The sequence below is a fragment of the Hyphomonas atlantica corrig. genome (genome assembly GCF_000682715.1).
GTDB classification, from domain to species: Bacteria; Pseudomonadota; Alphaproteobacteria; order Caulobacterales; family Hyphomonadaceae; genus Hyphomonas; species Hyphomonas atlantica.
The window spans coordinates 394,336-448,409 of sequence record NZ_AWFH01000001.1 but is presented as its reverse complement, the minus strand read 5'-3'; the positions used below and the strand labels follow the sequence as shown (position 1 = coordinate 448,409).

The window sequence follows — 54,074 nt, the reverse complement described above, 5'->3', positions numbered from 1 at the left end:
GGCTGCGCCATCCTGCTCACGGAACGGCTCCACGCGCTTCACGACGAGGTCGGCCTTCGGCAGGATACCGAAGAATTCCGGCAAATTCTCCTTGATGTTCTCGATGTCGCGGGTCGCGTCGTCGATATAGGCCTGACGCCCCTCATCCGTATTCGGATAGTAGAAGCGCTCATCATCCTTGGAATCGCGCAGCATCGTGAAGAATTCCTGCAACGTGCCTTCGAAACCGACTTCCTGCTTGATGGCTTCCATTTCTTCGTGGATGCGTGCCACTTCCTTGAGGCCGATCTCGTGGATCTCGTCAGCGGTCAGGTTCGTTGTCGTCTGCGTGGCGAGGAGGTGATTGTAATATGCCTTGCCATCCGGTTGCGTGTCCGCACCGACCGGTTTGTCGGAGTCTGGCGAATTCGCCATGTCTTCCTCGGCAAAGGCGATGATCGCTTCATAGGCGGGCAGGAAGTAGTCGACGAGGGCAATGCGGGCTTGTTCCAGCTTGGCGTCCGCCTCTTCCTCGGTCAGGTCACCGGACTCTTTCAGCTTGGCAATTTCAGACTTCACGTCCGCGTATAGGGCGCTGTCTTCGCCCTCTGTAAACGGCGCGCCAGTGATGACTTTCTGCGACTGGTCGATCACGCCTTCATAGGCGAATTTCGGCGCATGCACGCCGCGCGCAGCAGACTCGCGCGCCAGATCAATGGCTTCGTTCATGGCGCGGCCACTTTCGCTGATCCGGGTGATCAGCGCGTCCAGATCTTCCACGGAGTCCACGGAATGGAAATTAATCAGGAAGGTCGGGACAAAGCCCTGCGGTCCGTTCATCTGATCAAAGACATAGCCATTGTAGAGATATGCGTCGCCAGCGACTTCTTGCTCGGTCTGGTACTTCCAGATGTCGTAGGAAATCTTGTCGGCGGGTGAGAGCGCGTCATAGTCGAACTCGCGCTCCATCTCTTCGGTCGCGGCCACGCGCCAGGCGAGCTGCTCCTTGTAGCATTCGATGGTGAAGCAATCGATCTGGTCATTCTTGTCCTTCCGGCCGAGAAATGTCAGGCCAACCGGGCTGAATTGCAGCTCTTCTTCATACTTGGCGTCGAACCAGGCATTCAGGCGTTCCCCGTTCGCGGCCATCTCCTCGGCGGTGATTTCGGGCTTGTCCGGTTCGGCGGCTGGCGTGGTTGGGCCGCACGCGGTCAGCGCGAGGGCAAGGGCAATCGCGGTGGCGGTTTGCTTGATCATGAGGGAACTCCGGAAAATTTTTCTCGAATAACGATAAGACTTGGTATTCCTTTCCGCGGCGCTGTGTCAATTGGCAAGTGCCTTTATGGGCGCTAGGGGAGGGGGATGACTGATCCACGTATTTCTCCTGATGATACTTCCCGCAATGACCAGCGCGTCCTCCGTGTCGGCACGCGGGGATCTCCCCTGGCGCTTGTGCAGGCGCGGCAAGTGGCGGCGGCGCTCGAAATCCATTCCGGCGGCGCTTGGCGTGGAGAGATCGTGACGTTCACGACATCCGGCGACCAATTGACAACCGAGCGGCTGATTGATGCGGGCGGCAAGGGCCTGTTCACCCGCGAACTTGATGCGGCGCTGGATCGTGGCGAGGTCGATGTCACGGTGCATAGCCTGAAAGACGTGCCGTCTGTGTTGCCTGACGGCCAGCGATTTGTGGCGTTTCCGGAACGCGAAGATCCGCGCGAGGGCTTCCTGTCGCCGCATGCGAAATCTCTCGCCGACCTGAAACAGGGTGCGCGGGTCGGGACTGCCTCCCTCCGCCGGGAGGCGCAGACACTTGCCCAGCGCCCCGATGTCGAGATCGTGACCTTCCGGGGGAATGTCGCCACACGCATGCGCAAGCTCGAAGACGGCCTGGCGGACGCGACGTATCTCGCAATGGCGGGCCTGACCCGTCTCGGCATGGCACATCTCGCCAATCCCATTCCGCTTGACGACATGCTACCGGCAGCGGGACAGGGCATCGTCGGTGTCGTGGCACGGGAAGACCTGCCAGAGGATGCGGCGGCGGCCTTTGCAAAGATGAACCACGCGCCGACCGAGGCAGCCGCACATATCGAGCGCGCCTTTCTGGCCGCGCTGGATGGAAGTTGCCGGACCCCTATCGCGGCGCATACGTTTGACGAGGGCGAGACCTGGTTCATGCGGGGTGAAGTTCTGTCGCTGGACGGCAAGCAAACTTGGTCCGCAAGCGGATCATGCGTGAAGAATACGTCGCAGGATGCGCTCGCCGCGCTCGGGGCAGAGCTTGCGGGCAAGATCAAAGATGCGGCAGGGGGAGAGCTCCCGGCCTTTGGTGGCGCATGGTGAAGCCCCCCGTCATCGTGACGCGGGCCGAGCCGGGCGCGTCCGAAACGGTCGCGCGTGTGCGCGAGCAGGGGCTAAGCCCGATCCTGTCCCCCATGCTGACCTTGTGCCCGTTGAATGCGGTGGCGCCAGATCTGGGCGGAATTTACAATCTCGTTTTCACCAGTGCGAATGGTGTCCGCTATTTTGTCGATGCTGTTGGCGGGATCACGGAGCAGGTCGCTGACGTGTCGGCTTGGTGTGTCGGGCCCGCGACCACAGCCGCCGCTGAAGACGCGGGATTCCAGAAGATTATCGCCGGTGATGGCAATGCGGACGATCTGGCCCGCCTGATCCTGTCGTCCGAAGATCAGGGTGATGGCTTCCTGCATGTGGCCAATGATGCCGCTGCCGGGAATTTGGTGGCCACCCTGAAGGCTGCCGGGCGCGACGCGAGATTTTTGCCCTTGTATGAGACAGTGCCCGCACAGGCGTTTTCGGAAGAGGCAAGCGATGCCTTGCGCTCAGGGGAGGAGACGATTGTGCTCATCCACTCCGCGAAAGCGGCGACCGCATTCGTGGATCTTGCCATGGGGCTTGCCTCTGAAACGTGGACAATGATTGCGATTTCGGAGGCCGCAGCAGCTCCGCTGAAACCGCTTGGCGCATCCCGCATTATTGCAGCGGACAGGCCGAATGAAGACGCGCTTGTCGCCGCGCTGTGCGAGGCCAGCAAAGGGCTTTGATCGGCGCCATAGTCTGTGCGAATGTGGCGGAAACTCCCGTCTGAAGGGAAAGCAGGATTCATGACTGAAAACGCCACACCTGACGACGATCCGATTGGCACGAGCGAGCCGATAGATGCGGATTTCGAGCCAGCGCCCGAAGGGGCCGCGAGTGGAAAGCGTGGCTTGTCTGCCGGACCGGGCTGGCTGGGCGCAACCATCCTGTCCCTGTTCGCGGCGGGACTGGGCGGCATACTCGGCATGGCGGGCACACGCTATATCGCGGATACCTCAACCAATCCCGGCATGGTTGAAAGCCGACTCGATGAGATGAAGGCCGGTCAGGAGGAGATTTCCATCAGGCTTGCCCGAACCATTCGGGAGCAGGATGGGCTGGGCACCAATCTGGCGGCGCTCTCATCCGAGGTTAAGGCGCTATCGGATCGCGATCCGGCTTCCGACGGTCAAGTGGACGATCAGGCCTTGCAGGAGCTAGCGCAACGGATCGCGGCGCTGGAATCTGTCGACACTTCGGGCGATGTCAGCCCCGAGGACTTGTCGCGTTCTGTCGCCAGCCTCGAAACCCGCCTGAACCGCATGGCTCAATCGGTGGAACAATTGCAGGAAGCGCCGGACGGCGTTGAGGTCGAGCGGGTTATCGAACTCGAAACACAGCTCGCGGAACTACGTGATGATCTGAATGAGGCGAAACTCTCCAGCCGTCAGGATGCCGAACAATTGGCCGGATTGATTGAAGGCATGCGGCAGGATGAGGCCAAGGCCCGTGGCGCGGCGGAAGCGGCCGTGCAAACGGCAGAGATTGCGCGCGCGGTATCTTCCATAGAGGCCGCCTCGCGCAGGGGTGGCGGCTTTGCGCCCGAATTGCGGACACTGAGGTCGCAGTTTCCGAATGACGCTTCTGTGCGCCAGCTAACACCCATCGCTGATGATGGTGCCCCCACAGTCGCTGAGCTGCAGACCTCTTTTGAGGCAGCGAAAGGCCGCGCGGAGGCGGCTCTGTCTGGCGGAGGAGAGGGGCTGTCCTGGCTCAATCGCGCTTTCGGGGATGCAGTCAGCGTTCGCCGAATTGACGGTGAAGACAGCGATCCGCAAGCGATTCTCGCGCGCGCCGAGGAGACCCTGGCAGCAGGCGAGATCGCTGAGGCACTTGCCCTGGTCGAGCGGCTGGACGGCGCCTCAGCGTCCGAGATGGCTGACTGGACCGAACAGGCAAACCGTCGCATCACTTTGGAAACGGCGCTCGAAAGCTTGCAACAGCGCCTGCTTGAAGGAAACAATAGCGCCCCATGAACCGGATTGTCCTGTTTGTCCTGATCCTGCTGCTGTTTGCAGTCGCTGCGACATTTGCCTGGTGGGCGTTATCTCTGCCGGGGGCTGTCACATTCCCGTATGGCGAACAGGAGATTTCGGTCCAGTCGGGCCTGGCAGCCTTCCTGTTGCTGATATTGGGCGGGGTGATAGCCTTCGTGTGGTGGATCGTCAGCGGCCTGTTCATTCTGCCCGGCAAGATAGGAAAGAACCGCCAGGTGTCGCGCACGCGCAAGGCGAACTCTGCGTTGACGGAAGGCCTGCTCGCCGCCGAGGCAGGCGATGCCAATACAGCTCTGAAGCTTGCCAGAAAGGCGGCCAAGCATGCCGATGATGAGCGGTTGCAATTGCTGCTCGAAGCGCGCGCTGCTGAAGCGAATGATGATTGGGCCGGGGCTGAACGCGCCTGGGGCCAGCTGACGCGCCTTCCGGGCGGGCAACTCGCTGGCCTGCGCGGGTCTGCCACTGCAGCGGCCGAGCGCGGCGATCAGCAAACGGCCGAAGCACGCGCCCGCGAAGCGCTGGGCATCAAGTCCAATGCCGACTGGCCCTTCAATTCGCTGTTTGATCTCCAGGTATCGCGGGGCGAATGGACCAAGGCGCTCGAAACCCTGTCGATTGGCGAGAAGCGCGGCCTGATCAAGGGCGACAGTCTGCGACGTCGCCGCGCCGTGTTGCATACGGCCCGCGCCGTCGGCTTGCCGCTTGGCAGCAAGCTGGAGGCGCAAAAGGAACTTGCCGAAGCGCTGCGCTCGGCGCCAGCCTTTTCGCCGGCAGCCTGGCATGGCGCACGTCAATTGATGACGGATGACAAGGCCAAATCGGCGCAGACCGTGCTGGAAACCGGCTGGAAAGCGCGCCCGCACCCGGCATTGGCGCAATTGTCCCGCCGTCTTGTGCCCCAAGACGCGCCAGAGAATATTGCGGCTCGCCTGAAGGAGCTGATCAATTCCAATCCACAGCATCGCGAAAGCCGGATCCTTGAGGCTGAACTGTCGATGGATGCTGCTGACTGGACCGCTGCCATCAAGGCGCTGGCGCTGCTGGTCGAGGAAAAGCCGACAGCACGTCTCTGCCTGCTCATGGAACGCGCGCTCAAAGGCTATGGCGATACGTCTGAGGCGGATCGTTGGGGCCGGATGGCTGTCTCAGCCTCGCGCGAGCCGGACTGGTCAGACCTCGATCCGAAGGGGATGGCGTTTGACTTTTCCCAGAGAGATTGGAGCCGTCTTGTGTATGCCTTTGGCGATGTCGGGGACCTGGTACATCCGCGCTATGAATCCTTCGGACGAGAACTCGAAGCAGGCCGCGTCGTTGCCCTGCCAGCACCGGGCGAGGAAGACGATGTCGCCACGCCCAAGGCCCCGGATGAGCGACGCATGCCGCCGCTTGACTATGTAACCGACGACGACTGACGCCCGGCGCGCCGGTCAGCAGAGACAGCTACAAAAGCGTCTTGCGAAATCCCGCCCGTCTCGGTATGAGGCGTGGCTCATAAATGGATAAGCCGCTATAGCTCAGCTGGTAGAGCATCGCATTCGTAATGCGGGGGTCAGGTGTTCAAGTCACCTTAGCGGCACCATTTCCTTCCCTGCAATTCGTTCCCTTCACGGCGCCGTCCAGAAATGAGCGTGCCATTCGTAGATCCTGCGCGAAATGTTGGCGTTCGGTCAGGGCGCGGTCCGCGTCAGGCAGGCGGAGGAGATAGGCGGGATGGACCGTCACGAGCAAGGATGCCCCGCCGGGGACTGGCTGAATTTTTCCGCGCACATCTGATATTCTGACCGAGTGACCGAGCACGCCTCGCGCAGCGCTTGCGCCAAGCGCGATGATCAGATCCGGTTGAACCTGCTGGCGTTCCAGGTCGAGCCACCAGCGACACGTATCGATTTCTCCGGCATTTGGCCGCTGGTGCATGCGTCGCTTGCCGCGCGGCGTGAATTTGAAATGCTTGACGGCATTGGTGACATAGGCCGCGCTCCTGTCCAGACCGGCTTCGGCCAGCATCGTGTCGAGCAATTGTCCGGCAGGCCCCATCAAGGGGCGTCCGGCAATGTCTTCCTGATCGCCAGGTTGCTCTCCCACGATCATCAATCGTGCGTCTTCAGGCCCTTCGCCCGACACGCTTTGAGATGCGTCCTTGCAGAGCGGACACCGCTGGCACGCAGAGATTGCCGAGCGGATTCCGGCGAACGTTTCCAGCGTCGGGGCAGGGGCGGCTTGAGCGGCGCGTTGGCGGTCCAGATGTGTGGCCAGCGGATTGGGGGCTAGGAGCGGCTGAGCCTGCATGGAGCGGGCTCGGGTCGGCGCCGTCGCGATCAGTTCGGGGATCAAATCCGCTTCCGGCAAATTCTTCCAGTACTTTCGTGGCATTTCCGATGTCATCGCACTGATCTTCAAGCGCGCCGGATTGAAGATGGAGCGGAAATAGGTGCGCCATTGGTCCTCCACGGCGTCATCTGGCGGAACGTCGGATCGCTGGCCACCCTCGCTGAAGCGTAGTGAGCGCCCATCCCAACAGGCGGTTCGGTCCGGCGTGACGATAATCCAGTCCATGTTTGGAAACCGGCGCTGGAAGAAGGGCGCGCTAAGCTCCAGCGTGCGATGGGTCGGCTCGAACCACGCCGCGAAGGTCTCCCGACCATCTGGATCGGTTCCCGTCTCCCGGAACCGAACAAAGGCATGGGTCTTGTGGATATCCCGGCGTACCGCCTTGTCGCAGGACATGAGCCAGCGAATGTCATCGTCTGTTACCTGATCAATGTGCAATGTGCGCGCCTGCAGGCGGAACAGAATGTGATAGAGACGGGCAAATCGCTGCGGGTCGGTATGACAAATGGTGCGGCGCGCCAAATCTATGAAGCGCTTTGAAACGCGCATCGGAGATGCCGGCTTGGCGGCGGATGGTTGGAATGTGGCAGCGGACAAGAGATCGCTGGGTGCGCCCTGTATCTTCCAGTCGACCGCATCCGGAGCAATGGCTTCGGCTAGAAGGCCGCGTGCGAGTCGTCGCCATCCTCCGAAATCCGTTTCATGTTCCAACTCGGCGGCGATCATGTGAACAGGTCCAGCTGCTTGGGCGCTGGAAGGAATCGCTGCTTCAGGTCCGCCGTATCTGTCAGCTTTCCGGGTGACCATCCGGATGCCGTAATGAAGGGGCGAACAGTTTTCAGGCTGCGAACGATTCGGCCGAGATCATCCAATGTCAGCCGGGTGTGGCGCCGCGCGGCGACGATGCGTTTGGCACTGGTTGGGCCCAGGCCCGGGATGCGTAGCAACTCCTTATAGCTCGCCCGGTTGATATCCATCGGGAACAGGCCGCGATTCCGCAGGGCCCAGGACAGCTTCGGGTCCACGTCGAGGTCCAGCATGCCATTGTCCGCAACTGATGTGATTTCCGCCGTCGTGAACCCATAGAAGCGGAACATCCAATCGGCCTGGTAAAGCCGGTGTTCCCGGATCAGGGGAGGGCGGATGGGCGGCAGGTCCGCGCTGGCGTCTGGAACCGGGCTGTAGGCGGAATAATAGACGCGCTTCAGGCCATAGCCCGCATAGAGCCGGGCGGAGGAGTTGAGAATGTCGGCGTCACTGGAGGCATCTGCGCCGACAATCATTTGTGTGGATTGTCCACCGGGCGCAAACGCCGGAGGTTTTGCGCGTTTCAGGATACGGCTGGCTTTCGCGTCCTTTACGTTATCAATCTCATAGCGGATATCCGCCATCGCCTTGCGAATGGTCTGTCCGCTTTTCTCCGGGGCGTAGTGCGTCAGTCCCTGTTCGGATGGCAGCTCCACATTCACCGACAATCGGTCCGCATGTTTGCCGGCCAGCCGGATCAGTTCCGGATCTGCCTCGGCGATCGTTTTCAAGTGGATATAGCCGCGAAAGCCATGATCCTCGCGAAGGCTGCGGGCCACCTCCAGCAATTGCTCCATTGTGTAATTCGGCGAACGGATAATCCCGGAGGAGAGAAAGAGCCCTTCAATATAGTTGCGTTTGTAGAAGTCGAGCGTCAGTTTGACGACTTCTTCAACGGAAAACCGCTCGCGTTGTACGTTCGAGGACGACCGATTGATGCAGTAGCGGCAGTCGAAGATGCAGAAATTCGTCAGCAGAATTTTCAGCAGTGATATGCAACGACCATCAGGGGCATAGGAGTGGCAAATCCCCATGCCTTCTGTTGAACCAATCCCGTTCGTGCCAACCGAGTTTCGTTTCCTTGATCCGGATGATGCGCATGACGCGTCGTACTTTGCCGCGTCTGCGAGAATTTCCAGCTTCTGAATGAGGGTACGGCGCGCCATGATCCTGCTCCTGTTGATGCGAGAACATATCAGGAACTTTCTTGGCTGCACTAATCTATGTCAGTCGCTGCGACGCGGGGTCACTCCAGTATGTAATCAGCTTCAGCGACATATCGGCTGGGGCCGTTGCCCATGTGGCTGGAGTAGAGGTGGAAGCCTTCTACCCAGAAGGATCCGCTGCGATAGGCGTGGTGACGTTCGACCCAGGCGCGGGTCTCGTCCAGTGGCGTGCCGTGCAGGTAGGCGAGGGTCACATGGGGCGTGAACGGGCGACGATCCAATGGCAGGCCGAGACGCCGTGCCGCCTGATCGCACTTGGCAGAGAGCGCGCGCAAGGGATCACTTTCTCGCACACGGGCCCAGACCGCTGATGGTTCCCGGCGTCCAAACCAGCCCATGCCTTCGAGGGACAATTCAAACGGCGGACAAGAGATGGCGGCGAGCAGCTCGTCGAGATCCCGTGCGTCCGTATGCGAGACGTCTCCGAAAAAGCGGAGCGTGATGTGGAAATTTTCTTCCGGTCGCCAGCTCGCGCCGGAAAGCCCGGTCTGAGTTTCCATCAAGCCGGGATGGAGCTGGTCCGGGACGGCAATGGCAGCAAACAATCTATACATGACTGGGTTGAAGCCTGTTCTGCGCAAAAAGAAAACCCGGCGCGCGGGCCGGGCTTCCAGGAAGATTGATTGTCGGCAGTATCAGCCGGCCAATGCGTCCAGCTTGCCGAAATGTTCGGCCAGCAGGTAGTAGAACGTGACGCGGGATTTGTTTCCGCCTTCAGCGCTCATCTTGTCGCAAACAGCCTTGATCGCGTCGTCCAACTCGCCCTGTGTGTGCGGCAGCCCCAGCTTGCCACGGCACCACTTTTCCCGGATGCGGTCCAGTTCACCAGAATCGCTGCACGCCACAATCGAGCTATCCCGATTGCGAAGAGCAATTCCCAAACGTCCCACGATTTTTTCAGCGGCGGCCTGATTGTAACCGTTCGCATATTTCTTGATATTTTCGGCATATTCTGATGCGTCTGCCATTTACGTCCCCTTCATTCTAAGCGCCCCCACTGTTGGAAATGCGCCAGAACACGAAAATTAACCTTGGTCAAAACCAAGTCAATGGACAACACGAAGTTGAGAGCAGCACTAAATAGCGAATACTACTCGTTTGAAGCTTTGATTAGGCGGAAATCAATCAAACAGTATCAATTACTAGCAGTTTCTGCCAATTACGCTGGCCTTTTGATGTGTGGTGGGACTTTGCAGGCCTGAAAAGCCCGTTCGGGTCATCTACCGGTTCAGCTTGCGAAAATCGCTGGTCTCACCCATATTCACAGTAAGTTTGGCGGGGAAATCCCCGCCGATCACACAGAAAGGGTAATCTACCTATGAATGACTTTAATCGTGCCTATTCGCCGGGGCCGACTGGCCAGACGATGGACATGTCGGTCAATGAGGGCCTGCGCAGCTTCATGCTGGGCGTCTACAACAAGATGGCGCTCGGCCTGCTGCTGACTGCGGCGCTGGCCTATGCCTTCGGTGCGCTCGTACCGGAAAGCGTCACCCTCACACTTCTGACCGGGCCGATCGGCCTTGTCATCATGTTTGCCCCGCTGGCAATCCTGCTTCTGTCCGGCTTTGTGATGAAGAATCCGTCGCCGACGGCGGCCAATCTCGTCTACTGGTCGGTCGTCTCGCTGATTGGTGTCGGCATGGGCGCTATCGTCTATGTGTACGCGCGCCAGCCGGACGGCATGTTGATCGTGTCAAAGGCTTTCCTGACCACGGCCATCGCGTTCGGGGGCCTGTCGCTCTACGGCTACACAACCAAACGTGACCTTTCCGGACTCGGCGTATTCCTGATCATGGGCGTCATTGGCGTGATCGTGGCGTCGGTCCTGAACATGTTCATCTTCAAGTCGAGCATGTTCCACATGGTGATTTCCGTGGTCGGTCTGCTCGTATTTGCTGGCCTCACCGCCTACGACACGCAACGCCTGAAGAACATGTACTTCCAGATTGCCGGCAATGCCCGCGCAATGGCCGTTGCCACCACTTTCGGTGCACTCAGCCTGTACCTGGATTTCGTGAACATGTTCCAGTTCCTGCTCGCCATCATGTCGGGCCGCGACTAGTCAGATCGGCGTAACGCATTTAGATGAAGCCCCGCCTGCAAGGCGGGGCTTTTTTTCATTGTGCCGCAGAGGGAGATTGTCATGGCGATTGGTCCAATCCTGGAGACGGAACGTCTCGTCCTGCGACCTCCGGCCAAAGAAGATCTACCTGCCTGGAATGCCTTCCATTCCGATCCAGAAGTCATGGCGCACCTCGGCGGTGTTCAGGGGCCTGAACTGACCTGGCGGTCAGTCTGCGGCATGGCGGGCGCGTGGACGATCGAAGGGTTCTCCATGTTCTCTGTGATCGAGAAGTCGACAGGTGCATGGGTTGGCAGGCTTGGGCCGTGGCGTCCGGCTGGATGGCCCGGTACCGAGATTGGCTGGGGGCTTGCGCGCTCGGCTTGGGGGAAGGGCTACGCCACTGAGGGCGCGTCGGCTGCGATGGACTATGTGGTCGATATCCTCGGTTGGACCGAGATCATTCACACAATCCTGCCGGAGAATGTGGGCTCCATCCGCGTGGCAGAACGCCTTGGCAGCTGGTATCTGCGCAAGGAAAAGACTCCACCACCTTTCGAGGGCATGATGTGGGATGTCTACGGACAAACGGCCGATGAGTGGCGGGCGCGTCGCGCTCACGCCTGATCAAGCCTCTGTGAGGTGTGGGCATTTCGTCTCGCCAGCGGCGTTCCGGGCGCTTAAGCCTCATCGGAGATTTCAGGAGACGACCCATGATCCGTACGATTCTGCTCAGCCTCGCAATCGCTTTGACCGCCTTACCCGCAAGCGCGCGCGAAACTGTCGAGATGCGCGCAGAGGAAGGCGGGACTGCGCCTGCCATCCCCACGCCGGATGTTGGCCTCGCCATCGGCCAGACTGTGCCGCATGTCGAACTGGTTCGCACGAATGGGGCCATTGCTGACCTGCCTGAACTGATGGGGGAGAGGGGCGCCGCAATTGTGTTTGTCCGGTCGGTAGACTGGTGTCCTTATTGCCAGAAACAGCTGAAGCAGATCGACGAAATTGCAGGAGAATTGTCTGAGCTCGGATGGCCGCTCGTGGCAGTTTCCTATGATGATTCCGAGTTGCTGGCTGAGTTCTCGGAAAAGCATGGCCTTTCTTATGAATTCGCATCCGATCCGGAGTCTCAGGCCATCAAGGACTTTAACCTCCTCAATGAGGGGATGACTCCCGGTTCTCGCTACTATGGCGTGCCGCACCCGGCGATCTTCTTCGTGGACACCGATCGCTCGGTCCGCGCTGTTCTGCGCGAAGAGAGTTACAAGGACCGGCCCGCCATGGAGATCGTGCTGCATATTGCAGCCCAACTCTAGGAGAGGGGTGTTCATCGCGCCGTCTTGCCTTGTAAGCTTCATGCAACGTGGGACTGGCAGGAGGAAAGCGATGAAGAACCGCAGGGCAATTGCGAGTGTGCTTGCGAGCGCGTGGATACTGTGTGGGCAGGCATCACTGGCGCAGGACGTTGCGCTTCCGGAAGACATTGCCGCGACCACGCAAGGCCTGATCGATGCCGGCCTTCAGGATGACGTCGGCCTGAAATTCGTCGAGGATCTGACCACGGAGATCGGCGCCAGGCTCGCCGGATCGCCTGATGAGGCGCGGGCGCGTGTCTGGTCGATCAATGAACTCAAGGAGCTGGGCTTTGACGCTGTGCGCGTGGAAGACTTCACCATTCCGTACTGGGCACGGACGCGGGAAAGTGCGCGCGTTACCGGGCCAAATGCACAGGATCTCGTCATCACGGCCTTGGGCGGCAGCCGCGCGACGCCGCAAGGCGGACTGGAAGCGGAACTTGTGCGTTTTGAATCGCTCGCGGAGCTGCAGGCCGCTGACCCTGCCACCATCAAAGGCAAGATCGCGTTCATAGACGAGCATATGTACAAGACGCAGAATGGAGCGGGCTATGGGCTGGCCGTGCGCAAGCGTAGCGGTTGCGCCAAGGCTGCGGCTGAAAAGGGCGGTGTCGCGTGTCTTATCCGGTCTGTGGGAACCCAGCCGCGTCGCATGCCCCATACCGGCGGCATGTCACGCGAGGGCGCGCTTGGCGATCTTCCGGCAGCCGCGCTTTCCGGCCCGGATGCAGACCAGCTGACCCGCCTGCTCGCGCGGGGGCCTGTCTCGGTGAATCTGGATATCGGGGTGGAGTATGCCGATGCTGCGCCGTCAGGAAATGTGATTGCTGAAATCGAGGGAACGGACCTGAAAGACGAGATCGTCCTGATCGGATGCCACCTCGATAGCTGGGATCTGGGCACAGGTGCGCTGGACGATGGCGCCGGGTGCGGCATCGTTGTCGGTGCGGCAAAGCTGATCGCGGATCTGCCGACCAAGCCGCGCCGTACGATCCGTGTGGTTCTCTATGGTTCAGAAGAGGTCGGCCTGTTCGGCGGCGCGGCATATGCCCGCCAGCATGCTGAGGAGCTCGAACAGCACGTGCTGGCAGCTGAAAGCGATTTCGGGTCAGGGCGCATCTGGCGGTTCCAGACGAATTTTGGCGACTCTGCTTTGCCCTATGCGGCGATCATGAAAGAGGTTCTGATGCCTCTGGGTGTTTCGCCAGGTGACAATGCCGCTGGTGGCGGGCCGGACATCGGCGTGCTGCGCCGGGCAGGGGTGCCAGTCGTAACGCCCGGTCAGGACGGCCGTGACTATTTCGACTATCACCACACGCCAGACGACACATTCGACAAGATCGACGCCGAGGAGTTCCGCCAGAACGTGGCTGTGTACGCGGCGTTCACCTATATCGCAGCCGACACAGGCTGGAATTTCCGAAACGAGCCGATGAGCCCAGTGGGCACAGAATAGGCGCCTCGCGTGGCGGCTGCTGACAAGATCACGCCAGCTCTGGCAGGTGCCTTGGAGGCGCTGAAACTGGCGAGGCGGGAAGTGGCCGAGGTCGAGCGCGACCCGGAGCGCTGGCGTTGGGTGAGCGTCGGTCTTGTTACTGCGCTGAAATGCGCAGCCATCGCGGCGCTGTCAGCCTATGAGACGGCAAACGATGCCGACACGCTGGACCTTAAGTCGCCGACGAAGGTGGCGCCCTTGAAACTGTTGCTGCGCCGCGCCCGCTCTGACGAGTTTCTGCTGCCGCCGGAACAATTGCCGGCAACGGCGCGCCAGATCGAAGCGGTCTTGAGATTGGCGGCCTATCGAAATGATGTGCTTCACGGCGGGGCGGGGGATCGCGCGGCGTCTATCGTGGGAGACGCGAACACTTGCGTGATCCTGATCCGGCATTTCCTGGAAGGTGCGCCAGCCTTTGATCCATCTGACTACGCCGTCCATTGCGCTTTGGTGTCGGATGAGCTGACAGCGATCGAGGCAGCGTTGAGGCAACTTGGTTAATATTGAAGTCATGACCAGCTGCGATAAGGGCAGGATGCGCGCGACGTGCCGGTCTCTTGTGTTCCTGTTTTCTGCGTTCGCCCTGACGGCGGCGATGCCGGAGACGTTTTCGCGTGAAGAGCTCGACGCGCTGGAAGCTGAGCGCGTTGCGGCAGAGCGCAAGCTGGAGGCGCTCGAAAGCGCTGGCGAGACAGCCCTCAGCGACATCAAGAATATTGATACGCAACTGATCGCGGCGGCGATGGAATCCCAGCGCCGGGAAGAACAGGCTTCGAGTGCCGAAAAATCCCTGATCGATCTCGGGACGCGTCGTGTATCGGCGCAAATGAAATTGCTTGAGAACCGCCAGGCACTAGAAGACCTGCTTGCTGCGCTCGCTGCATCGAACAGGCGCAAGCCACCTGCGCTGATTGTATCCCCCAACAAGGCGAATACCGCTGTGCGCCGTGCCATTTTGATGAGCGAAACAACGCCGCGTCTTGCCTCCCAATCAGAAGAACTAGCAACCGAAATCGAATGGCTGAACGAACTGGAGCGGCGTATCCGGGGCGAAAAGGCGAGACTGGAAGCAGCGGAGGCCACCCTCGCGCTGAAGCAGGTCGAGATCGAGCGGCTGGCCGCAGCCAAGCGCGGCAATTTCGAAGACTTGTCCGGAGACATCGCTGCGCTGAAGGCCCGGGCGGCGGAAATCGGCGCGAAGGAGCAGGATCTGCGATCCCTGCTGGAGTCGCTCGAGGCCCAGGCCCCGTCTGCGCCCGGTGTGAAACCTGAATTGCGACCACGCCTCGTCTCCAGCTCGCCTTCGTCTCGCCAGTCTTCCTCTTCCATCCAGCGCTCACCTTCTTCGCGACCGCTTGGGAAGGCGGTGTTGGGCGCACTCAAGCCGCCAGTCGCGGGGCAGCTGGCAAGGGCGTTTGGGGAAAAATTGCCGACTGGCGGAAAATCGGAATGGGTGGCTTTTGCCACGCGGGCCAATGCACAAGTCGTCGCGCCTGTAGGCGGTACAGTGGAATATGCCCGTCCGTTCCGGACGTATGGATCAATGTTAATTTTGCGGACGAGTGACGGCTACCATGTTATTCTTACAGGTATGAGCCGGATCTATGTCACTGAAGGCCAAGGCGTTTCTGCAGGCGAGCCCGTGGGCCGGATGCCCGACCGCGCAGACCCCGTTCCCGAATTGAATATGGAATTAAGGCTTGGCGACAAGGTGATGAATCCGGCAGACTGGTTACCAGGCCGGAGCTAAGGTCAAAGGATTATGGAGGACTTCAATATGCGTTCACTACTGACGGGGGCTGCCCTCGGTGTCGTATTGGGTGGCGCAGCTGTGGGGTTCTCTGCCTTTGCGTCGCCGGAAGACCGCGCGGAAGACCCACGGATGATCACGTATCAGCAGCTGGACCTGTTCGCTGAAATACTGGCCCGCGCCCGTCAGGACTATGTGACCGAGATTGACGAGAAGGCCGCGATGAAAGCCGCCATCAATGGCATGCTGACCTCGCTTGACCCGCATTCAAGCTATCTCGATCCCGATGATTTCCGCTCCATGCAGGTGCAGACCAGCGGGGAATATGGCGGGCTCGGCATTGAAGTCACGATGGAAGATGGCTTTGTGAAGGTGATCTCGCCGATGGATGATACGCCAGCCAGCCGGGCTGGAATTCAGCCGGGCGATCTGATCACAGCCATCAATGGCGCGCCGATCATTGGACAGACCCTGAATGATGCCGTGAAGGAAATGCGCGGTGAGAAGGGGACCGATATCGACATCACCATTCTTCGCGAAGGTGTTGACCCATTCGATGTGACGCTCACCCGCGAAGTTATCCAGCAGAAATCCGTCACTTGGAAGATGCAGGAAAACGACATCGGCTATATCCGTATTTCAACCTTCAATGAGCGCACGACACTGCTGCTGGAAGAGTCGATTGAGGAAATTGCCAAGGAGACTGGCTCGCGTCCGCGTGGCTTGATTCTTGACCTGCGCAACAATGGCGGCGGGCTGCTCGATCAGGCTGTTTCCGTGTCTGACATGTTCTTGTCAGGCGGTGAGGTCGTGTCCACACAAGGTCGCCGTATCTCGGATATGGAGCGCTACAATGCCCGGTCTGGCGAAGTCTTCAAAGGCACGCCAATGATCGTGCTGATCAATGGTGGGTCAGCGTCTGCGTCAGAGATCGTCGCTGGCGCACTACAGGATCGCAATCGCGCGACCGTGATTGGCACAACCAGTTTCGGCAAAGGCTCAGTGCAGACAGTCATCCCGCTTGGCGCAGATCGTGGCGCAGTTCGCCTCACCACGGCGCGCTATTACACGCCGGCCGGTCGCTCGATTCAGGCGCTCGGAATTGATCCGGATATCGAGATCACGCAATCGCGCCTGACCGAAGAAGAGCTTGCCCGCATCAAGCGCTGGTCGGAAGCAGATCTTCCGCATGCGCTTGCCAATGAAGATGGCGAGGCTCGCCAGGACATCTCCATGCCGGACGAACAGCCGCCTGAAGACTGGGATGGTGAGGACTATCAGCTGAAAAGAGCTGTGGAAATGTTGAACGAAGGCACTGTTACCGCCAGTGCAATTCGCCGAGCTGGTTAACGAGATCTTTGCAACCTGTTAACCAGTTGGATGCAATTCTGTTCGTTCGGAATGCACCAATCTGATTAATGAGGTCCATGAATGGCTAGCCGCAGGGATGCCGACCCGTCTCCATTGCGTTCGGGTCTGACTCATACCGGATTGAGCCTGCTCGTGTTCGGAGGCATCGCCGCCAGCCTTGGCGCTGTGATCCATTATTCCGGCAATCCGGCAAATTCAGGCCCTCGTGAGGTGCTTGCCCTGTTCGAGACAAGTCAGGGGTCGCAAGCCAATCTGAAAACGCGCCTTAAATCGGAAACGCCGACCGGCGTTGCGGCGACGGTCGTTCTGGCGGATGACGACACCATCGGCATGCAACCCACATTGGGCGTGGAATACAGCGAGGCGCCGGTTTTGGCTGCCGAGGCCCAACCAACAGGTCAGGGCGATGAAGATTCAGCGGGTGCAGGCATTCGCATCAACGGCACCCTGGTGCGGCCGGGCGAGTCCTATGGGGAAATAACCCGGATCACGTCGCTCGACCCCGCGCCGATTTCCGGTCTGTCAGAGCGCGTGAACGGGCTGACCCTGCCGCGTATCTCTGCTGAGGGCCGGGCACCATCAGACGTGTACGCGCGCCCCTTTGCCAATCCGGGCAACCAGCCGGTTGTCGCGCTCGTCATCGGCGGACTCGGCATCAATGCCACACATACGAAAGCCGCGATCAACGAGCTCCCGCCTGAAGTGACTTTGTCTTTCGCGCCGGACGCCGGGAACCTCCAATATTGGGTCAATCAAGCGCGCGAGAAGGGTCATGAAGTCCTGATCGAAGTGCCGATGGAGGCATTTGAGTACGGGCGTATGAAGATGCACCCGCAGACGCTGTTGGCAAATGATGATGGTACGCGAAACATTCCGCGGCTTGAGCGTTTGCTCAGCCGTGCAAGCGGCTATTTCGGCATTATCAACTATCAGGGTGCCAAGTTTGCAGAAGACGCAGGCGCGGTGAACTCGGTTCTGGACATTCTCAAGGATCGCGGTGTCGCGCTGATAGAAGATGGCAGCTTCTCTGGTGGTGCATTTGACACGGCAGCTGGCCAGACGAATCTGAAATATGCGCGTGCAGCCAGCACGATCGACGCCAAAATGAACGCGGATGATATCCGCAATGAGTTGCTTGGTCTGGAAACACTGGCCAAGGAAAGCGGCGGTTCGATGGGGGCAGGGTATGCCTACCCGCTAACCATCGAGATCGCGAAGGATTGGACGAAGGATCTGCAGACTCGCGGCGTTCTTCTTGCCCCTGTCTCCGCGCTGACCGCTGAAAAGTCTGCAGAAAATGACGCGTTGCAGCCGGTGAAGACTGGAAGCTTGATGCAGGCTCCGCTAAACCCTGAAGGGTGAGCGTAACAATACCTGATCCAGACCTGTATCGGCCGAATGTCGGCCTCGCCGTGTTTTCAAAGGCGGGGCATGTTTTCATTGGCCGCAGGATAAATGGCCGTGGGGCCTTCCAATGGCAGATGCCGCAGGGCGGGATCGACAAGGGCGAAACACCGCTTGTTGGGGCGCTACGAGAACTCGAAGAAGAAGTCGGAATTCCCGACAAGCTCGTAGACGTTCTCGAAGAGACATCCGACTGGCTTTACTATGACTTTCCACATGACGTGAAAAAGCGCCTGCCGGGGCCCTATATCGGGCAGCGGCAGAAATGGTTCGCGTTGCGCTTCAAGGGCTCTGACAGTGATGTGCGCCTGGACCGGCACACGCCGGAATTTGATGCATGGCGCTGGGCACGTCTTGAGGAAGTTCCGTCCATGGTCGTACCCTTCAAGCGGATGGTGTACTCCGAAGTGGCCGAACGGTTTCGGACCTGGTGCGAACCGGTTCCGGGCCACAAGGAAACCCAAGGCTAGAGACCAGCAGACCTGAAGGGCGCCGTGATGACAAAATCCCTGTTGATGATCCATGGTATCGGGTGCGGCGGAGAGGTTTGGGATCGCATGCGGCCCGGCTTTGAGGCGGCTGGCTGGCTCTGCGAAGCGCCAACCCTTTTTCCGGATCGCCGCGTTCCCGAGAACCCGCCTGAATCGCTCGCGGAACTTGGCCTGGATGATTATGTCTCGGCGATGGCTGACAAAGCGCGCGCGATGGCGGAGGAGACGGGTGCGCCGCCCGCGGTAATTGGCCATTCGATGGGCGGCCTCATTGCGCAGTGCCTGGCAGAGGAGGGGCTTGTCAGTCAGGCGGTGTTCCTTACGCCTGCGCAGCCCAAGGATTGCGCTGTGGTGACGCTGTCGGTTGCGTATACTTTCCTGAATATCCTGATCGGACGTGACCGCACCAAGGGGTACAAGATTTGGCAGTCAGGCTTCCGGTATGGCGTGCTCAACAAGGTTGCGCGTCGTCGGCATGCGGAAATCTATGCAAGTGCCCTGTATGACTCGGGCAAGGTTTATGGCGACATATCCGATGGCATTGAGATTGACGAATCCCTGATCAAAATTCCTACACTGACCATCGCGGCAGGAGCTGACCGGGCAACGCCTGCCAAGGGGGTTCGGAAGGTCGGTGAGAAATACGCCAAGAGCCCCGTCGCCGGAGACTTCCTGGAGTACAAGGATAACGCGCACTGGATCGTTGATGAGCCGGGCACGGACAAGGTTGTGGCCGATATTGTCGCTTGGCTGGAGCGGGCTAGGCTTCAAGAGGCCCCATAAAGAAAAGCCTCAACCATCCGGTCAGGGCTTTCCTGTTTCGATGAAGATGCGGCTCAGCCCTTGCCAGCCATGCGCAGGAAGCGGTTGCGCAGGTCTGCATCAGATTTGAACACGCCCGTGAATTGCGTGGTGATCGTGCTGACATCCTTGTGGTGAACGCCGCGCGTGGACATGCATTCGTGGACGGCATCAATCAGGACAGCCGTGCCCATAGGGGCCAGGCTTTCGGTGATCGCATCACAGATTTGCGCTGTCATGGTTTCCTGTGTCTGCAGGCGTTTGGAAAAGATCTCCACGACACGTGCCAGTTTGGAAATACCCACAACGGCTGCCGATGGCATGTAGGCCACGTAAGCCTTGCCGAGGAAAGGCGCCATGTGGTGTTCGCAATGGCTTTCCACGTCAATGCTGCGCAGCATGACGATGTCGTCATAGCCCTGCACGTCTTCAAAGGTGCGTGACAGGTACTTTACCGGGTCTTCGTCATAGCCGGAGAACCATTCCTTGTAGGCATTGACCACGCGTTTTGGCGTATCAAGCAGGCCTTCTCGCTGTGGATCGTCGCCAGCCCATGCAATGAGCGTGCGAACGGCCTCTTCAGCTTCCTGAACGGTGGGGCGCTTCACAGGCTCAGCGCGTGCCTTGTCTTTATTGGGAGTGATGGCGTCCATTGCCATGATTGAAGTTTCCTTCGACTGAGGGACGGGGGTCGAGCCGAGGCTTGGTCTGGGAAAGCGCGTTCATCTTGCTCCCCTGCCCGGACTTAACGCCCGCCCGGAGTTGATACCCTCAGGGCGATATGAGGAACATAAGGGCGTGAATGCCCTGTTTCCAGCCCTTTCTACGGTGACGTTGCGCCAGTGGATGAGTCATTTCTTGGCTTTTTTGTACGTCAATGATACTGGCTCGCGGATGAAAACGATCCGATTTCACCGCTGTTCTGCCTGCTGCTGTTGCTGTTGACGCCTCAACGAGCCATTAGGGCTGGCCATATATTCCCGAAGCCAGCGCATTCCTCAGACTTTCGAAATCGAGCCATAAGACCATGACAATCCGCCTTTATGACACCGCCGCGCGTGAAAAGCGCGTATTCGAGCCGCAGGATCCGGCCCGGGTCACGATGTATGTCTGCGGGCCAACCGTCTACAACTACGCCCATATCGGCAATGCGCGCCCGCCCATCGTATTTGACACGCTGCGGCGTCTGCTGATGCGGGTGTATGGTGAGGATGCCGTCGTCTATGCACGCAACATCACCGACATCGAAGACAAGATCATCAAGGCGAGCCAGGAGAGCGGTCAGCCGATTGCGGAAATCACCCGGAAATTCGCGGACATCTACAATGCTGACACGACGGCGCTGAACGTTCTGCCTCCGAGCATTGAGCCGTGGGCGACGCAGCATGTCGGCGAGATGATCGACATGATCGAAAAGCTTGTTCGCAAGGGCTATGCCTATGTCGGCAAGGAAGGCGTCTGGTTCTCCGTCAAGACCATGTCCGACTATGGCAAGCTGTCAGGTCGCAAGCTGGAAGACAATGAAGCCGGCGCGCGGGTTGCGGTCGATGCGGACAAGCGCGATCCGGCAGATTTTGCCCTCTGGAAGTTCGCCAAGCCCGGCGAGCCGGAAGACGCGATCTGGGATAGCCCGTGGGGCAGGGGACGCCCCGGCTGGCATATCGAATGCTCGGCCATGGCCGCGAAACATCTTGGCAAGACGATCGACATTCATGGCGGCGGGATTGATTTGCAATTCCCTCATCATGAGAACGAGATCGCCCAATCCGAATGTGCGCATGGCGAGGTCATGGCGAATTACTGGTTGCACAATGGCTTCCTTGATATGGGCGGCGAGAAGATGTCGAAGTCTCTCGGCAATGTCGTCCTGGTTCATAACCTGCTCCAGAAATGGCCGGGCGAGGTGCTGCGCTTTGCAATGTTGAGCGGGCATTATCGCGCGCCCCTGGACTGGACCGAAGACCTGCTGAAACAGGCAAAGACGACACTCGACCGCATCTATGGCGCACTTCGCCGGGTCTGGGCCGCTGAAGGCGGAGAGATCGATGACCGCGGCGTGTTTGATGCGCTGTGTGATGACTTGAATACGCCGGAGGCGTTGGCGTCCCTTTCCCGTCTGGCAGGGGAAGCGAACACCGCTGCCGACAAAGGCGATGTTGACGCCATGGCGACAGCGCGCGCCAACCTGCTGGATGCAGGGGCGTTTCTCGGCCTGCTGACGATGACGCCGACAAGCTGGGAACAGGGCGGCGATGATGACGACAAGGCGCGAATTGATGCGCTTGTTCAGGCCCGGATTGATGCTCGCGCGGCAAAGGATTGGGCAGAGGCAGATCGCATTCGCGATGAACTTGCTGCCGAAGGTATCGAGATCATGGATGGGGCAGGCGGCTCGACCTGGAGACGGACCTGACAGCGTTGCCCATGACGGAAGCTTTATTTGACCTTAAGCGCGCCGTTCGGTCTGGTGCGGACCGGGCCTGAGCGTCCCGATTTCAATGCAAGACACACTTCGCCGCCTGATGGGCCTTTGGGTCATCATCAGGCGGCTTTTTTCGTCACAGCTGCAATAGCTTGCAAGAGGGGCGACCCAGAGCCATGTTCCGGGTGATGAGCGAGCTATATCATAACCGCGTCCTGGAACTGGCAGCAGGCATCCCGCATGTTGGCGATCTGGAGTCGCCGGACGGGTCCGTGCTGAAAGTGTCCCGCGTGTGCGGATCGACCGTGAAAGTGGACCTGACACTGGACGAGGCAGGCGAGCGCGTGACTGCGATTGCTGTAGATCCCAAGGCGTGCGCGCTGGGGCAAGCCGCGACATCGATCCTAGCCGAACATGCCGTTGGCGCGACGATTGAAGAAATCATCGCGGCGCGCGATGCGCTGAAAGACATGTTGAAGGACAATGGCCCCCCACCGGAAGGCCGGTTCTGGGAGCTGCGCCATCTTGAGCCCGTGGCGGACTATCCACCGCGGCACACATCGACCCTGCTGGCATTTGAGGCGGCTGTCGCGGCCATCGATGAGGCGCTCGCCAGTCGCGGATCGTCGCGAGCGGCAGTGAATTGAGATGGCCGGGCTGAGGCGGCACGCGGCGGAGAGCTTGCTTTGGCTCTACAAACACGGGCCGAGCCAGGTTTTCTATGCCTTCGGCGCACGTTGCCAGCACACACCGACTTGCAGCGAATATGGCGCTGAATGTGTTGCGCGCTTCGGTTGGTGGCCGGGCATCTGGATGGCGCTGGCGCGTTTTATCCGGTGCAGGCCCGGGGGAAGTCTTGGAAGAGATCCTGTGCCCGAATCCCTACCGAAAGCGCCGTTCTGGCAGCCTTGGCGATATGGCGAATGGTCAGCCGGGAAGGTGATGGCGCGAATTGAAAACCGGAACGCGTCGTGCCATATAAATTGCAATGAGTGATATTCGTTGCCTTTTCGGCCCTGTTGGCCTGACCACACGAACTCGCCGGGGTGCCTGACGCGCCCTTGGCCGCGCTGCTGCGCGCCCGCATCACGCACCCGTAAAAAGCCTGAAATGAACCCCGGCCTCTGGCTCCGGCCTGCCAGACTGCACGTTCAATGTGTATGGGGTGGGAAATCTGGTGAAGTCGCGTTAAGCAGTCGCCGGATAAAGGGCCAGACCGGAACCGAATTTGCCGCGCTGCCCGCAGCGCCGATATGCACGAAAAGACTGAACCATGATCAAAGTTTCCCTGCCAGACGGCTCCGTTCGAGAATATGAAGACGGTGCGTCTCCGTTCGATGTCGCCAAATCCATTTCCAACTCCCTTGCCAAGAAAGCGCTCGCCGCGCGTGTTGATGGCGAACTGAGGGATCTGATGCGCCCGCTTGAGGGGGATGCCAGCATTGAGATCGTCACGGCGAATGATGCCGATGGCCTTGAACTGATCCGCCATGACGCGGCGCATGTGCTCGCCCAGGCGGTGCAGGAACTCTATCCCGATGCACAGGTCACGATCGGACCGGTGATCGATGATGGCTTTTATTACGACTTCGCCCGCGAGGAGCCTTTCTCAACGGAAGACTTCGAAAAGATCGAGAAGAAGATGCGCGAGATTGTCGATGCAGACTATCCGATCATCCGCGAAGTCTGGGCGAAGGAAGATGCCATCGAGACGTTCAAGAAGATCGGCGAAGACTACAAGGCTCAGATCATCGACGACATCATCCCGCCGGGCGAACCGATCACGGTCTACAAGCAGGGTGAGTGGTTCGATCTGTGCCGGGGGCCGCATCTGCCATCGACGGGCAAATTGCCAAAAGCCTTCAAACTGATGAAGTTGGCGGGTGCGTACTGGCGCGGGGACTCGAAGAACGAGATGCTGCAGCGCATGTACGGCACGGCCTGGGCGAACGAGAAAGACCTGAAAGCCCATCTCACGCGTCTGGAAGAGGCCGAGAAGCGCGACCACCGCAAGCTGGCCACGCAGCTGGACCTGTTCCATCTCGATGGCCTCGCTGCGGCGGGCTCCATCTTCTGGCATCCGAAAGGATATCAGATTTGGCGTCAGATTGAATCCTACATGCGTCGCCGCCTCGATGCGGCAGGCTATGAAGAGATCAAGACGCCGCAGCTGATGGACTCCGTTCAGTGGGAGAAATCCGGTCACTGGGGCAAGTATCGCGAGAACATGTTCATCGTTCCGGATTTCATTCCGGAAGGGGATGAAGGCGTTGAAATCTCCGTGCCGGAAGATGCCAAGCTGATGGCGCTGAAGCCAATGAACTGCCCGGCGCATGTCGAAGTGTTCAAGCAGGGCCAGAAATCCTATCGTGACCTGCCGCTTCGCCTTGCAGAATTCGGATGCTGTCACCGCAACGAGCCGCATGGCGCGCTGCACGGCATCATGCGCGTTCGTCAGTTCACGCAGGACGATGCGCATATCTTCTGCCGTGAGGACCAGATCGTCGAGGAGTCGATCAAGTTCTGTCGCCTCTTGGAAAGTGTTTATCGTGACTTCGGCTTTGAAGACATTGCGGTGAAACTGTCCACGCGTCCGGATGTGCGTGCCGGCAGTGACGAGACGTGGGACCGGGCCGAGAAAGGCCTTCAGGAGGCGGTCGATGCGGCGGGCCTGCCATGTGAGATCATGCCGGGCGAGGGGGCATTCTATGGTCCGAAGCTGGAATTCCAGCTGACGGATGCGATTGGCCGCGTCTGGCAGTGTGGTACGCTGCAGCTTGACTATGTGCTGCCTGAGCGTCTCGGCGCAGAGTACACAGCGCCGGATGGATCGAAACAGCGCCCCGTCATGCTGCATCGCGCGATCCTGGGATCGATGGAGCGGTTCATCGGTATCCTGATCGAAGAATTCTCAGGCGCGTTCCCGCTCTGGCTGTCGCCAGTGCAGGTCGTGGTTGCCGCCATCACGGACGCGGCCAACGATTATGCCGAAGAGGCCGCCGAGGCGCTGCGGAAGGCCGGGCTGCGTGTCGAGACGGATCTTCGCAATGAGAAGATCAACTACAAGGTCCGTGAGCACTCCGTTCAGAAGGTCCCGATCATCGCGGTCGTCGGCGGACGCGAAGCGGAAGATCGTACGCTCGCGCTTCGCCGCTTGGGCAGCAATGGTCAGCAGATGATCTCTCTGGATGACGCATGTGTAGACCTCGCGCAGGAAGCGCTGGCGCCTGACCTGAAGGTCAGCAGCGCCGAATAGACGGGTGACAGGCCGGGCAGATCAGGAAAAGATGCGTGACATGAGTTACGCACCTTTTCTTGCCGCTGCATTCCTGTTGTGGCCGATTACCAGCATGGCGGGCACGCAGGGCAATCCACTCTTGCTTGGTCTTGCGGCTGTTCCTGTACTGTTTATTGCACGACCCGGAATTCGGCCGAAGGCGTATGTCCTGGCGGCACTCGCATTCATTGCCTGGGCCGTGATCACCGAATTCTGGTCTCCCGGGTCGAGAGGAATCATCAGCGGCAGTATCTTCGGAGGTGACCTGGCGATTCGGTCAGCCGGATTGCGTCTCGCACTCGTCCTAGCATTCGCAGTTTTACTGGTGGGCGGTCTGCTTAAAATTCAGGAGGGGCGCGCTCAGGTTTCATCCCGTATCATGCTGGGAAGCGTTTCGATTCACGGTGTCATGGTCTGGCTCAGCCCTTTCCTGGCGGCATCTGTCATTCCGTTTTTCTATGATCACGATCCTGCGCAGTATCCGAGTGGGTTCCAGAATCTGGACCGGGGCGCCAATGCGTTCGCACTCGTGTTGCCCATACTCGCTGCGTATCTGGGAACGCGGGCGGGTCTGGCCTGGAAGGTGCTCGCGCTTGTCGCTGTTTTGGCGAGCGTCGCCAGTTTTGCCTTGCTCGGAGTATCCGCTGCCATGTTTGGCGCGATCTTGATGTTGGTCGCATTTCTGGTGGTGCGCGTGTTCCCGAAATATGGATTGCGCGGCTTGTTCACCTTCGCCGCTGCCTATCTCCTGAGTGCACCGCTCTTGATCGGCGGATTGCTGGGCTTGGTAAAGGCAGCCGGGATCAATCTGCCGGGCTCCTTCCAGTCGCGCGCCTGGTCTTGGGAGGTTGTGATCGGAAAGATCGGAGAGGCGCCGCTGCAGGGGCATGGAATTGAGGCCTCGAAAACGTGGCAGGAGACCTATGCGGAGTATCCTGACTGGATGGCGCAGCTGCCGGACTTCTGGGCCTATTATCCCGTCGTGCCCGGACACCCTCACAATATGGCCTTGCAGATATGGGCGGAGACCGGATTGATCGGTGCGGCGCTTGCATCGCTGGCAATCCTGCTTCTTGGATGGACACTTCCCCTGGGCGACAGGTTGAGGGTTGATGTGCGCTATGCGACGGCGGGAATGCTCGCAGCGGCGCTGTGTCTTTTCAGCTTCTCCTACAGTGTCTGGAACGAAGCGTTCTGGGCGACTCTGGCGCTGGCCGTCGGCGCGCTCTTTCTTCTGTCACGGCGGGTACGGGATTCGCTTGCATGACCCTTCCAACAATTACGGCGATCGTGGTGAGCTATCACACCGGGCCACGCCTTCACGAATGTCTGTATGCCCTGAAATCCGATCCGGACGTCTCCGAAATTGTTGTCGTGGACAACGGCAACCCAGTTGGTGAGCAGGAGTGGATTGATCAGTTCGAGGCAAAGTCTGACAAGGTTCATCTGGTCAGGGACGGGACCAATCCCGGCTTTGGCGCTGGCGTGAACAAGGGCGCCGCCGGCGCGCTTGGCAAGTTGTTGCTTGTGATCAATCCTGATGCCGTTCTCAGGCGCGGGTCATTGGCGCGCATGGTGGGCGCGATGGACCAGCGCGCTGAACCCGTTCTGGTTGGCGGCAAGATATTCGATATTCATGGCCGGGAGGAACGCGGTGGCCGGCGCAATACGCTGACGCTTGCCCGTGCGATGGGGTTTGGGAAATGGACGTTGGAAAACGACCCGCCTCCAAGAGAATCCATCGAAGTCGGGGCGGTTTCCGGTGCGTTCTTCATGATCGACCGTCAGGCATTTCGCAGCATGGGGGGCTTCGATGAAGACTATTTCCTGCATGTCGAAGACGTTGATCTGTGTCGCCGTGTGATCGAGATGGGCGGAAGCGTTGTGTATCAACCGCATGCAAGCGCGCTGCATTATGGTTCGACTTCGGATGTTCCATCTGATGCGGTTCTCGAACACAAGGCGCAGAGCCTGTCCCGCTATTTCCGCAAGTTTGCCAGGAGCCGGAGCGAGCGCTGGCTTGTGGCGATCCTGTCTCCGTTGATGAAACAAGCGCTCAAAATGCGTGGCTAGATGACCGGGCGCCACTGGTCTGGTGCGAGTTCGAAGCCTCCGAAATGAAAAGCGGGTGCGACGATGCAGGAAACAAGCGTCCACGCGCCAAGGGTTTCTGCGGTCTGCCAATAGTTTGCCGGAACGATTCCCTGAGGGGAGTGGCCAGCGCGCAAATCCGGACCGAGGGTCATGGCGCGTGCCCCTTGTCCATCGGGTGGTGACAGGGTCAGGGACAGCGGACCGCCTGCATGCCACAGCCAGAATTCGTCTGCATCAACCCGATGCCACGCAGAGACTTCATCTGCCTGCAGCAGGAAATAGATCATTGTTGATGCAGCACGTTCCCCATTTAGGGCAGGGGCGCGATACGTTTCGCTGTAATGACCGCCTTCCGGATGCTTCCTCAGGCCCAGCATTCGAATGATCTCGTTTGCGCCGAGGTCGCCGGAAATGGCGGGCATCAGAAGCGGTCCTTTCGGGTCCGGATCTCCGCAAAGGTGTCAACTGTATTGCCCGGATGGCCCATGGCGCTTTGCAGCGCGGGATCATCGGCGCGCAGGAATGGATTTGTCGCAAGTTCCTTGTCGAGCCGAGTCGGTACAGTCGGCAGGTCGCGTGACCGGCGATCATCGATCCATCGAATATAGTCCGCCAGATCGGTATTGTCCGGATCGATGGTCTCTGCGAACCGGGCATTTGCCTGAGTGTATTCATGTGCGCAGTACAATTGCGTCTCTGGCGGCAGGGATTTCAGCTTGGACAGGCTGTCCCACATCATTTCCATCGTCCCTTCGAACACGCGGCCACAGCCAAGTGCGAAAACGGAATCGCCGACAAAGGCAGTGTTCTGCTCTGCAAAGTGAAACGCGATATGTCCAAGTGTGTGGCCGGGCACATCCAGAACGACTGCTGTCGCGCGGCCAAGCTCAACGCGGTCGCCTTCCGACAATTGCACATCGATACCGGGAATTTTCCCGGCTTCGCCGGCGGGTCCGTAAATCGTGCAGTCGGTTGCGTCCTTGATCTTCAGATTGCCGCCGGCATGGTCCGGATGCCAATGCGTGTTCAGGATGTGGCTGATTGACCAGCCCATTCGATCCGCTTCTGCCAGGTATTTGTCGGCATCGGGCGTGTCGATTGCGGCGGTTTGTCCTGACCAGGCTTCATGCACGAGATAGCCGTAATTATCGTTCAGGCAGGGAAATTTGTGTATGTCGAGGGTGATCTTCGTCATCAGTGTCTCCAGCAGACCAGACTAGCACAGGGCCGTTCATGCGTCAGGATGCCGTCACTTTGCAACGTTTCTATGCGTCCGCCCTCGGTTTGGCGGCGGCGAGGATACTATCGGGCAAGCTGACTGACCTCTGGGGAGATGCGAGAGGACTGTCGCTACTCGGGCTTGGATACGCCATTCCGGTGCTGGAGGCTTTCGGAGGAACGCCCAGCCGCAGCGTTGCGGGGGTTCCGCTCGATCATGGGCCTGTGAATTGGAACCCGTTCGGCAGGGGAAATGCCACGGTTTCAGTCGGTGATGAACGGTTGCCTTTCCCGGATGGCATGTTCGATCGCGTCATTGTGCTCCATGGATTGGAGGAGTCCGGCAATCCGCGCGCCTATCTGCGTGAGATCTGGCGCGTCACCGCCCCTGAAGGGCGTATCGTGCTGGCGGCGTCCAATCGGTCGGGTCTCTGGTCGCGTGCGACGCGGACGCCTTTCGGACAGGGCAGGCCGTGGACCAGGGCGCAGTTGATGAATTTGCTGTCCATCGGCCTGTTTCAGGTTACCGCCTCCAGCAGCGCGCTTTACATGCCGCCTGTGGCCACGCCGCTGGTCACGACCGCCGCAGAAGGTTGGGAAGTGATGGGGCGAATGCTTGCGCCGGGGCTGGGCGGTGTGGTGCTCGTGGAGGCCGTAAAGCGCCTTTATGCCTCTCCAGGAGGCGGTGCGGAGGCACCTGTGACCGGAAAAGTGCGTTTGACGCGGCCTGCGACAACCAATGGTCGCGAAAGACATTGACGCCCCAACCGGGCGCTCTGTACTTTAGAAAGACCTAATAGGCATTACAGATCAAAGGATTGAGCGCCATGAAACTCGTAACCGCCATCTTCAAACCAAGCCGGCTGGATGCGGTCATCGATGCGCTGTCCGAAGCGGGCGCAACCGGTCTGACCGTCTCCGAAGTGCGTGGCTATGGTCGCCAGTTGGGCAAGACGGAAGTCTATCGCGGCGCTGAGTATGAAGTGCGCCTGCTGCCAAAGGTGAAAGTGGAGGTCGCATGTCCCGCTGCATCTGCTGAACGCTATGCAGAGGCGATCACGCAGGCGGCGAATACCGGCACGATCGGCGACGGCAAGATCTTCATCTACGATCTCGACAGCATCATCCGGATTCGTACCGGCGAGCGCGATGAACAGGCTGTTTCCGGCTAGTCTTCGCTGCCGGGTTTGAAGCTTGCCTCTTCAGCGCCGTGATGGAGCTGGAGGTTCAGCAGCACACCTTTCGCGACCGGGAGCAACCAGAGCGACAGTCCCACAACGGCTGCACACAGCACGATGAACGCAATGATCATCGGCACCAATGGCAATGGGCTCATCGGCAGCAGGAACAGGAATGGTGCGAGCAGCAACAGCACGCCAAACCCGACGAAAAAGGCGGGTCCGTCCGCCGTATCGGCTGATGACATGTCCCGCCCGCAAACCGGGCATGTCTCGTGCAGTTTGAGGTAGGAGCTGTACAGCTTGCCCTCACCACACTGGCCGCAGCGTTGTCGAATTCCGGAAAGGATGGGGGAGGGTTGGCTCATCTGTCGATACCTTTGCTCGGTGTCGTATCGCGTTGCTTCGTGTCGTCATTTGTCGCGATATGTTGCGTTCTGTCGATCAAATGTAAGTGTGATGTCGCGGCTGTCATCTGCGGTAGATGGTTGCAGGGACATCAGACCTTGACCAATCGCGCCGCATTCCGCACCAGAGCGAGCGAAATCTGACTGCAGGAACTCCATGACCAACCCCGTCTTTGAAAAGATCGCCATCATCGGCGCCGGCCTGATCGGCGCGTCCATTGCCCGGGCGACCCGCGCCTATGGGGCAGCGGAGACGGTCAGCCTGTATGACGCCGATCTGGATGTGCGCCAGCGTGCGGCCGCGATTGATCTCGGCAAAATCGCAGACGATCTGGCAACAGCGGTCGCGGATGCCGATTGCGTTATCCTGTGTGTGCCGGTTGGCGCGCTGAAAGCCGTTGCCGCTGAAACCGTTCCGCTGATGAAAGCCGGCGCGACCCTTACAGATGTCGGCTCGGTGAAGGGGCAAGCGGCAGACGCCTTGGCGGCGGCGGCGGATGGGCGCGTTCACATCATTCCCGGCCACCCGATTGCAGGTACTGAGCAATCCGGGCCGGAAGCGGGCTTTGAGACCCTGTTCCGGAATGCCTGGCATATTCTGACACCTCTCAAGGTAGACGGCGAGGAGTATGCCGAGGCGGTGTCTCGCCTCGAATCCTTCTGGACGCAGCTTGGCGCGACGGTCGAGACGATGGATGCCGCGCGGCATGACCGCGTTCTGGCGATCACGTCTCACCTGCCGCATCTGATTGCCTTCAACATCGTGGCGACAGCCTTCGACATGGAGACGGTAGAGCAGGGCGAAGTGGTGAAATACTCCGCCGGTGGTTTTCGGGATTTCACGCGTATTGCTGCCTCCGACCCGGTCATGTGGCGCGATGTGTTCCTCAACAACAAGGATGCCGTGTTGGAGTGTCTGGGCCGATTTTCTGAAGACCTGGCCGCGCTGCAACGGGCCATTCGCTGGGGCGACGGCGAGACGCTGTTCAATGAATTCACGCGGGCGCGCTCAATCCGGAAAGCCATCATTGATGCCGGCCAGGATTCCGGCGCGGTGAACTTCGGGCGCAACCAGCGCAAGGGAGACGGGGATGAAAAAGCTTGAGCTGACCGAAGAACGCCGCGTGACCTTGCGCGGGCATTTGCAGACCCTGTTTGCCACTGAGTTCAACGAACGGCTGAGCGATTTCCGCGCCGACGACATTATTGACCTGATGATCAAAACCCTTGGCCCGGCTGTCTACAATCAGGCCGTGGCCGATGTTCGGGCGCATCTGCAGGGAAAGCTGGACGATCTGGACGGTGAAGTCTGGGTCGAAGACAGCCACTGACACAGGTTTCACGCGCTTGTGTGTAGTGCGCGACTGAACCATGCGGCATGGTCCCGCGTATGAGACGCATGACCCAAACGCTTTCCCGCCGCGCGTTGCTCCTCACCGGGGCCGCCTCGCTAGGCCTTGCCGCCTGTTCCATCAATTCGACCTCTGAAGCGGCGGATGCCGAGAACGAGAACAATGAGGATCGCTATGCGGACTCAAAATGGCGGCAGCTGACCGAAGATGACTGGAAAGCGCGCCTCAGCGCGGCGGCCTATGGCGTGATGCGCAAGGAAGGCACGGAGCGACCGTTCACGTCTGACCTGAACAATGAGGCCCGAACCGGCACTTATCATTGTGCGGGCTGTGACCTGCCGCTGTTTTCATCGGATACAAAGTTTGATTCCGGCACAGGCTGGCCGAGCTTCTTCGATGTGTTACCCGGCGCAATGGGGACCAAGCCTGACCGCAAACTGATCTATGTGCGGACAGAATATTACTGCGCCAGATGCCTCAGTCATCAGGGCCATGTCTTCGAGGATGGCCCGGCGCCGACCGGCCTGAGATATTGCAACAATGGCGTTGCGCTGACCTTCAGACCGGCCTGACCGAAACCTATTCGATGATTTCCATGCCTTCGGGAATGATGAAAGGCGCGGTGGCCACCTCGACGCCCCCGGTTTCGATCACTTCGCCCGGCCCGCCTTCGCGGCGCTCATAGGCCTCTGCAAGAGACAGATAGGGCGGGACATGGATCCAGCCTGAATTCGCATCATTCTGCGTGATCTCGAAGTGCAGGTGGAACGTGGTCGGAGTGCCTCCAAAATCGTTGGAGACATATCCAATGTGCTGGCCTGCGGTGACGGGATCACCGGCCTTCACCTCCAGTTTGCTCATGTTCATGTGCATGTATTTGTAGATCCGGCCGCCCGCGCGCAGATTCACGCTATAGGTGCCGACATGCGAGATGATGCCGTCCTCCACAGCGACCACCTTGTGCAGGGCACGGTCCGCCGCTGATGTGCGGCGCAGCGTATTGCAATCCGCCGCTGTGCCGACACGAATGTCCTGCCCCTGATGAACCTTTGGAAGAGGGCAGTAGGGAGAGGTGCGATTGGCCGAGCGGACTTCGCAGAAATTATCTCGCCACGGATAAGTGTAGTTGCGCGCATCGCATTGGTCGCCGCCCGCAACGCCGCCGCCAAAGCTGAACACTTGTGACTGAAGATAGGCCGGCGCATCCGCAATCGGGAAGACGATGTCGGGCGCATAGGCAATCTGGTCAGGCGCGCCCTGACCGGAGCCTGGCAGCAGTGCGCCGGCTTCGAAATAGCTGAAAGTGGGCTCGACAGGGTCCGGAAGGCTGGCTGTGTCGTCGCCACCATCATTCGCTGGCGTATCCGTATCGCCCGGCGTGTCCGGAGCCTGGGTGTCATCTGAGCCTGCATCGTCATCAGATGGGGGATTGGTGTCGGTATCGTCGCCAGCGTCCAGATCAGTGTCGATGTCTGTGTCCGGAACGGTGTCTGTGTCGTCAGGATTGTTTGTATCCGCATCCGGCTCGCCGTCGGTGGTGTCGTCCGCGGCGGGCGTGTCGGCGTCGTCTGCGGGTGCATCTGCGTCTGTATCAGTTGCCGCATCCGTATCGTCAGGAAGGTCGTCGCTTCCATCGTCCGGCTCTGCCGGATCATCCGTTACGGCATCAGTGGGCATATCCGGCCCGGCATCTACATCGCCGTCATCTGTGCCGGTGTCTCCACCCGTACCGTATGGATCATCCACGGGGGCAGAGGGCGGTGGCGGCCCCGGTGCGCCCGGCGGAACAGCCGGGCCTGTGTCCGGCGTTTCCGGGCTTGGCCCGCCATCCCCCGGAAATCTCACAAAGTCGCATGCGGCGAGCATCAGAGCGGTGCTCGCCAGTAGCAGCAATCTCGTTGGTTTCATCAACGCGTCCCCGCAATTACCAGCTTGTTGGTGACCTCCAGAGCTTCCTGCTCGGAGATACACTCGGCTTCACTTGTTGGCAGCGCCTTACACTCGAACTCGACGAGATAGTCAGCGCCATAACGTGAGAAGGAAACCTGGGCGCCGGTCATTGTAGACGTATAGGTCAGCACCGGTTCGGCCTCGTCTTCCGGGCGCGCATCGGCGCCAATCACTTCATTTGTTCCGTTTACGACGATGTCATAGTCGATGCCGGGATAGGCCGCGAAATAGCCATCGCTCATGGGCTGGAAGCGCACACCGCCCTCAGCGCCCTGAGGCACGACGATGCCGGTCGGCAGCAGGACCGGAACGGGCGGGGCGTTGCTGCCGGACGCGACCTGGAATCCGGTTTCGCTGTCTCCACTGGAGCGCGCGGCCATGTCGGCGCGGGCGGCTTCCCAGTCAATCGTAGCCGTGCTGGCCGTCATCACCGGGCGTTCCGCTTCGGTAGGCATCTCGACCTGCGCTTCTTCCTCGGGGGCAGGGGGTTCAGTGATTTCGACCGGGTCAGGCTCATCGGGGGATCTCGCGATCAGAAAATCGCAGGCCGTCAGGGAAACGGCGCATGCGGAAGCGAGCAGGATCGTGCGGGTAGCAGTCATTTGCGTTTGTCCTCTCCGGGATGGGCAACAAAGTCCGGGTCTGCATAGGCAACCCCGTCGATCGACAGAATCCTTGTGCGGATTTCCTCGATCCGGCCGCGCGTGGCATCGACGCCGGCGGGCAGCGTGTAGGCAAGGCTGATCTCTCCGGAATAGCTCGCGCCGACGAGCTTGAACTCCTTCAGCGCCGGAATGTCTGCAGCGAGATCATCAAAGGCGTCCAGCGCCGTGTCGCGGTCGCGCTTGTAGTTGCGGCAGATCGTGTCGATCTCCGGCCGCCCTTTGAGGCGAACGATGAAGGTAACCTCTGCGGGGCCAGATGCTGCCGGGGCGTCTTTGGATGTGGAGGCCGCCTGAACCTGTTCCACGCCGATACTTCCGATTGGGGGGCGGGGATCCGTCTTTGGCGCCTCTACGGGCGAGACGACACTGCCCTGCTGGATGGCGGGTTGCGGCGTATCCGGATCATCATTTGCTACGAAGACCAGGCCCACCGCGCTCCCCAACAGGGCGATTCCGGCAATGCCAAGGGGGCCGCCGACATGTATGGGGGAGGGGCGGCGCTTTGACATTACTCGCCGCCGCTACTCATCTTTTCCGGCACCAGCGCCAGGTCCAACAGGCCCTGACCGCACGGGCGTGAACACATGCCCTCGCTGCCTTCAATCGGCGTGGTGCCCGGATAGAGCGCGCAGGAGCCGGAGCATTGTTGCGCAGAGCGGGGCGACACAGCCGCCAGCAGGGTCGCCTTCAACTCGTCCGGCGTCGCGTCCGGGTCGCGGGCCTTTAACAGGGCGAGCGCGGCAGAGACATGCGGCGCTGCCATCGATGTGCCCTGTTCGAAGGCGTAGTAGCAATCTTCAACAGCGTCGCCCGTCAGCGGGTCATAGCAATTGGTTGCGGCCTTGGTGGACAGCACGCCGTCCGGGCGACCATCGCCATTGTCATCACGCGTCAGATCCCCACCCGGTGCCAGAATGTCGACTTCCGGACCAAAGTTCGAATAGGGCGCGATCACGCCGCGGGCATCGCCTGCCGCCACTGTGATGACGTTGGCGCAGCCGCCGGGCGCGTAGTATTGCGTGGCGACACGGGCATTGCCCGCAGCGGACACGACGATCACGCCGCGTTCCGTGACGGAGTCGATGGCGTCTTGCAGAGAGGCCGGGCAGAATTCGAACAGGCCGATGGACAGGTTGATCACGTCCGCCGGATTATCGTTCCAGATCTCGTTGCCTTCTTCATCTTCGGCCGGGATCAGCCCGCCCGCCCAGCGGATGGCATCATTGATGTCAGACAGTCGACCGCCGCATTTGCCGAGGGCACGAACGGGAACGATCTTCACATTCCACGCACCGCCCGCAACGCCGGAGGCATTGTTGGTGGCTGCGGCGCCGATCGTGCCGGCCACATGCGTGCCGTGGAACGTGTCAGCGGCATAGGGCACAGACGGGTCACACAGATCGCCGGGGTCATTCGGGTCGCTGTCACGGCCATCGCCATCATTGCCCATGCGCGGATCGGATACCATGTCCCAGCCCGGCGCGATGTTCGGGGAATCCTTGATGTCGGGGTGTTCCAGCTGCAGGCCGGTATCCACCACCGCGACGACGACGTCTTCAGAGCCTTCCGTTCCCTGACGGGTCCAGAAATCCTGGAAGCTTGAACCGCCAATGGATTCGCCTTCGCCGGAGCCATTGTTCTGGAAGTGCCACTGCAAATCCCAGAGCGGATCATTCGGCGTGATGGAGGCATCGGTGATGACATCTGGCGTCACGCCCGTGCCGGTCGTCGGTGTATCCGGTGTGGGTTTGCGGGCGAACTGGTTCTCGAAAATATAGTCTTTCTCGACATATTCGAATTGTCCGGACTCGCGCAGATCCTTCACGATGCATTCTGTGGCCAGGACCGGGCTCGACTGTACCTGCATCATGTCCGGATTGTCGGGGCACTCCAGCTTGGCATCGACCGCGAGGAAATTCTGCAGCGCGCTGCGCGGGGCACGCTCAGGCGTGAACTGGGTCGGGCTCGCGCCATCCTCGCCAATCTGGATGACCATCTGGCCCTCGCGCGACAGGGCAACTTCGCCGCCCATGCCATATTTTGACAATGTGTCGAGCATGACGGAGTTGGCATCACGCTGCGCGGTGATTGCATCGCGGCTGATGACGGAGCGGCGCGCCAGTTTGCGGGCAGCCTTCTGCTCGATCACCGGAGCGGATTCCAGCGAGCGAGTGTTCAGGGAACGGGTACGCTTGACCGGGGCTGGCTCGTTCGCGGCGGCTTGCTCCAGTTCGCGGGAAGCTTCCTCGATCTTCTGAAGGGTTTGCTCTCTGGCCGCGGGGTCCAGCTTGATTTTCGGCATCACGCGTGCGGGCTGTACCGTCAGGCTGCGTGTGGTGGAGGGCGCTGCGGGTGCGGGCGCTGTGATGGCGTCCATGTCTGCGTCCGGCGCGCTTTCCAGCGCGACCTCTTCCTCGGCGACCTCCTCAAGCGCTTCCGGGTCTTCCAGGAACAATGCGTCGTCTTCGACAACTGCCATCGCCTCGGCGGGCGGAATGTTTTTTGGTTTTGCGATGATGGAGCCAATGGCGAACATCGAGCTGGCGCTGGCCGTTTCGAAATTCATGTCGTTGCGCACTGTGCCGGCGATTGCGCGATCTGCGACGTCGACGGCTTCCAGTGCGTTTGGTGACGATGGCTCGACAATGGTCCGTCCGCTCAGCTGATCCAGGGTCGAATCGGCCAGATCGCGGGCGCGTTCGAGACGCAAATCCTGTTGGTCGCAGGATGACAGGGCGAGCAGGCCCGCCATGGCTGTGCCGAGTGCCAGACCGGCTGGCTTAGACATCAATTTCCGCAGCATGTGAGATATCCCCGTGCGTTTCCCAAGATACTCCCAGCCTCTTAAGTTAACCCTTTAGCAAGATTATGACGAGGGTGGGGCATTGTCCAACCATAACCCGCTTCCGTGCTGAAGGTCGTGTTGGAATTCGGTTGCCTGCCTGTCCCAACGGCACGCCCGTCATGATGCTGGACATTTTCCGATGACGGGCCGAAGACAGATGACATGAGCGCAGGGCAAATGATTCCTCCAGACATGTCACGGCCAGACCGACGCGGTGCGTTCTTCCTTTTATTTTTCTCTCTCATGGCAATTGGCGCGGGCAATACGATGCTGATCGCAGCAGTCTTGCCACCGCTCACGCGGGAGATCGGACTGCCGGACTGGATGGCCGGCGCGGTGTTCGGTCTTTCGGCGCTGTGTTGGTCGCTGATGTCTCCATTCTGGGGTGGGCGGTCCAATCGGTGGGGCAGGCGGCCCGTCGCGGCGCTTGGCCTTGCGGGCTATGGCGTCTCCATGCTGCTCCTCTTCCTGACAGGACTGCTCACCCTGACAGGTGTGCTGACGGGCACGTTTCTCATGTTTGCCTGCCTTGCCATGTCGCGGTCCATTTTCGGCCTTATCGGTTCCGGCACGAACCCCGCCGCGCAGGCCTATGTTGCAGACCGGACCAGCCAGGCGGAGCGTCAGTCAGAAATCGCCTTCATCACATCCGGCTTCAGCGTCGGCACAGTGATCGGTCCGGCCTTCGCCGCGGCGCTTGTGGCCACGCTGGGCCTTCTCAGCCCATTGCTGCTGACGGCGATCATCGCATTCACCATGTCGGCCATGATCTGGTTCCGCCTGCCGGAAGATCGCGCACCTGTGACAGATGCCACGCAGATTGAGGAAATACCGGGCGCGCGCGGCCTGTGGCGCTCCGGCCCGGTCTTGCCGTTTCTGATCTTTGCAGTTTGTCTGTCGCTGACGACCGGTGTGCTGACGCAGGTTTTCGTCTTCTCGGTGATGGACAAGCTGGGCGTGTCCGGAAAAGAAGCCGCGCAATTCACCGGGCCTGCCTTCACCGTGGGCGCGCTTGCCGTTCTGCTTGCGCAGCTCGTGCTGATCCCGCGCATGAAGCTGAAGAACAAGACGCTGATGTGGGGCGGGTGCCTGCCCTTGTTGGCGGGGGCCTTGCTGATGGTGTTTGCGCAGGACTATGCCAATCTTATCCTCGCCCAATTCTGCATCGGGCTGGGGCAGGGGCTGGCGCGGCCGGGCTTTTCCAGCGGCGCCTCGCTGGCTGTCTCGCCGCAACTACAAGGCAATGTGGCCGGACTGGTGATCTCGGCGAACGGCATGGGCTTTATCATCACGCCCTTCTTCGGCCTGTTCGTATATGAGTATGTCCATCCCCAGCTGCCCTTCCTGTTCTGCGCAGCCTTGCTGGCCTTCATGATCCTTTATGCGCGGTTCGGGCTGAAGGATGGCGTCGGCGAGCCAGATGAAGACGAGGCCGCCGACGCCCTCTGATCAGTTTGTGCTGGAGGCGACGCCGACAGCCGGGCTGCCCATGACCGCGGACAATGCCTGCTTTGTCGGATAGCCGTCCGCGACCAGACCTTTTGACTTCTGGAAGGCCTGCAGCGCGCCCTTCGTGCGGCGGCCCGGAATGCCGTCGACCACGCCTGCATCAAAGCCGCGTGCGTTCAGCTCGGCCTGCAGGATCTTGATCTCAGCCACGGTCAGCGGAGTCAGATGGGTTGGCCAGGATGCGACCGGGCCGGTCTGGCCTCCCATGGCATCGCCTGACAGGCCAACCGCAAATGCATAGGAATCCGCATTGTTGTAGGTCTTGAAGGCCTTGAAATTGTTGAAGAGCAGGTATTTCGGGCCTTCTGCCCCGGCGGGTAGCCAGAGTTCGGCATAGTTCGCGCCGCCCGTATTGAATGCGCCGCCCCGCGCCGGCACGAGCCCCGCGCCGGACCAGGTTTCCACGCGGCGTTCATTGCCATCGGCCAGGCTGAAATCAAAGCCGGTTGGGGCCAGTACTTCGATGCCCCAGGGCTGGTTCAGCGTATAGCCGGAATTGGCGAGATAATTGGCGGTCGAGGCGAGGGCATCGGCCTCATTTTCCCAGATGTCCTTCTTGCCGTCGCCGTCAAAATCCTCGGCATAGGCAATGAAGGTGGAGGGCATGAATTGCGTGTGACCCATCGCGCCTGCCCACCCGGCGATCAGATCATCTCTGTCTGCATCGCCTTGTTCCAAAATCTTGATGATGGAGAGAAGCTCGCGCTCGGCGAGGCTCTTGCGACGGCCTTCGACAGCCATGTTGGCGAGCACGTTCGGCGCATCGAAATTGCCTTTCACCGCACCAAAGCTTGTTTCCATCCCCCAGATAGCGACGATCGCTTCACGGTCGACATTATAGGCGGCCTCCAGCGCGTCGAAGAGCGCGGGGTTTTCAGCAAGGCGGGAGGCACCGGTGCTGATGCGGCTATTGCTCATCGGGACGCGGAGATAATCCCAGATCGGCTTGGCGAATTCGGCCTGGTCTTCAATCCCGGTCTTGGCAGGCTGGAAGGCGGAGCCCAGCCAGAGTTCCAGAGGCGAGATTCCAGATAGAACCGATTTCACCACATCGCGGTCATGGCCTGCTGCGAGCGCCTTCTCGGAAAAGGCAGCGCGCCAGGCGTCCATACCGGCATGCCCGGAGGATGCGTATGTGATGGGGCCGGTTTCCGGCGCTGGAACGGGCGCAGGGCCTGCGATGGGCGGGGCAGCCTGTCCGGAACTCGTCGCACAGGCAGCGACCAGAGCGGTCATTGCGGCGGCGGCAATAATGTGAGAGCGCTTCAGCGCGATGAGGGCCATTTTTCCAGCTCCTGAAACTGCACGCTCATGACAGCGTGCATCCTTGACTCTTTGCATCGGATTCATTACCCGCTCCGCTTTCCAATTCCTTATGATCCACAGGCTAGGCCCATGAAAGTCCGCTCGTCTCTCAAATCGCTCAAGTCGCGCCACCGCGACTGTAAGATCGTGCGCCGCAAGGGCCGCGTTTACGTCATCAACAAAACCGACCCACGCTTCAAAGCAAAGCAGGGCTGACGTGAACATGAACAGGTAATGAGGCGGCACTATGGCTGCTGATATTGCGCTGTTCGATCTTGGGCATGTGGTTCTCGACTGGGAACCCTCCCGGCTTTACACGAAGATATTTGATACGCCGCAGGAATGTGATGTGTTCCTGTCGGATATCTGCACCATGGCGTGGCATACACGGCATGATGCCGGCGTAAGCTTTGCTGACAATGCGGCTGAGCTGATCCGGCTTCACCCACACTATGAAGCAGAAATCCTCGCCTGGGGGCGGCGATGGATGGAAATGTTCGATGGCTATATGGATGGCACGGCTGAGCTGATCGCACGGCTGGATGCGCGCGGCGTGCCGCTCTATGCCCTGTCGAACATGCCGGCCGATCCGTGGGACGAGATGCTTGAAGCATTCGATGTGCTGCGCCGCTTTCGCCATGTCGTCGTGTCGGGGCAGATCGACATGATCAAGCCGAATGCCGACATCTATCATCACGCGCTGAAGATGATGGACGGGCCTGACCCGGATAAGGTCATATTCATCGACAACAGCCTGCCCAATGTGGAAGCGGCAGACGCGCTGGGCTTTCGGACGCACCATTTCAAGCATGCAGAGGGGCTCGAGCAGGCATTGGTGCAAGAGGGCCTGCTGTGACCGCCAAGAAAGCTTGTCGCGGCGCGTATGCGGCATAATATCGAAACCATGATACGCGCGCTTTTTCTGGCAGTTCTGTTCCTTGCGGGGGCAGCGCATGCTGAACCCAGTGAAGACATGTTCGAAAAATTGCGCGCCGCCCCCAGCGACAGCGAAGCGCATGACGTTGCCATGGACATCTGGGCCTCGTGGATGGAGTCCGGTTCGCCCACTGTGGATGTCATCATGCAGCGGGGCGTGGACGCCCAAACGGGCGGCGATCTTGAAACGGCGCGGGCCCTTTATGATCGCGCCATATTGATCAAGCCGGATTATGCCGAAGCGTGGAACCGCCGGGCGTCACTCTTCTTGATGGACGAGAATTATCCCGAAGCCCTGCGTGACCTGAACGAGACCTTGCGGCTGGAGCCCCGGCATTTCGGTGCGTGGTCTGGTCTCGGCATCATGTTCGAACAGATGGGCTCTCCCAAGAACGCGCTTGAAGCCTATCGGGAGGCCCTGAAAATCTATCCGCGCATGCAGCAGGCGATTGCCGCAGAGAAGCGGCTGTCCAAGATCTCTGAAGGTCAGGGCCTTTGAGGCGCATGATTACGGCCACCGCTCTCGGTCTTTGCGCACTTGGTACGGGCGCGTGCGTGACCAGCGCCGCCTACAAGAACAAGATCGAATCCCAGCATCCGCCGATTGGCGCAGCTGTGCCTGTAAATGGCGAAACGGTGCACGTGATCCAGGAAGGGGAGGCCGGCCCGCCCGTCCTGATGATCCACGGAGCCAGCGCGAATGCGCGCGAGTTTACCTGGACGCTGTCTCCGCGCCTTCGCGACGAGCATCGCATCTTCATGGCTGACCGTCCCGGTCACGGGTATTCAGACCGACCGGATGGCGCACACGACCTCGGCGTACAGGCCGAGCAGATGGCGGGCGTGCTCGATACGCTGGCACCAGGTGAAAAGGCTGTCCTTGTGGGGCATTCCTTCGGCGGTGCAGTCGCCTTGCGGGTCGCATTGGACAGGCCAGAGCTTGTGAAAGGGCTCGTCCTGCTGGCACCGGTCACCCATGATTGGGGCGGCGGTGGTCAGGCCTGGTACAATTCGCTTGCTGCGCCACCGGTGATTGGCCCCATGTTCAGCCAGCTGCCGCCGATTGTTGGCCCCGGCCAGCTCGCCGGGGGGATTACGAGCGTATTCGATCCTGCGCCCGCACCGGATGCGTATTCGGAAAAATCCGCCATCGGATTGCTGTTCCGCCCCAGGAATTTCCGCGCCAATGCACGGGATGTGAAAGCGCTGGAAGACCAGTTGGCGGAACAGTCGAAACGCTATGGAGAGCTGGACCTGCCGATCACGGTGTTTTCCGGCAGCGGCGACACGGTGATTTCGCCAAAGCTTCATGTCGGCGAACTCAAGAAACAGGTGCCTGTTGATCTCGTGATCCTGCCGCATGAAGGGCACATGCCGCATCATGGTGAGGGCGGCGCTGTCGCTGACGCCATTCGCCGTCTGGCCAGCGAGTGAAACTCCGGCTAAGACGCGCCTTCTTTTTCGAACCCGATTCCCAAGGAGACTCTCATGGACGACGACGCCTCGATCACCCATCTCACCGAAGCGACCCGCGAGAAACTCCGCCAGACCGTCGCCAAGATCGAGCGTCTGGAAGAGGAGAAGAAAGAGGTCGCCGAGCAGATCAAGGAAATCTACGCCGAAGCCAAGGCGTTCGGCTTTGACACCAAGGCGCTGCGCCAGGTGATCAAACTGCGCAAGGTCGACAAGGCTGAGCGCGAAGAACAGGAAATGGTGCTCGACACCTATTTGTTGGCCCTCGGCGAAGCCTGAGCGGGTTTGCGTCCGGCGCAATAATCACCATATTCTCCGCTCATGGGCCGAGATGTCGACGAACGCAAGAAACGTGCGGCGCTCCGCAAGCTGCGGAAAGCGGCGGCCTTGGCTGAGCAGGGCCTCGGCCCGCCCTTGTCCGATTGGGAAAAGCAATTTCTTGAAGAGGTCGAAGAGCGGATCGAGACCTATGGCTCCGCCTTTGCCGACCCGCTGAAGGGCAGCGATGGTGAAGCGTTGTCCAGCCTGCAGCAGATGAAGCTGAAGGAAATCGACAAGAAGGCCCGCGGCAAGGCGCGCTCGGGCTTTGGCGCGAAGAAAAAGAAGCCTGGTGGCTTCAACAAGCGACCGCCTCCGCGTGTGCGCCAGCTGGATGATGATCTCGAAGAGGATACGCCGCCGCCCGAGGCTGAAAAGCCGGTGCGTGGCACGCCGAAACTGGTTCGTGCCTCTGATCTGAAACCAGCCCCCCCCAAGGACACGTCGGCCAAACCTGCAGAGGCGCCTGTTCCTCAGTCTGATCCTCCGAAGCGCCCGGCATTCCGTGTGATTGAGGGGGGAAAGCAGGGCGAGTAAACCCATTTGTCCTGTCTGTGCGTATAGTTTTCTGAAGATCCGACATTGGAAGGATATCCCGCATGAAGACTGTCGTAATCACCGGCGCATCCACCGGCATTGGTGCCGCTGCCGCGCTCTATCTTGCCAAGCATGGCTGGTGCGTCTTTGCGGGCGTGCGAAAGCAGGCAGATGCCGATGCGCTGAGCGCGCGGTCAGAAGGCGACATTCGCCCTCTGATTCTGGACGTTACCAAACAGGACCAGGTTGACGCTGCGGTGGAGACTGTCTCAGAATTCCTGAAAGGGCAGACGCTGACGGGCCTCGTCAACAATGCGGGCATCGCGAACATGGGCCCGCTTGCGATCCAGCCTCTGGATGAATTCAAGGCGCATTTCGAGGTGAATGTCTTCGGCCTGTTGCGCGCCTCGCAGGCGTTTGCGCCGCTGCTGGGCATGGACGAGGCACGGACTGGCGCGCCCGGCCGGATCATCAACATCACAAGCGTCGGCGGCCGTGTCTCGGCGCCATTCCTCGGGGCCTATACTGCCACAAAGCATGCGGTCGAGGCGATGACGGATTCCCTGCGCCGGGAGCTTGTCATCTTCGGCATCGATGCCATCGCCATTGGGCCCGGTTCTGTGAAGACGCCGATCTGGGACAAGGCCGAGGAGGCAAATTCCGATGGTCCGTATTCCGGAAGCGCATGGTCAGAGGCATTGGAAAAATTCGAGCAGGTCATGCTGAAGGGGGGACGCGATGGCCTGCCTCCGGAACAGATCGCCAAGGTGATCGAGATCGCGCTGGACGACGCGACACCGCGCGCAAGATATGCGCCCGTGCCGAACAAGTTGACCAATTGGTACATCCCGAACCTGTTGCCCAAGCGTATGTTGGACGGTGTGTTCTGGAAGCGCTTTGGACTGTCGAAACCGGACAAGTAAATTTTCCCGCAGGCATTGACGAACCGCGGGGAAAGGGCGCGCATTCTCCTGAAAAACAAAACGGGAGGAATACGCATATGGCCAATCTGGACGGCAAGGTTGCCATCATCACAGGCGGTGCCAGCGGCATCGGCCTGGCGGGGGTCGAAACATTTGTGGCCGCCGGCGCGAAAGTGGTCGCTGGCGATATTCAGGACGAAAAGGGCCAGGCGCTGCAAACGCGGTTCGGCGATGACAAGGTCCTGTTCGTTCATTGTGACGTCACCGATATGGCCCAGCTCGAAGGCATCATGGGTGCGGCCGTTGATCACTTTGGCGGGCTCGACATCCTCTGGAACAATGCCGGGCATGGCGGCACGCCCGACCCGATCGAAGAGCTGGACCTGGACGCCTATGACCAGACCATGTCGCTCTTGCTGAAACAGGTCTTCGCCGGCACGAAATTCGCGGTTCCGCACATGAAGGAAAATGGCGGCTCTATCATCAACACGTCGTCCATCAGCGCCGTCTGTGCAGGCTATGCGCCGATCACCTACTCTGTCGCCAAGAAGGGCGTGGCGCATTTCTCGAAACTGGCCGCAGCGGAGCTGTCCAAGTACGGCATTCGCGTGAATGCGGTCCTGCCGGGTTTCATCGCCACATCCATCTTTGGCGCATCGCTCGGCTTGCCGCGCGAACAGGCCGACCAGATGGCGGCCATGCTGGTCGAGGCGGGCGGCAGCATGCAGCCGGCCGGACGGGTTGGTAAGGGTGAGGACATTGCCGAGATGGCGGCGTTCCTCGCATCTGATGCGGCGAGTTTCATCACCGGAGGTGAGTTCCTGGTGGATGGCGGCATGACGGTTGGCCCGCGCCATTCCTGGGACGAATCAGCTGGCGGGCCACTTCTGGATGCGCTGGGCATCACGCCGGAGCAAGCTGAACAGATGCGCGCCCAGATGGGCAATTGATGCCTGCCCGAGGCGCTATGGGTCTTCCGAGAGCGCCTCTATGCCGGGGATGGACTCGACCTTGGCCAGCAATGCAGGCAGCGTCTTTGCACGTGCGACGGGACGTCCGATCTCGTCAGCTATCACAAACCCGGTTTTTGACTTACTGAGGGGGAACCGTCGCCAATGGGCGCGTGTTCGGAAGATCCAGACCTGTTCAGGTTCGTGTCCCGATGCGGCCCAGCCGGTCCACATGTGATCGGCAGGCAGCTCACGCCACAGGCGGTCGATTTCCTCCAGTTCGGAAGGCGTAAAACAGCCCATGAATACTCGCCCCGATCAGTCTCAAATCACAGACCTAGAGGGCAAGCCTGCTTCGCGCAACATTGAGGGCGCCCTCTGGATGCTGGCTTCAGGCGCCAGCTTTACCGTGTTCCTCACTTTGTCGAAGCTGCAATCAGCGCATTTCGATCCCGGTTTCCTCGCATTCTGGCGGTCAGGTGTCGCGTTGATCGTGGTGTTGCCCGTGATCTTCCAGCAGGGGCTCAGCATCATGAAAGTGCATCAGCCGGGCATGCTGTTCCTGCGCAGCCTGTTCGGAACGCTGGGCTTTGCGGCCGGGTTTTATGCTGTTTCGGATTCTGTCGGCCTGCCGCTGTCGGAATTCAATGCGATCAGTTTCTCCCGCGCCATGTTCGTCACGATCTGCGCCGTGATTTTCCTGCGAGAACGGGTTGGACCCCATCGCTGGGGGGCGACGATCGCCGGATGTATCGGCGTGATGATCATGATGCAGCCGCAGCTGGGCGTCAGTCTGGGCATGGTACTGGCGCTGATCGCCGCGTTCTGCATGGCCGGGGCGATCACGCTGGTGAAGTCCCTGACGCGCCTGCACCGTCCGATGACCTTGCTGATCTGGGCGAACTTGCTCTCCTCCGTGATGCTGTTGCCGCTCGCCATCTACACCTGGCCGGACGTGCCACCATCCCTTGGCGACTGGGGCTATATTGGCGTGATGGGGATGTGCGGCGTTATCGGACAATATTTCTACATTCGCGGCATGAGCGTAGGCTACGCATCCTTCCTGTCGCCGATCGACTATATGCGGTTGCCGATGGCGGCGCTTGTGGATTGGGGGCTGTTCCACGTTCTGCCGGGAACCTGGACCTGGATCGGCACAATCGTGATCGTCGGCGCGACCATGTACATCACCATCCGGGAACAACGCCTCAAGCGCCCGACGGCGCCGCCGCTCTAGATCAGGCGGTTTCTTCCGGGCGGACGGCGCCGCGCCACGTCGCGCCGGCGGCCACAAAACTGGCCACGGCCATGATGCCCGCAATCACACCGTTCCAGCCTGCCATGGAGAGGCCCAGTATATAGAAGGGCGCATCCGTACAGGAGGGGACATGCATCGGTTCGTTGAAGTCGCGGATGACGAGCGGGTCGATCGGCCCTTCGCCGCTGCATCCTTCTGGCGGTGGCAACAGGCCCCATTCCACGCCAGCATGGTAGAAGGCGACGATCACGCCCACAATGAAGGCGAGGCCGATCATCACGTTCAAGGCCACGAGGAAGCGCCGCTTCGGGATCAGCCGCCACAGGACCAGTCCCGTTACTGTCATGGCGATCAACGCCCAATAGACTTCACGTTGCCGCAGGCAGAGCGGGCAGGGGGCGAGACCGCCAAATGTCTCAAAGGCGTGTGCGGCTGCCAGCATGAGGGCAGACAGCGTCATCGCCACGAGTGGCCATTTCCAGTCTTTCAGAAGGGATCTCACAAAATCCATGCGTCAGCTAAAGCCGGGCAACAGCAGGACCACAATGCGGCGCAAGGTCACTTTGTCGTTATTTGTCAGCCAAATAGGCTGACCGCGCCGAACATGACCGCACCGGCCAGGCCGCTGACCCATGCCGATCCGATGATCAATCCGGCGATGACCATGAGCCCGTCTTTCTGCATCAGGCCGAACGAGGCAATCGCCACGGCAAAGCCGGGCACCGTGTTGGTCATCGGGAGCGGCACGAGGATCGACGCACAGAAAATGCACAGGAACAGGCCGATCACCCGCTCGGAGCGCTTGCCGGTGATCATCGTGAAGCGCGGGCGAACAATCCGCTCGATCCAGCCGAGCCATTTGCGACCGCCCGCTGCCATCTGCGTCAGGCCTTTGCGGTCGATTTTCCGGTTGCCCAGCTTGTCTGGCATCCAGGGCTGTTCCCGCCCCATCGCCATCTGTGCGGCCAGCGCCATCATCGGCAGGGACACGATTTGCGGCACGCCATAGAGAAACGGAATGCAGCAGGGCAGGGCCAGCAGGAACAGGCCCGCGCCAAACGCGCTTTCATCCAGCTGGTCAAAGATGGCGCGAAGGGAAAACCCTTCTTCTGGTGCACGTTCGGCCAGCGCCTCGATGGTCTGCAGCAGGGTCTTTTCGGACGGAAACTCGGTGGAAGTCATGCAAAAGCTGTTAGATGTCTTTGATCGCTACGTCGAGTAGATTGACATCTGCCGCAGCAATCGGCAGGAGAAGCGCTCCCGTTTTGGGCCTCTGTGGCGGAATTGGTAGACGCGACGGATTCAAAATCCGTTTCTGGTGACAGAGTGCCGGTTCGAGTCCGGCCAGAGGTACCATCGGGAATTCTCTAGTATTCGTACTTTTCGATGTGCGTCAGCGTCAGCGTGTAAGCCGCATCGGCCAGGTCGCTTTCCTGCGTCTGCGCGGTCAGAACACCTTCCACCCAGACCGCTTGCGCCAGATCCTTGAGCAGGATCGGGTCTTCAGCCATGACAAACAGCGTCTGGTTCGGCGGTGGGGGAGGCGCATGAATACAGGCGCCGAAATAAGGCACCAGAAGGAATTCGGTCACCTCCGCCTTCGCGCCATATTCAAACGGCACGGTATAGCCCGGAATGCGCACTTTCTTGCCGTTCAGCTCTGGCACGGTGTTGAACGTGCCGATCTGGACCATGGCGTCCGCGGCAGAGCCTTCCGCGATGCCGCCGCCAGCGCCGTACAGCATGGACATCTGGCTCTGATACATCTGGGCAAGGCGCTCTTCCTCGCCCTCCGGCATGAGATCTTCCCAGCCAATCTCGATCACGCCGCGAGCCTTGGCCTCAGCGGCCTGACGCTCGCGCTCTGCGGCGCGTTCGGCAATGGCTTTCTCGCGGGCGGCTTTGCGCTCGGCGTCGCTCTGGCCGATCTTGTCTCCGACTTGCGGCCCATCCGAAGCGGGCGTGGCCTCAGCCTGCTTAACGGGTTGCGCCTCTTGCGCGGTATCTTGCTGCGGCGTTTCGGCGGCGCCGCAAGCGGCCAGGGCTGTGGTGACCATAGCGGCGAAGAGGAAGGAGGAAATCTGTTTCATGCGCCCCAATCTAGGACGTGAAACCGCCGCCCGCCAGTGGGCATGAGCGGTTTACACGCGAATTGACAAACCATCTGCCAGAGACCGGCGAAACGCCATCCAGGCCGGGATTGCCCCTGCCAGCAGCGCCGCGCCTGTCACGGCCAGCAATGTGTAGAGATCTGTCAGGCCAAGACCGGTTCCGATCAGGGAAATGCCAAAACGTTCCGCCACCATCGGTCCGGCGACCAGCAACAAGGCATGGATCAGAATGATGCCGACAAGCGCGCCGAGGAATCCGACAAGCCCGGCTTCCAGAACGAGCAGGGTGAAGATGTGACCGGGCCGTGCGCCCACGGCGCGAAGGATGGACATTTCCCGGCGGCGCTCATTCAGGCTGGTCAGGATGGAGGTGAGGATCGACACCACGCCCACCGCGATCACGAAGATCGACACGGCGAGCAATGCGCGCTCGGCGATCGCGGTCACGCTCCACAATTCAGCGAGGGCCTGAGAGGGGATGATCGCCATCAGAGGCTCACCGCGATTGGTATTGATCTCGCGGCGCGTCGTCAGGATCGTGCCCTTGCGCTCCAGGCCGAGGAATATGGCGGTCACGGTTTTGGGGGTCAGGTCGAACGACCGGATGGTCTCTTCGCTGATCGTATCCGCCAGTGGGTTCTTCGCGCCGGTTTCCCAGCCGACATGAATGGCGGTGATCGCCTCCAGTGAGACATGTACCGTCTGGTCCACAGGTGTGCCGGTGGGGGCAAGGATACCAGAGACACGGAAGGGGCGATTGTCGTGGCCCGATCCGAAATCTGCCTGCCCCAGCCCGTGCGAGAGGATCATCGGGCTGCCAATGTCATAGCCAAGTTCACGCGCAACATCTGCGCCGATCACAGCATCGAACAAATCGTCAAACCGCGCGCCTTCCGCCAGAGTCAGATCCTGCTGGCGACCATATTTGTAATGATCAAAATATTCCGTTGTCGTGCCCATGACGCGAAACCCGCGATGGCTGTCGCCGAGGGAAATCGGCACGGCCCAGTCCACGTCCGGGCGATTGGCGATTTGCTGATAGGTGGGCCAGGAAATCTCGGCTGTGGCGCTGCCCATGCGGAATACGGAGTAAAGCAGAAGGTTCACACTTCCCGTCGGCGCGCCAACGATCAGTTCGGTGCCGGAGATCGTGTTGCCGAAACCTTCGCGTGCGCCTGTCCGCGCCTTGTCGACGCCGAGGAAAAGCGCCACCGATAACGCCACCGCCAGCAGGGTCAGCAATACCGACCCCTTGCGATTCATCAGGCTTTTCCAGGCCAGCGAAAGGATCGCGCTCATGCGTTCACTCCTGCGCGGTTGATGTCACTCAGATCGACCGCGCGGTCGAAATGATCAGCAAGTCCGGCATCATGGCTGACAAACAGCAGCGCCGCGCCTGTGCGCTGGGCTTCCTCACTCAGTAGGCTGATGAACTGGTCCCGTACATGGGCGTCCAGCGCAGAGGTAGGCTCGTCGGCGATCACGATTTCAGGACCACCGATCAGGGCCCGTGCCGCCGCGACGCGCTGTTGCTGCCCGACTGACAGGTCAGACACGCGCCGCGAGAGAAGGGATTCATCCGTCAGGCCCAGCCGCGCAAGCAGGCGGCGAGCCTCGTTCTCTTCCGTTCCGTCGATGGCTGCCCGCCGTTTTGGCGAAAACCGCAGCGGAAGCGTGACATTTCCGATGACGGACAGATACGGCACCAGATTGAACATCTGGAAGATGACGCCCAGATGATCAGCTCTCAGCCTGTCGCGAGCGGCGGGCTTCAGTGTCGTCAGCTCATGCCCCAGAATCTGCACGCTGCCAGCGCCTGCTTCCAGAACGCCCGCAACAATGCCGAGCAAGGTGGACTTGCCGGTGCCTGACGCCCCGCGCAAGAACAAACGCTCGCCGGCGTTCAGCGTGAACGACTCAATGTCTAGCACATCGCGGCCAGGAGCCCACGCAAAGCGCAGATCCGAGATCGAAACGACCGGGTCCGTCATATCAGGATCCGAAAGGCAGGAACGGGCTTTCCGGCGTCAGGACCGCGGAGGCGGTTTCGCCTGCTTCGCCAAGATAGACGGCCTCGACAGTCTCGAACGCGTCATAGGTCTCGAAGCCAGTGAACATGAGGCCATCCAGTTGGCTTGGCCGACGACAATCCCAGACAATGGAAAGTGTCATCGCGGCATGATCGCCTGACCGGCGCAGATCCGCAGACCGCTCCACCAGATCACACCCGGCATTGCCCATCAGTTCTGTCAGGCCTTCAGCATATTTTTCAAGATCGGAGGATTTCTTCTTCGTCTTCTCCGAAAGGCCGAAATTGGCCAACGGGGCATCAATGGAGATGGTGACGAAATTGTTCTCCTGGGTCACGGCCAGTTCAGCCGCGCCATGCACGTGGGCTTCGCCTCCTGCGTGCTCATCCTCATGATGGTCGTGCGCGTCATCGTCGCCATGTTCCTCATGCGCATCGTGATCATCATCATGGTCGGCGTGTGCATCATGCTCTGCGTGATCGTCATGATCATCATGCGCCTCGGTGTCCGAAACAGGGGAAGCGTCTTCTACCGCCTCAACCGGGGGGGGCGCTGCTGCCTCTGTGGCTTCTGGCTCATAGGGCTGCTCCGCGCTGCACGCGACGCAAAGCGCCAGCCCCATGCCCGCAAGACTCAGAAAGGCCCCCCGGCCGTATGAAAGACTCATATCGTCGCTCCGTTCACCCCAATCGGGATATTCAGTAAAAACAGGAAAATCTGCTCGCAAGCGGGATAATGGTACCATATAACACGTCTTCGCAAGGCCGCAGGATGCGGTTTTTAAACCGTACCTGACTGTTACCGGACGAGCCGACCGCTTTCCATGTTTGAATCCATGCAAGCCCCCCTGTTTTTTGGCTTGATCGCGGCGTTTGTCACGACCATCGGGCTGATCGCTGTCGCCATGCGCGGGGATTGGAGCGCGCGGTTTTCAGCCGTCATCGGCCTCGCTGCCGCCGGCATGCTTGTCACGCTCACCCTGTTGCACATCGCCCCGGAAGCCTTCGCGGCAAGCCCCCGGGCACCTTACTTCATGCTGGCCGGCTTTCTTGGCGGCCTGATCCTGAACTACACGCTCAGCACATTCTTTCCCGAAGGTGCGGGTGGGGGCCGCATCGCCGCCGTCACGCCGGTTCTGGCTATCGCCATCCATTCCTTGATTGATGGCGTCATTTACTCGGTCACCTTTGCCGCCAGCTTTTCGGCGGGCGTTTACGCGGCTGTATCGCTCATCCTGCACGAGTTTCCGGAAGGCGTGATCGCCTTTGCCATCCTGCGCCGCCATAATTTCACGAACCGGCAATCCTTCCTGTTCGCCTTTCTCGCTGCGTCGGCCACGACCCCTCTGGGGGTGATCCTGTCATCACCTTTCATGTACTTCCTCGGGCCGGAGGCGATTGGCGCGCTGTTTGCTGCGTCGGCTGGCCTGCTGCTCTATGTGGCGACAGGGCCCCTGATGGCGCCCCTCAAGGAAGAGCCCCCCGTGCGCAGCCTGGTCGCCCTGTCGCTGGGCGTCCTGACCGCGCTCATTATCTCGATGCTTCCGGTTCATGATCATCACGATCACGGATCGGGACACGACCATGACCATGATCACGGCCCTATCATCATGGAAGCGCCACGGCCCCTGCCGGACGAGATCTGATGCGGGGCCGGTTCCTCGCCTTCATCCTGTGCTGCCTTGTGGCATGCCTGGCGGCGACCCTGATGTCCCAATCGGCCATCGCCCATCCCGAGGATGAGTTGTGCCTGCCGGATGGCGGCATGGACCCGGCCCTTTGCCGCGAGTTGCAGGCGCTGGATCGGGCCGGGCGCGTCCGCAGCTTTGAGGGCGGCATCCCCGGCGGAGAGATTTCGCTGGACCGGACGCCACTGGAAACCGGAATCTTCTACATCCGCATCGGGTTTGAACACATCCTGCCGATGGGCGTGGATCATATCCTGTTTGTGTTGGCGCTGTTCTTTTCAACGCGGCGGATCGGGCCCCTTCTCTGGCAGGTCTCGGCCTTTACCCTCGCGCATACGGCGACGCTGGGCCTGACGGCGGCGGGCCTGATTGCCCCGCCTGGCAGCATTGTGGAGCCCTTGATTGCCTTCACCATCGCCTGGGCCGCGCTGGAGAACATCCTGTTCAGGGAGCCGAGCGCCTGGCGACCGGCGCTGGTCTTTGGCTTCGGTCTGATCCACGGAATGGGGTTCGCCGGCGCGTTCGGCGATCTCGGCCTGCCGGCTGACATCTTCTGGCCCGCGCTGATTGGCTTCAACATTGGTGTCGAAATTGGCCAGTTGGCCGTGATCGGCATGGCGCTTGCATTTGCGATCCTGATCAGGAGCGTCCTGAGGCAAGCGGGTCGGCCAAACCTTTATCGGCCGGTTCTGGTATGGCCGGTTTCGGCATTCATCGGAGTAATTGGGCTCTGGTGGGCGATCGAGCGGGCATTCCTTAACCCTTAGCCTGTCAAAGTGCGCTCCAGTTGAACTGGACTGCGCCCTTATGGCTTCACGCGACTGGATCAGACATTTCGGATCGGCCCTGCTGGCATCTGCGCTGGCGGGCTGGATCGGCTATGCTGAATACGCGTCCGCCTTTGTCCCCCGCGCCGATGATGAGGGGCTTGCGCAGGAACAGGTTTATTCAGAAGCCGCCGCCTGGCGTGGTGCGGAAGCCAAGCAGGCGCGTAATGCCATGATCGCCTCGTGGCTCGGCGGGTTGAGTGATGCCGGGTTTGCCGAGTATTCGGTGCGGCATCTGGACAAGGGGCTGATCTACGCGATCCGCTTTCGAGATCCGACGGATCGGGAAGACATCAACGCCCTTTGGGTGGCCGTGCCGGATGGGCCTGACCTGCCGGCATCAGTGCGCCTGCGCACGCCGCAACAGAATGCGACCCCGAAAGCCATCCTTGAACAGCAATCCTGCACGAGCAGCCGGACCCTGAAAGTGTCTGAAACAGAACTGCCGCGCGAACAGGCCGAAGCCCAGGCGGTCTCGCAGCTGAGCACCTATCTGGAAGCGCCCGATCCGATGCCAATCACCGTTCTGAGTGAGGCGCGCGATCTTTGCCGCGACATTTCGCGAATTCTACCGACGCCTGAGTAACATCAACGCGTGATCAGGCGAGCTTTTCGGCGGCTGCCTCGTCGGCGGCGCGCATGGTGAAGCGCTTGGTGAACTCCGTCACGCGCGGCGCGATTTCCGTGCGGAAGCGTTTGCCATTGAACACGCCATAATGGCCTACGCCGGGCTGGACATAGTCCGTCTGCATATCTTCCGGCAGGCCGGAGCAGATATCATGAGCGGCCTGTGTCTGGCCGATGCCTGAGATGTCGTCCTTTTCACCCTCTACCGTCATCAGCGCCACATCGCGGATCAGCTCCGGTTTCACGACATGTGTGCCGCGATAGCGATAAACGCCCCGCGCCAGCTGGTGCTCCTGGAAAACGCGCACGATGGTCTGCAGATAGAATTCTTCGGTCAGGTCGAGGACGGACAGGTATTCATCATAGAATTCCCGGTGCTTGCCGACATTGTCCCCATCGCCTTCGACCAGATGGTTGAAGAAGTTCCAGTGCGCATCGACGTGGCGCGACCAGTTCATGTTCATGAACGAGGCAAGCTGGACGAAGCCCGGATAGACGCGCCGAAACATGCCGGGATAGGGGCCCGGCACGGTATGGATCATGTTCTCTTCAAACCATGACAGCGGCTTTTCCTCTGCCAGAACGTTCGGAACGGTCGGGCTGAGGCGGGTGTCGATGGGAGAGCCCATGAAGGTCATTGAGGCCGGACGGGCCGGATCATCATCTTCGGCCATCATGGCAATCGCGGCCAGCACGGGCGGGCCCGGTTGGCACACGCCCAGCA

The 54,074-nt window shown here is 60.3% G+C and carries 60 protein-coding genes and 2 tRNA genes (2 of these 62 only partly in view); 40 read left to right on the top strand and 22 right to left on the bottom strand.

Annotated elements, in window-relative coordinates; genetic code table 11:
- On the bottom strand, window positions 1-1,236 hold the 5' portion of the coding sequence (locus HY36_RS02200; protein WP_035547591.1) for a DUF885 domain-containing protein. It extends 636 nt beyond the left edge of the window; the window shows 1,236 of its 1,872 coding nt (coding positions 1-1,236); its start codon is at window positions 1,234-1,236; the stop codon falls past the left edge of the window.
- Between the two features lie 105 nt (window positions 1,237-1,341).
- On the opposite strand from HY36_RS02200, the gene hemC reads away from it, so the two are divergent.
- From hemC to HY36_RS02175, 5 genes are all read left to right on the top strand, one after another.
- On the top strand, window positions 1,342-2,325 hold the full coding sequence (hemC, locus tag HY36_RS02195) for a hydroxymethylbilane synthase (RefSeq protein ID WP_051602405.1): 984 nt from the start codon (window positions 1,342-1,344) through the stop codon (window positions 2,323-2,325).
- Window positions 2,319-3,047, top strand: a complete 729-nt coding sequence (locus HY36_RS02190) for a uroporphyrinogen-III synthase (protein WP_035547589.1) — start codon at window positions 2,319-2,321, stop codon at window positions 3,045-3,047. Before hemC ends, HY36_RS02190 begins: the two co-directional genes overlap by 7 nt.
- Window positions 3,048-3,107: 60 nt before the next feature.
- A complete protein-coding gene (locus tag HY36_RS02185) occupies window positions 3,108-4,337 on the top strand; it encodes a COG4223 family protein (protein WP_035547586.1) in 1,230 nt (409 codons plus the stop codon).
- Window positions 4,334-5,770 (top strand): heme biosynthesis protein HemY, encoded by a 1,437-nt coding sequence (locus HY36_RS02180; protein WP_035547583.1) that lies wholly within the window; start codon window positions 4,334-4,336, stop codon window positions 5,768-5,770. Before HY36_RS02185 ends, HY36_RS02180 begins: the two co-directional genes overlap by 4 nt.
- 91 nt (window positions 5,771-5,861) lie before the next feature.
- Window positions 5,862-5,937: transfer RNA gene (locus tag HY36_RS02175), tRNA-Thr, on the top strand.
- Here the strand turns inward: HY36_RS02175 and HY36_RS17565 are convergent.
- The 4 genes from HY36_RS17565 to HY36_RS02150 form a co-directional block, all read right to left on the bottom strand.
- Window positions 5,916-7,412, bottom strand: a complete 1,497-nt coding sequence (locus HY36_RS17565; protein ID WP_051602453.1) for a UdgX family uracil-DNA binding protein — start codon at window positions 7,410-7,412, stop codon at window positions 5,916-5,918. The genes HY36_RS02175 and HY36_RS17565 overlap by 22 nt on opposite strands.
- Window positions 7,409-8,659: a putative DNA modification/repair radical SAM protein gene (locus tag HY36_RS02160; protein WP_035547574.1), complete on the bottom strand. Its 1,251-nt coding sequence runs from the start codon at window positions 8,657-8,659 to the stop codon at window positions 7,409-7,411. The genes HY36_RS17565 and HY36_RS02160 overlap by 4 nt, the downstream gene beginning before the upstream one ends.
- A gap of 80 nt (window positions 8,660-8,739) precedes the next feature.
- A complete protein-coding gene (gene thpR, locus HY36_RS02155; RefSeq protein WP_035547572.1) occupies window positions 8,740-9,273 on the bottom strand; it encodes an RNA 2',3'-cyclic phosphodiesterase in 534 nt (177 codons plus the stop codon).
- Window positions 9,274-9,354: 81 nt separating this feature from the next.
- On the bottom strand, window positions 9,355-9,687 hold the full coding sequence (locus tag HY36_RS02150) for a DUF2853 family protein (RefSeq protein WP_035547570.1): 333 nt from the start codon (window positions 9,685-9,687) through the stop codon (window positions 9,355-9,357).
- 350 nt (window positions 9,688-10,037) lie between these two features.
- Here HY36_RS02150 and HY36_RS02145 point away from each other — a divergent pair, with 350 nt between their 5' ends.
- The 10 genes from HY36_RS02145 (at window position 10,038) to HY36_RS02095 (ending at window position 19,433) form a co-directional block, all read left to right on the top strand.
- Window positions 10,038-10,784: a Bax inhibitor-1/YccA family protein gene (locus HY36_RS02145; protein WP_035547567.1), complete on the top strand. Its 747-nt coding sequence runs from the start codon at window positions 10,038-10,040 to the stop codon at window positions 10,782-10,784.
- An 81-nt stretch (window positions 10,785-10,865) separates the two neighbouring features.
- A complete protein-coding gene (locus HY36_RS02140) occupies window positions 10,866-11,411 on the top strand; it encodes a GNAT family N-acetyltransferase (protein WP_155841634.1) in 546 nt (181 codons plus the stop codon).
- Between the two features lie 86 nt (window positions 11,412-11,497).
- A complete protein-coding gene (locus tag HY36_RS02135) occupies window positions 11,498-12,100 on the top strand; it encodes a peroxiredoxin family protein (RefSeq protein ID WP_051602404.1) in 603 nt (200 codons plus the stop codon).
- 70 nt (window positions 12,101-12,170) lie between these two features.
- A complete protein-coding gene (locus HY36_RS02130; protein WP_051602403.1) occupies window positions 12,171-13,595 on the top strand; it encodes a M28 family peptidase in 1,425 nt (474 codons plus the stop codon).
- 9 nt (window positions 13,596-13,604) lie between these two features.
- Complete coding sequence (locus tag HY36_RS02120; RefSeq protein ID WP_051602402.1) at window positions 13,605-14,135, top strand: hypothetical protein; 531 nt, start codon at window positions 13,605-13,607, stop codon at window positions 14,133-14,135.
- 10 nt (window positions 14,136-14,145) lie between these two features.
- Complete coding sequence (locus tag HY36_RS02115) at window positions 14,146-15,384, top strand: murein hydrolase activator EnvC family protein (protein WP_081805982.1); 1,239 nt, start codon at window positions 14,146-14,148, stop codon at window positions 15,382-15,384.
- A 27-nt stretch (window positions 15,385-15,411) separates the two neighbouring features.
- Complete coding sequence (locus HY36_RS02110; protein WP_051602452.1) at window positions 15,412-16,734, top strand: S41 family peptidase; 1,323 nt, start codon at window positions 15,412-15,414, stop codon at window positions 16,732-16,734.
- 81 nt (window positions 16,735-16,815) lie between these two features.
- A complete protein-coding gene (locus tag HY36_RS17560) occupies window positions 16,816-18,117 on the top strand; it encodes a divergent polysaccharide deacetylase family protein (protein ID WP_081805981.1) in 1,302 nt (433 codons plus the stop codon).
- A complete protein-coding gene (locus HY36_RS02100; protein ID WP_035547556.1) occupies window positions 18,114-18,629 on the top strand; it encodes an RNA pyrophosphohydrolase in 516 nt (171 codons plus the stop codon). Before HY36_RS17560 ends, HY36_RS02100 begins: the two co-directional genes overlap by 4 nt.
- A gap of 27 nt (window positions 18,630-18,656) precedes the next feature.
- Entirely contained in the window at window positions 18,657-19,433 is a 777-nt protein-coding gene (locus HY36_RS02095) for an alpha/beta hydrolase (RefSeq protein ID WP_035547553.1), read from the top strand.
- 53 nt (window positions 19,434-19,486) lie between these two features.
- On the opposite strand, the gene folE is transcribed toward HY36_RS02095, so the two are convergent.
- Window positions 19,487-20,104 carry a GTP cyclohydrolase I FolE gene (gene folE / locus HY36_RS02090; protein ID WP_035548292.1) on the bottom strand — a complete coding sequence of 206 codons (618 nt, stop codon included), beginning with the start codon at window positions 20,102-20,104 and terminating at the stop codon, window positions 19,487-19,489.
- A 374-nt stretch (window positions 20,105-20,478) separates the two neighbouring features.
- Here folE and cysS point away from each other — a divergent pair, with 374 nt between their 5' ends.
- The 6 genes from cysS (at window position 20,479) to HY36_RS02060 (ending at window position 27,223) form a co-directional block, all read left to right on the top strand.
- Window positions 20,479-21,864: a cysteine--tRNA ligase gene (gene cysS, locus HY36_RS02085; protein ID WP_035547550.1), complete on the top strand. Its 1,386-nt coding sequence runs from the start codon at window positions 20,479-20,481 to the stop codon at window positions 21,862-21,864.
- Window positions 21,865-22,058: 194 nt separating this feature from the next.
- On the top strand, window positions 22,059-22,520 hold the full coding sequence (locus HY36_RS02080; protein ID WP_035548288.1) for an iron-sulfur cluster assembly scaffold protein: 462 nt from the start codon (window positions 22,059-22,061) through the stop codon (window positions 22,518-22,520).
- Between the two features lies 1 nt (window position 22,521).
- Window positions 22,522-22,869, top strand: a complete 348-nt coding sequence (yidD, locus tag HY36_RS18060) for a membrane protein insertion efficiency factor YidD (RefSeq protein ID WP_081805980.1) — start codon at window positions 22,522-22,524, stop codon at window positions 22,867-22,869.
- Window positions 22,870-23,146: 277 nt separating this feature from the next.
- Window positions 23,147-25,129, top strand: a complete 1,983-nt coding sequence (gene thrS / locus HY36_RS02070) for a threonine--tRNA ligase (RefSeq protein ID WP_035547544.1) — start codon at window positions 23,147-23,149, stop codon at window positions 25,127-25,129.
- 40 nt (window positions 25,130-25,169) lie between these two features.
- Window positions 25,170-26,417 (top strand): O-antigen ligase family protein, encoded by a 1,248-nt coding sequence (locus HY36_RS02065; RefSeq protein ID WP_162175932.1) that lies wholly within the window; start codon window positions 25,170-25,172, stop codon window positions 26,415-26,417.
- Complete coding sequence (locus HY36_RS02060; RefSeq protein ID WP_051602400.1) at window positions 26,414-27,223, top strand: glycosyltransferase family 2 protein; 810 nt, start codon at window positions 26,414-26,416, stop codon at window positions 27,221-27,223. The genes HY36_RS02065 and HY36_RS02060 overlap by 4 nt, the downstream gene beginning before the upstream one ends.
- Here HY36_RS02060 and HY36_RS02055 read toward each other — a convergent pair.
- Both HY36_RS02055 and gloB read right to left on the bottom strand, forming a co-directional pair.
- The gene (locus tag HY36_RS02055) at window positions 27,220-27,666 is read right to left on the bottom strand and encodes a cupin domain-containing protein (protein WP_035547536.1); all 447 of its coding nucleotides are present in this window, start codon (window positions 27,664-27,666) and stop codon (window positions 27,220-27,222) included. The genes HY36_RS02060 and HY36_RS02055 overlap by 4 nt on opposite strands.
- On the bottom strand, window positions 27,666-28,439 hold the full coding sequence (gloB, locus tag HY36_RS02050) for a hydroxyacylglutathione hydrolase (RefSeq protein ID WP_035547533.1): 774 nt from the start codon (window positions 28,437-28,439) through the stop codon (window positions 27,666-27,668). The genes HY36_RS02055 and gloB overlap by 1 nt, the downstream gene beginning before the upstream one ends.
- A 38-nt stretch (window positions 28,440-28,477) precedes the next feature.
- On the opposite strand from gloB, the gene HY36_RS02045 reads away from it, so the two are divergent.
- Together HY36_RS02045 and HY36_RS02040 are read left to right on the top strand one after the other, a co-directional pair.
- On the top strand, window positions 28,478-29,221 hold the full coding sequence (locus HY36_RS02045) for a class I SAM-dependent methyltransferase (protein WP_035547530.1): 744 nt from the start codon (window positions 28,478-28,480) through the stop codon (window positions 29,219-29,221).
- Window positions 29,222-29,289: 68 nt separating this feature from the next.
- A complete protein-coding gene (locus tag HY36_RS02040) occupies window positions 29,290-29,634 on the top strand; it encodes a P-II family nitrogen regulator (RefSeq protein ID WP_035547527.1) in 345 nt (114 codons plus the stop codon).
- Here HY36_RS02040 and HY36_RS02035 read toward each other — a convergent pair.
- Window positions 29,631-30,008 (bottom strand): DUF983 domain-containing protein, encoded by a 378-nt coding sequence (locus tag HY36_RS02035; protein WP_035547524.1) that lies wholly within the window; start codon window positions 30,006-30,008, stop codon window positions 29,631-29,633. The two genes, HY36_RS02040 and HY36_RS02035, sit on opposite strands and share 4 nt — an antisense overlap.
- A 196-nt stretch (window positions 30,009-30,204) precedes the next feature.
- Between HY36_RS02035 and HY36_RS02030 the strand changes: the two genes are divergently transcribed.
- The 3 genes from HY36_RS02030 to msrB all read left to right on the top strand — a co-directional run bounded on the left by HY36_RS02030 (window position 30,205) and on the right by msrB (window position 31,971).
- A complete protein-coding gene (locus HY36_RS02030; RefSeq protein WP_035547522.1) occupies window positions 30,205-31,152 on the top strand; it encodes a prephenate/arogenate dehydrogenase family protein in 948 nt (315 codons plus the stop codon).
- Window positions 31,139-31,378: a DUF2164 domain-containing protein gene (locus tag HY36_RS02025; RefSeq protein ID WP_035547520.1), complete on the top strand. Its 240-nt coding sequence runs from the start codon at window positions 31,139-31,141 to the stop codon at window positions 31,376-31,378. The genes HY36_RS02030 and HY36_RS02025 overlap by 14 nt, the downstream gene beginning before the upstream one ends.
- Before the next feature lie 68 nt (window positions 31,379-31,446).
- A complete protein-coding gene (gene msrB / locus HY36_RS02020) occupies window positions 31,447-31,971 on the top strand; it encodes a peptide-methionine (R)-S-oxide reductase MsrB (RefSeq protein WP_155841632.1) in 525 nt (174 codons plus the stop codon).
- A gap of 7 nt (window positions 31,972-31,978) precedes the next feature.
- On the opposite strand, the gene HY36_RS17555 is transcribed toward msrB, so the two are convergent.
- The 4 genes from HY36_RS17555 to HY36_RS17550 are packed head-to-tail and all read right to left on the bottom strand — an operon-like array spanning window position 31,979 to window position 36,817.
- Window positions 31,979-33,307: a M23 family metallopeptidase gene (locus HY36_RS17555; RefSeq protein ID WP_051602398.1), complete on the bottom strand. Its 1,329-nt coding sequence runs from the start codon at window positions 33,305-33,307 to the stop codon at window positions 31,979-31,981.
- On the bottom strand, window positions 33,307-33,951 hold the full coding sequence (locus tag HY36_RS02010; protein WP_051602397.1) for a hypothetical protein: 645 nt from the start codon (window positions 33,949-33,951) through the stop codon (window positions 33,307-33,309). Before HY36_RS02010 ends, HY36_RS17555 begins: the two co-directional genes overlap by 1 nt.
- Complete coding sequence (locus HY36_RS02005) at window positions 33,948-34,523, bottom strand: hypothetical protein (protein WP_035547514.1); 576 nt, start codon at window positions 34,521-34,523, stop codon at window positions 33,948-33,950. Before HY36_RS02005 ends, HY36_RS02010 begins: the two co-directional genes overlap by 4 nt.
- A complete protein-coding gene (locus tag HY36_RS17550; RefSeq protein WP_241764121.1) occupies window positions 34,523-36,817 on the bottom strand; it encodes a S8 family peptidase in 2,295 nt (764 codons plus the stop codon). The genes HY36_RS02005 and HY36_RS17550 overlap by 1 nt, the downstream gene beginning before the upstream one ends.
- Before the next feature lie 234 nt (window positions 36,818-37,051).
- Between HY36_RS17550 and HY36_RS01995 the strand changes: the two genes are divergently transcribed.
- A complete protein-coding gene (locus HY36_RS01995; RefSeq protein ID WP_241764120.1) occupies window positions 37,052-38,308 on the top strand; it encodes an MFS transporter in 1,257 nt (418 codons plus the stop codon).
- On the opposite strand, the gene HY36_RS01990 is transcribed toward HY36_RS01995, so the two are convergent.
- A complete protein-coding gene (locus HY36_RS01990) occupies window positions 38,309-39,652 on the bottom strand; it encodes a lytic murein transglycosylase (protein WP_241764119.1) in 1,344 nt (447 codons plus the stop codon). It lies immediately after the preceding gene.
- Between the two features lie 111 nt (window positions 39,653-39,763).
- On the opposite strand from HY36_RS01990, the gene ykgO reads away from it, so the two are divergent.
- The 8 genes from ykgO (at window position 39,764) to HY36_RS01950 (ending at window position 44,810) form a co-directional block, all read left to right on the top strand.
- Window positions 39,764-39,889 carry a type B 50S ribosomal protein L36 gene (ykgO, locus tag HY36_RS01985; protein ID WP_011648318.1) on the top strand — a complete coding sequence of 42 codons (126 nt, stop codon included), beginning with the start codon at window positions 39,764-39,766 and terminating at the stop codon, window positions 39,887-39,889.
- 31 nt (window positions 39,890-39,920) lie between these two features.
- Entirely contained in the window at window positions 39,921-40,529 is a 609-nt protein-coding gene (locus HY36_RS01980; protein ID WP_035547509.1) for an HAD family hydrolase, read from the top strand.
- A 48-nt stretch (window positions 40,530-40,577) separates the two neighbouring features.
- Window positions 40,578-41,108: a tetratricopeptide repeat protein gene (locus HY36_RS01975; RefSeq protein ID WP_035548272.1), complete on the top strand. Its 531-nt coding sequence runs from the start codon at window positions 40,578-40,580 to the stop codon at window positions 41,106-41,108.
- Window positions 41,109-41,113: 5 nt separating this feature from the next.
- Window positions 41,114-42,043, top strand: a complete 930-nt coding sequence (locus HY36_RS01970) for an alpha/beta fold hydrolase (protein ID WP_035547507.1) — start codon at window positions 41,114-41,116, stop codon at window positions 42,041-42,043.
- Between the two features lie 54 nt (window positions 42,044-42,097).
- Window positions 42,098-42,361, top strand: coding sequence for a DUF2312 domain-containing protein (locus HY36_RS01965; protein WP_027836821.1), 264 nt, complete (start codon window positions 42,098-42,100; stop codon window positions 42,359-42,361).
- A gap of 42 nt (window positions 42,362-42,403) precedes the next feature.
- A complete protein-coding gene (locus tag HY36_RS18610) occupies window positions 42,404-42,937 on the top strand; it encodes a hypothetical protein (protein ID WP_035547503.1) in 534 nt (177 codons plus the stop codon).
- A gap of 62 nt (window positions 42,938-42,999) precedes the next feature.
- Window positions 43,000-43,860, top strand: coding sequence for an SDR family oxidoreductase (locus HY36_RS01955; RefSeq protein WP_035547500.1), 861 nt, complete (start codon window positions 43,000-43,002; stop codon window positions 43,858-43,860).
- A 77-nt stretch (window positions 43,861-43,937) separates the two neighbouring features.
- A complete protein-coding gene (locus HY36_RS01950; protein WP_035547497.1) occupies window positions 43,938-44,810 on the top strand; it encodes an SDR family NAD(P)-dependent oxidoreductase in 873 nt (290 codons plus the stop codon).
- Window positions 44,811-44,825: 15 nt separating this feature from the next.
- Here the strand turns inward: HY36_RS01950 and HY36_RS01945 are convergent, their stop codons facing one another.
- On the bottom strand, window positions 44,826-45,113 hold the full coding sequence (locus HY36_RS01945) for a hypothetical protein (RefSeq protein ID WP_035547494.1): 288 nt from the start codon (window positions 45,111-45,113) through the stop codon (window positions 44,826-44,828).
- Between HY36_RS01945 and HY36_RS01940 the strand changes: the two genes are divergently transcribed.
- Window positions 45,112-46,047, top strand: coding sequence for a DMT family transporter (locus tag HY36_RS01940; RefSeq protein WP_035547491.1), 936 nt, complete (start codon window positions 45,112-45,114; stop codon window positions 46,045-46,047). The two genes, HY36_RS01945 and HY36_RS01940, sit on opposite strands and share 2 nt — an antisense overlap.
- A gap of 1 nt (window position 46,048) precedes the next feature.
- Here the strand turns inward: HY36_RS01940 and HY36_RS01935 are convergent, their stop codons facing one another.
- Together HY36_RS01935 and HY36_RS01930 are read right to left on the bottom strand one after the other, a co-directional pair.
- A complete protein-coding gene (locus tag HY36_RS01935; protein ID WP_035547488.1) occupies window positions 46,049-46,579 on the bottom strand; it encodes a disulfide bond formation protein B in 531 nt (176 codons plus the stop codon).
- A gap of 65 nt (window positions 46,580-46,644) precedes the next feature.
- Window positions 46,645-47,250 carry an exopolysaccharide biosynthesis protein gene (locus HY36_RS01930; RefSeq protein ID WP_035547486.1) on the bottom strand — a complete coding sequence of 202 codons (606 nt, stop codon included), beginning with the start codon at window positions 47,248-47,250 and terminating at the stop codon, window positions 46,645-46,647.
- Window positions 47,251-47,337: 87 nt separating this feature from the next.
- Between HY36_RS01930 and HY36_RS01925 the strand changes: the two genes are divergently transcribed.
- Window positions 47,338-47,424: transfer RNA gene (locus HY36_RS01925), tRNA-Leu, on the top strand.
- A gap of 11 nt (window positions 47,425-47,435) precedes the next feature.
- On the opposite strand, the gene HY36_RS01920 is transcribed toward HY36_RS01925, so the two are convergent.
- From HY36_RS01920 to HY36_RS01905, 4 genes are read right to left on the bottom strand one after another with little or no spacing between them, the layout of a single operon-like run.
- On the bottom strand, window positions 47,436-48,158 hold the full coding sequence (locus tag HY36_RS01920) for a DUF3299 domain-containing protein (RefSeq protein WP_035547484.1): 723 nt from the start codon (window positions 48,156-48,158) through the stop codon (window positions 47,436-47,438).
- Window positions 48,159-48,209: 51 nt separating this feature from the next.
- The gene (locus HY36_RS01915) at window positions 48,210-49,478 is read right to left on the bottom strand and encodes an ABC transporter permease (protein WP_035547482.1); all 1,269 of its coding nucleotides are present in this window, start codon (window positions 49,476-49,478) and stop codon (window positions 48,210-48,212) included.
- Window positions 49,475-50,170: an ABC transporter ATP-binding protein gene (locus HY36_RS01910; protein ID WP_035547479.1), complete on the bottom strand. Its 696-nt coding sequence runs from the start codon at window positions 50,168-50,170 to the stop codon at window positions 49,475-49,477. The genes HY36_RS01915 and HY36_RS01910 overlap by 4 nt, the downstream gene beginning before the upstream one ends.
- Window position 50,171: 1 nt before the next feature.
- Window positions 50,172-50,876, bottom strand: a complete 705-nt coding sequence (locus tag HY36_RS01905; protein ID WP_162175931.1) for a DUF2796 domain-containing protein — start codon at window positions 50,874-50,876, stop codon at window positions 50,172-50,174.
- Between the two features lie 168 nt (window positions 50,877-51,044).
- Between HY36_RS01905 and HY36_RS01900 the strand changes: the two genes are divergently transcribed.
- Genes HY36_RS01900 through HY36_RS01890 form a run of 3 tightly spaced genes read left to right on the top strand, consistent with a single transcriptional unit; the run spans window position 51,045 to window position 53,309 of the window.
- Window positions 51,045-51,854, top strand: a complete 810-nt coding sequence (locus tag HY36_RS01900; protein ID WP_241764118.1) for a ZIP family metal transporter — start codon at window positions 51,045-51,047, stop codon at window positions 51,852-51,854.
- Window positions 51,854-52,663 carry a HupE/UreJ family protein gene (locus tag HY36_RS01895; protein WP_051602396.1) on the top strand — a complete coding sequence of 270 codons (810 nt, stop codon included), beginning with the start codon at window positions 51,854-51,856 and terminating at the stop codon, window positions 52,661-52,663. Before HY36_RS01900 ends, HY36_RS01895 begins: the two co-directional genes overlap by 1 nt.
- A 40-nt stretch (window positions 52,664-52,703) precedes the next feature.
- Window positions 52,704-53,309: a hypothetical protein gene (locus HY36_RS01890; RefSeq protein WP_035547474.1), complete on the top strand. Its 606-nt coding sequence runs from the start codon at window positions 52,704-52,706 to the stop codon at window positions 53,307-53,309.
- Between the two features lie 13 nt (window positions 53,310-53,322).
- Here HY36_RS01890 and HY36_RS01885 read toward each other — a convergent pair whose 3' ends face one another.
- A protein-coding gene (locus tag HY36_RS01885; RefSeq protein WP_035547471.1) for a polyhydroxyalkanoate depolymerase crosses the window boundary here: on the bottom strand, window positions 53,323-54,074 show its 3' portion. It continues 541 nt past the right edge of the window; the window shows 752 of its 1,293 coding nt (coding positions 542-1,293); its start codon lies beyond the right edge, outside the window; it ends in the stop codon at window positions 53,323-53,325.

What these genes read in the sequence shown, in the direction of transcription:
- hemC (WP_051602405.1), top strand. Translation starts at nt 1,342, where the DNA reads ATGACTGATCCACGTATTTCTCCTGATGATACTTCCCGCAATGACCAG.
- HY36_RS02190 (WP_035547589.1), top strand. Translation starts at nt 2,319, where the DNA reads ATGGTGAAGCCCCCCGTCATCGTGACGCGGGCCGAGCCGGGCGCGTCC.
- HY36_RS02185 (WP_035547586.1), top strand. Translation starts at nt 3,108, where the DNA reads ATGACTGAAAACGCCACACCTGACGACGATCCGATTGGCACGAGCGAG.
- HY36_RS02180 (WP_035547583.1), top strand. Translation starts at nt 4,334, where the DNA reads ATGAACCGGATTGTCCTGTTTGTCCTGATCCTGCTGCTGTTTGCAGTC.
- HY36_RS17565 (WP_051602453.1), bottom strand. Translation starts at nt 7,412, where the DNA reads ATGATCGCCGCCGAGTTGGAACATGAAACGGATTTCGGAGGATGGCGA.
- HY36_RS02160 (WP_035547574.1), bottom strand. Translation starts at nt 8,659, where the DNA reads ATGGCGCGCCGTACCCTCATTCAGAAGCTGGAAATTCTCGCAGACGCG.
- thpR (WP_035547572.1), bottom strand. Translation starts at nt 9,273, where the DNA reads ATGTATAGATTGTTTGCTGCCATTGCCGTCCCGGACCAGCTCCATCCC.
- HY36_RS02150 (WP_035547570.1), bottom strand. Translation starts at nt 9,687, where the DNA reads ATGGCAGACGCATCAGAATATGCCGAAAATATCAAGAAATATGCGAAC.
- HY36_RS02145 (WP_035547567.1), top strand. Translation starts at nt 10,038, where the DNA reads ATGAATGACTTTAATCGTGCCTATTCGCCGGGGCCGACTGGCCAGACG.
- HY36_RS02140 (WP_155841634.1), top strand. Translation starts at nt 10,866, where the DNA reads ATGGCGATTGGTCCAATCCTGGAGACGGAACGTCTCGTCCTGCGACCT.
- HY36_RS02135 (WP_051602404.1), top strand. Translation starts at nt 11,498, where the DNA reads ATGATCCGTACGATTCTGCTCAGCCTCGCAATCGCTTTGACCGCCTTA.
- HY36_RS02130 (WP_051602403.1), top strand. Translation starts at nt 12,171, where the DNA reads ATGAAGAACCGCAGGGCAATTGCGAGTGTGCTTGCGAGCGCGTGGATA.
- HY36_RS02115 (WP_081805982.1), top strand. Translation starts at nt 14,146, where the DNA reads ATGACCAGCTGCGATAAGGGCAGGATGCGCGCGACGTGCCGGTCTCTT.
- HY36_RS02110 (WP_051602452.1), top strand. Translation starts at nt 15,412, where the DNA reads ATGCGTTCACTACTGACGGGGGCTGCCCTCGGTGTCGTATTGGGTGGC.
- HY36_RS17560 (WP_081805981.1), top strand. Translation starts at nt 16,816, where the DNA reads ATGGCTAGCCGCAGGGATGCCGACCCGTCTCCATTGCGTTCGGGTCTG.
- HY36_RS02095 (WP_035547553.1), top strand. Translation starts at nt 18,657, where the DNA reads ATGACAAAATCCCTGTTGATGATCCATGGTATCGGGTGCGGCGGAGAG.
- folE (WP_035548292.1), bottom strand. Translation starts at nt 20,104, where the DNA reads ATGGACGCCATCACTCCCAATAAAGACAAGGCACGCGCTGAGCCTGTG.
- cysS (WP_035547550.1), top strand. Translation starts at nt 20,479, where the DNA reads ATGACAATCCGCCTTTATGACACCGCCGCGCGTGAAAAGCGCGTATTC.
- yidD (WP_081805980.1), top strand. Translation starts at nt 22,522, where the DNA reads ATGGCCGGGCTGAGGCGGCACGCGGCGGAGAGCTTGCTTTGGCTCTAC.
- thrS (WP_035547544.1), top strand. Translation starts at nt 23,147, where the DNA reads ATGATCAAAGTTTCCCTGCCAGACGGCTCCGTTCGAGAATATGAAGAC.
- HY36_RS02065 (WP_162175932.1), top strand. Translation starts at nt 25,170, where the DNA reads ATGAGTTACGCACCTTTTCTTGCCGCTGCATTCCTGTTGTGGCCGATT.
- HY36_RS02060 (WP_051602400.1), top strand. Translation starts at nt 26,414, where the DNA reads ATGACCCTTCCAACAATTACGGCGATCGTGGTGAGCTATCACACCGGG.
- HY36_RS02055 (WP_035547536.1), bottom strand. Translation starts at nt 27,666, where the DNA reads ATGCCCGCCATTTCCGGCGACCTCGGCGCAAACGAGATCATTCGAATG.
- gloB (WP_035547533.1), bottom strand. Translation starts at nt 28,439, where the DNA reads ATGACGAAGATCACCCTCGACATACACAAATTTCCCTGCCTGAACGAT.
- HY36_RS02045 (WP_035547530.1), top strand. Translation starts at nt 28,478, where the DNA reads ATGCGTCAGGATGCCGTCACTTTGCAACGTTTCTATGCGTCCGCCCTC.
- HY36_RS02040 (WP_035547527.1), top strand. Translation starts at nt 29,290, where the DNA reads ATGAAACTCGTAACCGCCATCTTCAAACCAAGCCGGCTGGATGCGGTC.
- HY36_RS02035 (WP_035547524.1), bottom strand. Translation starts at nt 30,008, where the DNA reads ATGAGCCAACCCTCCCCCATCCTTTCCGGAATTCGACAACGCTGCGGC.
- HY36_RS02030 (WP_035547522.1), top strand. Translation starts at nt 30,205, where the DNA reads ATGACCAACCCCGTCTTTGAAAAGATCGCCATCATCGGCGCCGGCCTG.
- HY36_RS02025 (WP_035547520.1), top strand. Translation starts at nt 31,139, where the DNA reads ATGAAAAAGCTTGAGCTGACCGAAGAACGCCGCGTGACCTTGCGCGGG.
- msrB (WP_155841632.1), top strand. Translation starts at nt 31,447, where the DNA reads ATGACCCAAACGCTTTCCCGCCGCGCGTTGCTCCTCACCGGGGCCGCC.
- HY36_RS17555 (WP_051602398.1), bottom strand. Translation starts at nt 33,307, where the DNA reads ATGAAACCAACGAGATTGCTGCTACTGGCGAGCACCGCTCTGATGCTC.
- HY36_RS02010 (WP_051602397.1), bottom strand. Translation starts at nt 33,951, where the DNA reads ATGACTGCTACCCGCACGATCCTGCTCGCTTCCGCATGCGCCGTTTCC.
- HY36_RS02005 (WP_035547514.1), bottom strand. Translation starts at nt 34,523, where the DNA reads ATGTCAAAGCGCCGCCCCTCCCCCATACATGTCGGCGGCCCCCTTGGC.
- HY36_RS17550 (WP_241764121.1), bottom strand. Translation starts at nt 36,817, where the DNA reads ATGCTGCGGAAATTGATGTCTAAGCCAGCCGGTCTGGCACTCGGCACA.
- HY36_RS01995 (WP_241764120.1), top strand. Translation starts at nt 37,052, where the DNA reads ATGTCACGGCCAGACCGACGCGGTGCGTTCTTCCTTTTATTTTTCTCT.
- HY36_RS01990 (WP_241764119.1), bottom strand. Translation starts at nt 39,652, where the DNA reads ATGGCCCTCATCGCGCTGAAGCGCTCTCACATTATTGCCGCCGCCGCA.
- ykgO (WP_011648318.1), top strand. Translation starts at nt 39,764, where the DNA reads ATGAAAGTCCGCTCGTCTCTCAAATCGCTCAAGTCGCGCCACCGCGAC.
- HY36_RS01980 (WP_035547509.1), top strand. Translation starts at nt 39,921, where the DNA reads ATGGCTGCTGATATTGCGCTGTTCGATCTTGGGCATGTGGTTCTCGAC.
- HY36_RS01975 (WP_035548272.1), top strand. Translation starts at nt 40,578, where the DNA reads ATGATACGCGCGCTTTTTCTGGCAGTTCTGTTCCTTGCGGGGGCAGCG.
- HY36_RS01970 (WP_035547507.1), top strand. Translation starts at nt 41,114, where the DNA reads ATGATTACGGCCACCGCTCTCGGTCTTTGCGCACTTGGTACGGGCGCG.
- HY36_RS01965 (WP_027836821.1), top strand. Translation starts at nt 42,098, where the DNA reads ATGGACGACGACGCCTCGATCACCCATCTCACCGAAGCGACCCGCGAG.
- HY36_RS18610 (WP_035547503.1), top strand. Translation starts at nt 42,404, where the DNA reads ATGGGCCGAGATGTCGACGAACGCAAGAAACGTGCGGCGCTCCGCAAG.
- HY36_RS01955 (WP_035547500.1), top strand. Translation starts at nt 43,000, where the DNA reads ATGAAGACTGTCGTAATCACCGGCGCATCCACCGGCATTGGTGCCGCT.
- HY36_RS01950 (WP_035547497.1), top strand. Translation starts at nt 43,938, where the DNA reads ATGGCCAATCTGGACGGCAAGGTTGCCATCATCACAGGCGGTGCCAGC.
- HY36_RS01940 (WP_035547491.1), top strand. Translation starts at nt 45,112, where the DNA reads ATGAATACTCGCCCCGATCAGTCTCAAATCACAGACCTAGAGGGCAAG.
- HY36_RS01945 (WP_035547494.1), bottom strand. Translation starts at nt 45,113, where the DNA reads ATGGGCTGTTTTACGCCTTCCGAACTGGAGGAAATCGACCGCCTGTGG.
- HY36_RS01935 (WP_035547488.1), bottom strand. Translation starts at nt 46,579, where the DNA reads ATGGATTTTGTGAGATCCCTTCTGAAAGACTGGAAATGGCCACTCGTG.
- HY36_RS01930 (WP_035547486.1), bottom strand. Translation starts at nt 47,250, where the DNA reads ATGACTTCCACCGAGTTTCCGTCCGAAAAGACCCTGCTGCAGACCATC.
- HY36_RS01920 (WP_035547484.1), bottom strand. Translation starts at nt 48,158, where the DNA reads ATGAAACAGATTTCCTCCTTCCTCTTCGCCGCTATGGTCACCACAGCC.
- HY36_RS01915 (WP_035547482.1), bottom strand. Translation starts at nt 49,478, where the DNA reads ATGAGCGCGATCCTTTCGCTGGCCTGGAAAAGCCTGATGAATCGCAAG.
- HY36_RS01910 (WP_035547479.1), bottom strand. Translation starts at nt 50,170, where the DNA reads ATGACGGACCCGGTCGTTTCGATCTCGGATCTGCGCTTTGCGTGGGCT.
- HY36_RS01905 (WP_162175931.1), bottom strand. Translation starts at nt 50,876, where the DNA reads ATGAGTCTTTCATACGGCCGGGGGGCCTTTCTGAGTCTTGCGGGCATG.
- HY36_RS01900 (WP_241764118.1), top strand. Translation starts at nt 51,045, where the DNA reads ATGCAAGCCCCCCTGTTTTTTGGCTTGATCGCGGCGTTTGTCACGACC.
- HY36_RS01895 (WP_051602396.1), top strand. Translation starts at nt 51,854, where the DNA reads ATGCGGGGCCGGTTCCTCGCCTTCATCCTGTGCTGCCTTGTGGCATGC.
- HY36_RS01890 (WP_035547474.1), top strand. Translation starts at nt 52,704, where the DNA reads ATGGCTTCACGCGACTGGATCAGACATTTCGGATCGGCCCTGCTGGCA.